Raw genomic sequence first — 56,668 nt, forward strand, 5'->3', positions numbered from 1 at the left:
GGTTGTAGCCCAGCTCCGGCATGCCGTCGCCCACCTTGTCGGAGGCGAAGTCCTCGGCGACGGTGCTGGCGGAGACCAGATCGTCGGGGCTGTCCACCGCCGTGCCCTGGGGCGGGGAGACGGCATTGTCACGGCCATGTTCAGCGGCCTTGTTCTCATTGGAAGGCATGGCCGCGGCCAGGGTGTCGGTGCCGCTCATCTTGCGCGCCAGCCGCACCTGCGATTCGGTGGCGGCGGCGCTGGTGACCAGCTCGCTGCGGGCCGGGCCGGCCATGGTGCTCATGGCGGAGCCCAGACCTTCATTGGGCGGGCCAGGTGGCAGCGCGGCGGCGGCGGAGGCCTTGGCCCGGGTGGAGGTCTTGGTGGCTGCAGCAGCGCCGGCAGGTGCCTTGGCGGCGGCTTTGCCACCGGCCGCGGCGGCAGATGCCGAGGCGGTGGAAGCCGGGGATGCGGTCTTGCGAGCCGGCGCGGCGTCGGACGCAGCCGTCGGCGCGGGTTTCTTCGTGGGCATGGGGAATCCTCGTCTGTGCGGAAAAAACCGGGTGTGCCGGGATGGGAGTGCGACAGAAGGTGGCAAGCCCCGTGCCGTTGCCAGTGCGGCAGCGGCATTTCATTGGCACGTGGCGTCCGGCCGCTTCGCGCAGCGGTGCCTCGCCAGGGCGGGCGACATCACAACGTCGCTTCAAATGCGCGGCGGCGACGGTGATGGCGACTATGGTGGCACCCGGGTTGCCGATTCCAGGGACACAGCCGCGATGCCTCGCATCGCCCCGCGATCCTCACCGGAGATCACCATGACCTCGAAGTACGGCAAGAAGGCCCAGGAAGAAGTCGCCAAGGCGCTTCACGAAGAGAAGCATCATGAACTCAAGAGCGGTAAAAGCGGCAAGACGGTGACCAGTCGCAAACAGGCCGTTGCGATCGGCCTGGCCAAGGCGCGCAAGGAAGGCGCGAAAGTGCCTTCGAAGGTGCCGTCCAAGCGCAATGCCACTCGGCATTGAGGGGCGACGGTCGCGTACCGCGCTGAAGGCCTCAGAGCGCAAGGCGCAAAAAAAAGGGGCAGCCATCATGGCTGCCCCTTTCCTGTGTGGCGATCTTGTCGCGATACGCCTGGCATCCGCTGACGATCAGCGCGCCTGCACCTTCCAGATCACATTGCCCACGTCATCGGCCACCAGCAGCGCGCCCTGGCGATCCAGCGCCACGCCCACCGGACGACCCTGCGCCTGACCCTTGGCATCAAGGAAGCCGGTCAGCACATCCAGCGGCATGCCACTGGGTTTGGCGCCGACGAAGGGCACGAAGATGACCTTGTAGCCCGCCGGATTCTTGCGGTTCCACGATCCATGCTGGCCGACAAACATGCCGTGCGCATACGCCTGCGACAGCTTGTTGCCATCGCTCGACGCGAGCCCCAGCGAGGCGGTGTGCGCGCCCAGGGCGTAGTCAGGAATGATCGCCTTCTCCACCAGATCCGGGCGCGGCGGCTTCACACGGTCGTCCACGTTCTTGCCGTAGTAGCTGTAGGGCCAGCCGTAGAAGCCGTTCTCCTGCACCGAGGTGATGTAGTCGGGCACGAGATCGTCGCCCAGTTCGTCGCGCTCGTTCACCGCCACCCACAGCGCTTTGCTGGTCGGCTCCCAGGCCAGGCCCACCGGATTGCGCAGGCCGCTGGCAAACACCCGGCTGGCGCCGGTCTTGACATCGATTTCCATGATCGCGGCGCGTTCCTGTTCGGCTTCAATGCCGTTCTCCGCCACATTGCTGTTGGAGCCGATGCCGGCATAGAGCTTGGTGCCGTCGCCGTTGGCAATCAGGCTCTTGGTCCAGTGGTGGTTGATGCGGCCGCCCGGCAGATCGGCCAGCTTCACCGGCTGCCCGGCCAGCTTGGTCTGGCCTTCGGCGTAGGGGAAGCGCACCACGGCGTCGGTGTTGGCGATGTAGAACTGATCCCCTATCAGGGCCATGCCGAAGGGCGAATTCAGGTTCTCGGCAAAGACAAAGCGCTGGTCGGCCACGCCGTCGCCGTTGGTGTCCCGCAGCAGGGTGATGCGGTTGGGGCTCTTGACGGTCGCGCCCGCTTTTTTCTGGAATTGCTTGGTCACCCAGGCCTTCGGTCCCTTGCCATCATCCGGGCGCACCGGGCCGTTGGTTTCGGCCACCAGCACGTCGCCGTTGGGCAGTACGTAAATCCAGCGCGGGTGCACCAGCTTGTCAGCAAAACGGACCACCTTCAGGCCGGCCGCGGCCTGCGGCTGCGCCTGGCCGGACCACCCCACCGCCTTGGCCACATTGACCGTGGGCATCAGCACCGGCTTGTTGGGCTCGGGCAGGGTCGGGTTGGGCCCATAGCCGGGCGGGGTGGTGGGCGGGGCCTCCTGGGCCTGCGCGGTCGAAACACACAGGCTGGCCAGCAACGCCGCGGCCATCACAACGGGACGCAGGGTGGGCGAGGGAATTTTCTTGTGCATGAGAGGCTCCGGTCAACGGAAACAAGGACACACACCGCAGGCCCAGGCGGCGCGCCGAAAGGCGTCCGGACACCAGGGCGGCGGCGACCGGCAGCATGACGGCAAGCAGGGTGCCCAGCGGTCGCGCCCCGGCCGCACCCCGGCCGCACGACTGCGCGGGCGCCCTGTGGCGGAGCAACGGTCCGGCGGTGTCCATCCCCCTCGCCTGAAGTCCACCCTGTGCGGGAAAGCGCCACCGGGCTCGCGGTTTGCCTTCTGGCGGGCCATCCGCGCGACATGGGTCTTACCAGGGGTCTGACCGATCTCTGGGGCTCATTTGACCGATGTCCGGCGCACGGATACTGAGGGGCGCGTCCGGCGGATGACGTGCCAGGTGATGACATAGGCCACGGTGAAGGCCTCGGGAGGATGTACGGATGATTCGAAGCAGGGATGTTTTGCAGCGAGGGCAGGCCCCGCATGCGGTCGCGATGGCCATCTCCACCCTGATGGGCCTGAGCAGCGGCGGGGTATTGGCGCAGACCGCACAGGATGCGCACGCGCAGCCCATGGCGCAGCAGAAAACGCAGATGCCGACACCGTCGGGCACATCAGCGAAAGCCCAGCCCGATGCAGCCCCCCGCCCGGAGCCCTCGGTCCAGGTGGCCGCCGCACTGCCTGTGGTGGTGGTCACCGGCAGCGTCTCCGAGCGCGCTCTGGAGGCGGCCCCCTACGCCGCCTCCGTTGTTGACGCCGAGACCCTCCGCCAGGCCGGCCCGATGGTGAACCTCTCCGAAGCGCTGGCTCGCGTGCCGGGCATCACCGCCAACAACCGCCAGAACTATGCGCAGGACCTGCAGCTGTCCTCCCGCGGCTTCGGTGCAAGGGCGCCGTTTGGCGTGCGCGGGCTGCGCCTGTACACCGATGGCATTCCCGCCACCATGCCGGACGGGCAGGGCCAGGTCTCGCATGTCGACCTGGCGTCCGCCCAGCGGGTGGAAGTCGTTCGCGGCCCCTTCACCGCTCTGTATGGCAACAGCTCCGGCGGTGTGATTGCCGCCTTCACCGCGCCGGTCACCCAGGCGGGCGCCGAGATGTCCCTGGATGCCGGTGCCGACGGATTCCGCCAGGGCCGTCTGAATGTCGGCGCGCCGCTGGGTCGTGGCTGGGAAGGCCAGGCCAGCATCAGCGGCCTGCGTCTGGACGGCTTCCGTCCGCAGAGCGAGGCGCATCGCACACTGGGCACCGGCCGCCTGGCCTGGTCCGGCGAGGCGGACCGGGTGATCCTGCTGCTCAACACTTTCCGCCAGAATGCGCAGGACCCGCTCGGCCTGACGCGGGCGCAATGGCTGGACAACCCGGACCAGACCACGCCCCAGGCCCTCCAGTTCAACACCCGCAAGGAAGCCAGCCAGACTCAGCTGGGCGGCCGCTGGACCCATCGCTTCGACGAGAGTGGTCCGCTGGCCAGCGCCAGTCTGATGGCCTACACCGGCTGGCGCAGCGTGACGCAGTGGCAGTCGATCACCGTCGGCGCCCAATCGGCCGCGGGCAGTGGGGGCGGGGTGGTGGACGTCGACCGCCGTTATGACGGTGTGGACGGACGCCTGGTCTGGCGGGTGGCGGGCGGCTCGCTGGCGACCGGCGTCAACCTGGAGCGCCAACGGGACGACCGCCAGGGTTTCCAGAATTTCATTGGCACGGGGCCTACGCAGCAACTCGGCGTCACCGGCGCCCTGCGCCGCGACGAGGACAACCGCGCCACCACCCGCGAAGCCTATGCGCAGTGGGACGGCGCTCTGACATCGACCCTGGACGGAATGATCGGGGTGCGCGGCGGCGAGGTGCGCATGTCCGCCCAGGACCGCTACCTCAGCAATGGCGACGACTCCGGTGCCCGGCGCTTTCGCTACGCCAATCCCGCGGTGGGCCTGGGCTGGCGTCTGGCGCCCGGGCTGTTGGTGCATGCAGCCGTGGGTCGCGGATTTGAATCCCCCACGCTGAACGAACTCGCGTATCGCGTGGACGGCACCGGCGGCTTCAACACCGACCTGAAAGCGCAGAAGAGCCAGCAGCAGGAAGTGGGCCTGAAGTGGCGCGGCGAGCGGGCCTCGCTGGACGCGACGGTGTTCCACATCGGCACTCGCGACGAAATCGCGGTGCTGACCAACAGCGGCGGTCGCTCCAGCTACCAGAATGTCGGCCGGACCCGGCGCAGCGGGCTGGAGCTGTCCGGCGACTGGCGGCCCGTCTCCCGCTGGAAGGTGGCCGCGACGCTGAGCACGCTGACCGCGCGTTATCGCGACAGCTTCGTCACCTGCACCGGCACGCCCTGTCCCACGCCGACGGTCGCGGTGCCCTCCGGGCGGCGCATTGCCGGCACCAATGGCGGCAGCGCCTTTGCGGAGCTGGCCTGGAAGCCGGAGGTCTGGTCGGGTGGAGAAGCCGCGCTGGAGTGGCGGGGCGTGAAGACAACGGCAGTGAACGACACCAACAGCGAATTCGCCCCCGGATATGGCCTGTGGCATCTGCGACTCAGCCAGGACGGGCAGGCCAGTGTCGGCCGCTGGACCTGGATCGCGCGTGTGGAGAACCTGGCCAACCGCCGTTATGTGGGCAGTGTGATCGTCAACGACGGCAATGGCCGGTTCTATGAGCCGGCGCCTGGGCGCACCTGGTGGCTCGGGCTCAAGCTGGCGACGAGTCTCGGCTCCTGATCCGACGGTCCGCCGGAGCGGCGGGTCGGCAGAACGGCCGGGTCAGCCGTTCTGCGTCAGCTGCTCCATCATTCGCAGCAGCTGTTGCGGTCTCAATGGCTTGCTCAGATGAGCATCGAAGCCGGCCTGCAGGGCTTGCTGCCGATCCACGTCCCGGGTGAAAGCGGTGAGGGCGATGGCCGGCAGCCGCGGCCCCGGCGCTTCCCGATGCCGCAGCTCGCGAATGAGCTCGTAACCGTCCTTGCCGGGCATGCCCACATCGCTGATGAGCAGGTCAAAGCGCTGCCGGGCCAGGGTGGCGAGCGCATCGTCGGCGCTCTGCACCAGCGTCACCCGGATGTCCCGCTCGCCGAGAATCAGCCGCAGCATGGCCCCGGCATCGGCATCGTCGTCCACCAGCAGCACCTGCAGTCCGGTCAGGCCGGGCGCGTAGGTGGTCTCCGGCCCCTCTGCCGGTCCCAGGAGTCCAGCGGCGGTGTCCGGACCCTCCAAGGGCTGTGCGGCGTCGACGCCGGGCAACCAAAAGGCAATGCGAGCCCCCTGGCCGGTGCCATCGCTGTGCACCTCCACCCAGCCACCATGCGCCTCCACCAGACTCTTCACGATCGCCAGGCCCAGGCCGAGCCCCCCGTGATGACGGTTGCTGGAGGCGTCGCTCTGGGTGAAGCGGTCGAAGATGTAGGGCAGGAAGGCCGGGTCGATGCCCTGGCCCTGGTCCTTCACTTCGATCAGCGCACCGCCGTCCTGCGCCCACATCGACACGGTGATGGTGCTGCCCTTGGGGGAGAACTTGGCGGCATTGCCCACCAGGTTCCAGAGGACCTGATGCACCCGGCCGCTGTCGGCCATCAGCAGCAGGTCTTCATCCTGCAGGTCCAGGGCGAGCAGATGGCCCCCGGCCTGCACGCCCGCCTGCACCGCGGCAATGGCGGCGCGCACGATCGCCCCGGCCCCCACCACTTCACGGCTCAGCGGCAACTTGCCCACGTTCAAGCGCGACATGTCCAGAATGTCGGAAATCATCCGCGCCTGGATGTTCACATTCCGCTCGATCGCCTCCAGTCCCTTGGAGAGCAGATCGGGTGGGCTGTGCCGCTGCAGCACATGCGTCCAACCGATGATGGCATTCAGCGGGGTGCGCAGTTCGTGCGAGAGCACCGCGATCAGGTCGTCCTTCAGGCGGCTCAAGCGCTCGGCCTCGCTGCGCGCGGTGCGCTCGCGGTCCAGCATCGCCTGCCGCTGCTCGATCAGGCGCTGCTGCTGCGAGACGTCGATGGCCATCACCATGCCCACGCCGGGCTCCACCGGTGGGGAGGTGGTCCATTCCACCGTCACGACTTCCTCGGAGGGTGTGAGCAGCGCAAACTGGGCCCGATGGCCGCTGGTGTGCAGCAGCTCGAAGAATTGCAGCGCCACCGCCCGGTCGGGTGGGGCCACGAAGTTCAGCAGCGGCTGACCCACCACTTCCGCGCTGGCGCGCTCCAGCAGGGACAGCATCGCCGGATTGGCGTCGCGCACCGTGCCATCGGCTGCATTCACCAGGCAGATGCCACTGGGCGCCTGGGCATAAACGGTGCGGAACTTGACCTCGCTGGCGCGCATCGCGGCTTCGGCCGCCTGGGTGCGCACCAGCGCCTGGATGGTGGAAACCAGCACCGCCGGTTCGACCGGATGGGTCAGGTAGGCATCGGCACCGGCGTCCAGGCCGCGCACCTTGTCCTCATCGGTCAGGTAGGCGGCGGTGAGGTGGATCACCGGCAGCCGGAAGGTGGTGTTGCGGGCACGCAGGCGCCGGCACAGCTCGAAGCCGTCGATGTCAGGCAGGTGGATGTCCAGCACCACGGCGGAGATGTCCCGGTCCGCCACGGCCAGGGCCTGGGCGCCGGTGGCGGCTTCTTCGGTGGGGAAGCCGGCGGCATTGAGCAGACGCACCGTGGTGTAGCGGCCGACCGGGTCGTCATTCACCACCAGCAAGCGGTGCTGGGTGCGATCGATGGACCACGGTTGATTCATGGGCGAGGCCCCTGCTGCGCCGCGCCCGTCTCGGTCCCCATTCCGGTCCCCATCAGCAAGGCTTCACCGGCATTTTGCAGTTGCAGCGGCACCGTCACTGAGAAGACCGAGCCCTTGCCCGCCTCACTTTGCAGGCCCACCGTGCCGCCCAGCAGCTCGGCCAGCCGCTTGCTCAGCGAGAGGCCCAGCCCGGTGCCACGCAGCCGTTTCTGAATCGGTGAATCCAGCTGGATGAAGTCCTGGAAGATGGCGTCGTGGAATTCGGGGGCGATGCCGATGCCGGTGTCGGTGACCGCAAACACCATGGTCTCGCCTTGTTGGACGGCCGACACCCGCACCTCGCCGTGGGTGGTGAACTTCAACGCATTGGAGATGAAGTTGCGCAGGATCTGCGAGAGTTTGCCGTTGTCCGTGAAAAGCTTGCCGGTGCCCACCGGCTCTTCAAACACCAGCTGCACGTCCGGATTCACCAGCACCGGTTTGAACATGCCCCGCAGGGCGGCGAAGAGGTCCACCAGTTCAAACCACGCCGGCGAGATGTCGATCCGGCCGGCTTCCACCTTTGCCAGGTCCAGCAGGTCGTTGACCATGTCGGTAAATTCTTCCGAGGTGGTCCGGATGAACTGAATCTGTTTTTCCTGCTCGGCCGTCAGCGGGCCGTCCACCCGGTCCAGCAGCAACCGGGTCAGGCTGCGGATGGACGCAATGGGTGTGCGGAATTCGTGGCTCATGTAGGCCAGGAAGCGGCTCTTGAGTTCGGTGGCCTGGCGCAGCTGCTGGGCCTGGGTGTCCAGCTCGGCATACAGGGCCAACACGCCGCGATTGGTTTCGTCCAGCTCCGCCTGGAGCTCCTTCAGCTGCTGCCGGGCCTGGCTCAGCGCTTCGCGCAGGGCATGGGGATCATCGAGCGACGGGTCTTCAGTCATTGTGTTTGTGAGGAGGCAGGGCGGCGGGGGACGGCGACCACCACCGTGGCGTCGTCGCGCCCTCGGAGATGATCCCGCAGAATCCATCCGGCAATGACCGCCGGACCGGCCTGCAGGAGGCCCGGCACATCATCGAGCTTCCAACGGGTCTGGATGCCATCTGAATGCAGGACAAGCACCGCATGGGCAGGCCATTCATAGTGCATGTCCTGCAATCGGCGCACCTGCACCCCCAGCGTGCCATGTTGGACCATCAGGCTGCGATCGACCACCCCCGAGATCAGGCGGCCGGACACATTGCCCGCGCCCGACACCGTGAGTGCGGGCGTGGCCAGGTCCAGCCGGACCAGTGTGACGGCCGCCCCGCGTGTCATGCGCATCGGGTCATGTGCACGCTCCAGCACGGCGGCGGGGGAGGCCGCCGGGGCGGGGGTCTGGTGCAGCAGCGCCATCATCCGGTCGGAGGCTTCGGCCGCGTCGGGGCCGTGGCCCAGGCCGTCGGCCACGACCACCAGCCAGTGGTCGTCCAGGTGTCGCACCGTCCAGCCGTCGCCGCTGATGTGTTCACCCGGCGCGGCGAGGTTGACGCCGGCGATGTCAAAGCCGGCCTGAGGAAGCGTCCAGCCGCGCTGGGCGGCGGTGGCGACAGTGGCGGCAGCGCGGACGGCCATCACACAGCCGCGCCCAGGCGCAGAAAACGCCTCGAAGCGGGCCGCCATCCGACGCACCGCTCCGAGCCCGGTGCCGGCCGTTCCGCCGGTGCTGTAGCCGTCCTGCAGGCAGCGGTGCACATCCATGCCGGGACCCTGGTCCAGGGACAGAACCTCCACCTCGCCGTCCACGGCGGCCATCAGCAGGGCGGCCTGCCGGCCGGGGCCGACATGGCGGTGCAGGTTGGTGCCCAGTTCGGTCACGATCAGGGCCAGCCGGCCGCTGGCTTCGGCGTCGAAGCCCAGGCCGCTGGCCAGCTGCAGGGCCGCCCGGCGCGCTTCGCCCACCTGGCTTGCATCCTCGATGGGGAAACGCTGGTGCGGTTGCATCGTTGGTCGTTGGATTGCTTGTCTTACTTCCAGCGGGTGATGGTCACCCGGGTGCCCTGGCCCGGCGCGGTTTCGAGTTCGAAGTCGTTCACCAGCCGTTTGCTGCCGGACAGGCCCATGCCCATGCCGTTGCCGGAGGTCCAGCCGTCCTTGAGCGCCAGGTCGATGTCCGGAATGCCCGGGCCCTGGTCGACGAAGGACAGGCGCAGCCCATGGCGTACGCCCTGCTGCACCAGCTGCCACTGCATGTCGCCGCCACCCCCGTAGATGAGGGTGTTGCGCGACAGCTCGCTGGCCGCGGTGATCATCTTCGTCTGGTCCACCAGGCTGAATTTCAGCTGCTGGGTGAGGCGGCGCACCTGCTGGCGCGCCATGACGATGTCCGCCTCATTGCGGATGGCCATTTCGCCGGTGTCGGCTTCAGTCGAGGTCAACGTCATGGAACTGCTCCTCATCCGATGCCTTGAGCAGCTGCAGGCCGCGTTCCACATTGAGGGCGGTCCGCACGCCGTCCAGCGACAGTCCGAGTTCCACCAGGGTGATGGCCACCGCCGGCTGCATGCCCACCACCACGGTGGTGGCGCCCAGCACCTTGGCAATGCCGGAAATGCTGGCCAGCATGCGGCCGATGAAGGAGTCGACGATCTCCATTGCCGAGATGTCGATCAGCACGCCGGTGGCGGCCGAGGTCTGGATCTTGTTGGCCAGATCGTCCTGGAGGGCGAGGGCGGTCTGATCCTGCAGGTCCACCTGGATGGTGACCAGCAGGGTCCGGCCCATTTGCAGGATGGGGATGCGTTGCATGGTCAGTCCACCCGAACGCTGGCAGCGTCGGCCACGGGGCGGTTGCGGGTGACGACGAAGCCGGTGCGGCGCAACGCCAGCGACAGCGCATCCGCCAGGGTCGCCTTGGTGGTGATGCCTTCCAGGTCAATGCCCAGGTGGACGATCGTCTGGGCGATCTGCGGCCGGATGCCGCTGATGATGCAGTCCGCGCCCATCAGTCGGATGGCGGTGACCGTTTTGATCAGATGCTGGGCGACCAGCGTGTCCACGGTGGGCACGCCGGTGATGTCGATGATGGCCAGCGCCGAGCCGGTCTCGACGATGCGCTCCAGCAGCGCTTCCATCACGATCTGGGTGCGGCCGCTGTCCAGGGTGCCGATCATCGGCACGGCGAGCACGCCTTCCCACAGCTTGACCACCGGGGTGGACAGCTCGAGCAGGTCCTGCTGCTGGCGGGCGATGATGTCTTCGCGGCTGCGCTGGTAGGTGGACACCGTATGCTGGGCCATCGAGTCCAGCAGGGTGCTGACTTCCCAGGTGGCCGCCACCAACAGGTCGGCCTGACCGCTGAAGGAGCGTTGCAGGCCGGCAAACAAGGGCTTCTTGAGGGCCAGCACGAAGCGGCTGGTGTCCGCGGCGGTGGAGCCTTGCGCCGCGCGCGAGGCGGACAGGCGGGCCAGCAGGTCGCGCACGCGGGTCCAGCCGGCGGCTTCCGGTTCACCCATGCCATTGGCGGCGCGCAGCCCGGCCAGCAAGGCGTCCAACAGCTCGGCAGTTTCTCGGGTTTCAGTGTGAAGGTCGCGACCCCCGCCGGTGTTGCGAAGTTCGGCCTGCCATTCGGCCAGCACCTGCTCCTTGTGGTTTGCCAGCAGGTCTTCGACTGCAGCGCTATGTGGATTCATGGATTCCTCGAATGGACAGGGGAGGCTGGGGAAGGCGCCACAATGGACGCATGAGGGCGCGGCGCATGTTAACGCCGCCACGGGTGCACGCAGGGCGCACCGCGACTTCGGGTTTGTCCCGGACAAGGCTGGCACGCCGGTTGCCCTATCGAATCTGGCGGTGGTCTACCGCACAAGACTGACCAATGATGAAGATGCTGATCGACTGGGAGACAGAAGTGGCGCAAGAGCAGAGCCTCGGCACGGCGGGCGGGGCGGCGGAGCCGTCGCCACGGCGGCCGATGAACGTCCTGGTGGTGGACGACAAGCCGCAGAATCTGCTGGCCATGAAAGCCCTGCTGGGAGACGGCCTGGAGCCGGACCTGCAGGTGCTGACCGCCGACTCGGGGCCGGCGGCGCTGGAGTTGCTGCTGGAGCATGAGGTGATGCTGGCCCTGCTGGATGTTCAGATGCCAGGCATGGACGGATTCACGCTGGCGGAACTGATGCGGGGCACGGAGCGTACCCGGCATGTGCCGATCATCTTCCTGACGGCCGGCGCCCGGGAGGCCCAGCGCAGCTTCAAAGGCTACGAGGCCGGCGCGGTGGACTTCATCTACAAACCGGTCGACGCCCATGTGATGCGCAGCAAGGTCGCCGTGTTTGCCGACCTGCATCGGCAGCGGCAGCTGCTGGCGGAACGGATCGAGGCGCAGGAGCGTCTGGCGCGGGTCAATGCGCTGATGCTCAGTGCGCTCTCCCATGACATTCGTGGTCCGCTCTCGGTGATGATGCTCAATGCCGAACTGCTGATCCGTCAGGCGGACCAGCCGGTGCTGCAGAAAGCCGGTGCCCGCATGAAGGCGGCCGCGACCCTGCTGGGCCGTCAGGTGGATCACCTGGGGAGCCTGGCGCAGCGTCCGTGCGAATTGCTGGATGTGCATCCGCGCCGCGGCGACCTTGCGGCGCTGACGGCCCAGCGCCTGGACCTCGAAAGCAATCAGGCGGTGCTGTGGGCGCCACCGGCGTTCGACCGCATCGGCGACACCACCGGCGATTTTGATCCCGAGGCACTGGCTCGCGCCATCGACCAGCTGCTGATGCAGGCGGCCACCCATGCCGGGGATGCCGCCATTCGCATCCAGGTGGACGGCAGCGCCCACCGCTCGCTGATGCTGCGCATCAGCTTCGATACGGTGCTGTCGCCCGAAGCGTCCATCCATCTGTTTGGCGGGCACGAACCGGTGTCCGGCATGGCCTCGCCCCATGTGGGGCCGGGCCTGGAAGAGCCGGAACGGGTGGCCCGCGCGCATGGCGGTTCGCTGATCGGCGGCTCCCGCCAGCGTCAAGGCACGCTGCTGGAATTGCTGCTGCCACGTCACCAGGCGGACCGTCCCTGACCCTACCCGCATTGACTTTCTGACTCACCCGCAGGGCTGCACCGGATAGGATGCAGCCCCCTCCAGGCTGAACGGTTCCCCTGACACTCATGCCGCACTCTTCCACGTCGCCGCTCCAGGAATTCGCCCACCACCGGATCCGATGGCTGCCCGCTCCGACGATGCTGGGCTTTGCCCTGGCCATCCTGACGATCTTCATGACGGCATTCATGTCATGGCGCTCGCAGCAGGAGCAGTCCGCCACGGCCGATGCAATGGCCCGCACGCTGGCCGTGCAGGAGCAGATCCAGGCGCTGGGCTCCGCGATCAAGGATGCCGAAACCGGCCAGCGGGGCTACCTGCTGACCGGCACCGACACCTATCTGCTGCCGTTCAATACCGCCCAGGTGGTGCTGCCGCTGGCGGTGCAGCGGCTGAAGGTCAACTGGGCGGACAACACGCCGCAGCTGGCACGCCTGGATACGGTGGAGATGCTCTACAAGACCAAGCTCGCCGAGATGGAAGAGACCATCGCGATGCGACGCCAGGGCGATCGCGTCGAAGCGGTGACCACCGTGCAGGGCGACCGTGGCCGCATTCTGATGGACCGGATCCGCACCTTGCTCGGTGAGATGGAGCGGGAAGAACGTGAACGCGCCGCCAACCGCCGGGAGACCTGGGACGCTGCCGTGGTGCAGACGCAGGCGATGCTGTGGGGCGGCTCCGCACTGCTGCTGGTGCTGGTGCTGGTGTCGATGGTGCTGACCATCCGCAGCTACCGCGCAGCCAAGATCGAGGAATGGCTCAAGGCGGGCCAGGCCGCGCTGGGCGCGGAGCTGCAAGGGGATCCGCACACCGAGCGGCTGGGCGAGATCGTCGTGAGCTTCCTGGCGCGCTACACCCGTGCGCAGGTCGGCGCGTTCTACGTGGCCAAGGAAGGCGGCGAGTTCGAACGGGTGGCTGGCTACGCGCTGCCCACCGGCGAGGCAGCCCCGGCGCAACTGCGCAGCGGCGACAGCCTGCTCGGCCAGGCCGCCCGCGACCGTCACCCCGTTCATCTCAAGCGTTTGCCCAAGGACTACTTCAATGTGGCCTCGGCTTTGGGTCGCGCCAGCGCTCGCGAACTGCTCATCGGCCCGGCGGGCCTGGACGGTGGCATCCAATGCGCGGTCGAGCTGGGCTATCTGCATGAGGTCGGGCAGCCGGAGCGGGAACTGCTGGCCCGCGTGGCCGAATCCATCGCCATGGCGCTGCGCGCAGCCAAGGACCGCAGCCGTCTGGAATCGCTGCTGGAAGAAAGTCGTCGCCAGTCGGAAGAGCTGCAGGCCCAGCAGGAAGAACTGCGCGCCAGCAACGAAGAACTGGAGGAGCAGGGCCGTGCGCTGCGGGAATCGCAGCTGCGGCTGGAGCATCAGCAGACCGAGCTGGAACAGAGCAATGCCCAGCTGGAAGAGCAGGCCAAGCAGCTGGAGATGCAGCGCTCCGACCTGGAAAGCGCGCAGGGCTTGCTCACCGAGCGGGCCGATGCGCTGGAGCGTTCCAATCAGTACAAGAGCGAGTTCCTGGCCAACATGAGCCACGAACTGCGCACCCCGCTGAACTCCACCCTGATCCTGGCGAAGCTGCTGGCCGACAACAAGGACGGCAACCTGACCCAGGAGCAGGTGCGGTTCGCGGAGACCATCACCTCGGCGGGCAACGACCTGCTCGCGCTGATCAACGACATTCTGGACCTGTCCAAGATCGAAGCCGGCAAGGTGGATGTGCAGATCGAGCGGGTGCCGGTCCACCGGATGCTGCAGCATCTGACGCAAACCTTCTCGCCGATCGCCGCCCAGCGCAATCTGGCCTTCGGTCTCCACCTGCAGCCCGGAGCGCCCGAGTGGCTGGAAACGGACGAAAGCCGCATCAGCCAGGTGCTCAAGAACCTGCTGTCCAACGCCTTGAAGTTCACCGAGAAGGGCTCGGTGCGGATGGAGGTGGGCGGCACGGCGGACGGCCGCCTCGTGTTTGCGGTGAAGGACACCGGCATCGGCATCGCGCCCGAACATCAGGAACAGATTTTCGAAGCCTTCCGCCAGGCCGACGGCAGCACCCACCGCAAGTACGGCGGCACCGGGCTGGGGCTGTCGATCTCGCGCGATCTGGCGCGCCTGCTGGGCGGTGACATCTATCTGGAAAGCAGCCCGGGCCTGGGCAGCACCTTCAGCCTGGTCCTGCCGCAGCATCATGTGGCGCCGGCCGAGGATGACCGGCCGCGTCCGCTGACGCCGGCGCAGGCGCCGGCCCCCGCCCGGATGCCGATGGGGGCGCCGCCGGCGATGGTGCCGGCCGCCACGTCCGTGGCCACGGGGACCATGCCTGCGGTGGGCGGCGGCGGCGATGGGGAGGTGCCCAGCCGTCCGGCCCCTGCGAGCCATGAAGCCCGACTGCCGCAACTGGACGACGACCGTCTGCGCTGGGTGCCGGGCGCGCGTTCCATCCTGGTGATCGAGGACGACGAGCGTTTCGCCGCCATCCTGCGGGACCTGATCCGCGAGATGAATTTCCTCTGCCTGCTCGCGCATACCGCAGAGAACGGCCTGGCCGTGGCCCAGCGCTATGCGCCGAGCGCCATCCTGCTGGACATGAACCTGCCCGACCATTCGGGCCTGGGCGTGCTGGACCGCCTCAAGCGCGATCCGCTGACCCGCCACATCCCCGTGCATGTGGCCTCGGTGGAAGACTACAGCCACGAAGCGCTGGAACGCGGGGCCATCGGCTACGCGCTCAAGCCGGTCAAGCGGGACGAACTCGAGAGCGCCCTGCAGCGTCTGGAAGCCAAGTTCTCGCAGCGCATGCGCCGGGTGCTGGTGGTGGAAGACGATGCCCGTCAGCTGGACAGCATCCGTCATCTGCTGGCGGCGGACGATGTGCAGATCCAGGGCGTGTCCACTGCGGCCGAGGCGCTGGAGGCCTTGCGCAACACCACCTTCGACTGCATGGTGATGGACCTGCATCTGCCGGACATGAGCGGCTTCGACCTGCTGGACCAGATGGCCCTGCAGGACGAGGTCGCCTTCCCGCCGGTGATCGTCTATACCGGCCACAACCTCTCGCCGGTGCAGGAGACGCAGCTGCGCCGGTATTCCCGCTCGATCATCATCAAGGGCGCCCGCTCGCCGGAGCGGCTGCTCGATGAAGTGACGCTGTTCCTGCACCAGGTGGAAGCGCAGCTGCCGCCGGAGCGTCAGCGCATGCTCAAGGAAGTGCGGGCCCGCGACAACATGCTGGAAGGCCGCCGCGTGCTGGTGGTGGAAGACGACGTGCGCAATATCTTTGCGCTGTCGGCGGTGCTGGAGCCCAAGGGGGTGAAGGTGGAAATCGCCCGCAACGGCCGCGAAGCACTGGAACGGCTGGCGCAGTCGGCCGGACCCACGCCGGGCGAGGGCGGCAACAAGCCGCCGATCGATCTGGTGTTGATGGACATCATGATGCCGGAAATGGACGGCTTCACCGCCATGCGCGCGATCCGCGAGCGGCCGGACTGGCGTCGCCTGCCGATCATCGCCCTGACCGCCAAGGCGATGAAGGACGACCAGGAGAAGTGCATGGCCGCCGGCGCGAATGACTACATTGCCAAGCCGCTGGATGTGGAGAAGCTGCTCTCGCTGATCCGCGTCTGGATGCCGCGCTGATGGGGGAGCCGGGGGAGATGAAGCCGAGTGCCGGCGTCAGCGGGAACGGACTGCTGGGTGAGGATCCGCTGCCGGCACATCCGGAGGTGGACATCGAGGTGCGCCTCATCCTCGAGGCCATCTACCAGCGCTACCACTACGACTTCCGGGACTATGCCGCCACCTCGCTGCGCCGCCGCTTGAAGGCGGCGATGGAGCGCTTCGAGTGCCCGACGCTGTCCCACTTGCAGGGGCGGCTGCTGCGCGAGAGCGAAGTCTTCCGCTCGGTGCTGAAGGACCTGACGGTGCAGGTCAGCGAGATGTTCCGGGACCCGGAGTATTTCCGCGCGCTGCGGGAGCAGGTGGTGCCGGTGCTGCGGACCTATCCGTCCCTCAAGATCTGGGTGGCGGGCTGCAGCAGCGGCGAGGAAGCGTATTCCCTGGCCATCCTGATGAAGGAAGAAGGCCTGCTGGAGCGAACGCTGATCTACGCCACCGACATCAGCCAGGAAGCGCTGGCGCAGGCGCAGGCGGGCGTCTATCGCATCGACCTGGCGCCCGGCTTTTCCGAGAACTACCGGCTCTCGGGCGGCAAGGGGTCGCTCTCGGAGCATTACACCGCCGCCTACGACCACATCCTGCTGGACAAGGGCCTCAAGGAGCGCATCGTCTTCAGCGACCACAGCCTGTCCACCGACAGCGTGTTCGCGGAGGTGCAACTGGTGTCCTGCCGCAATGTGCTGATCTATTTCAACCGCGCGTTACAGGACCGGGCGCTGGGGCTCTTCAGTGAAGCCCTGTGCCGCAACGGCTTCCTGGGGCTGGGTGCGCGCGAGACGATCCGTTTCTCGGCACATGCCGGCGACTTCAGTGAAGTGGCGCCGCATGAGCGCATCTATCAGCGCAAAGGCTGAGGGCGCTGGGACGGGCACCGGAGACGGCATTGGAGACGGCATTGGAGACGGCACTGGAGACGGGCGCGGACCTTGCCCTGGAAGGACATCCTTTCTCAGACTTCCAGGAGCACTCTGATGGCAACCAGCAGCATTCTCGGCGGCACGCCCGCACCGGCCCAGGCCGATGGCCGCGGCACCGACGCCCTCGGCCCCAGCGACAGCTCGGACAGCGGCAGCGACGTGATGGGTGAACGTCCGATGGCCACCGGCCCGGACGATCCGGACAACTGGGGCGCCGTGCCCAGCAATCCCGGTAGCGACAGCGACCGGTTCGGCACCGGCGAACGCGCCTCCGCCACCCCCGGTGGCCGCAATGACCGGGTGGATGGTGACATCAGCCCCGACCGGATCGCAGAGGCCGATGCGGTGATGGGCGAGGTCGATGACAGCATCGACGTCGATGAACTGGCGAGCGGCGACGACCCGTCCGCTGGCCCTGATCCGGAGCATGAGGACGACGAGGCCTGATCCTGCGGCCGCGGTCTGCGCCCGGTCGGCCTTCGCCAGCCGGGTGCAGCGGCTGCGGGCTTACCGGCTCAGCGCCTGACGTGCCGGCGAGACGCGCGCCTTGAGCACCGCATGCATCCAGGCCAGCGCCTCATGCTTCTGCAGAGGCGTTTCCGCAGCGGTGCAGTCCTCCGGCACCCACACCTTGTAGCCCCGCACATAGGCATCCATCGCGGTGCACATGACGCAGAAATCGGTGGCCAGCCCGGTGACGACCAGCTCCCGGGCCCCCAGTTCGTCCAGCAGCAGGTCCAGCGGCGTCGCATAAAACGCCGAATGGCGGGGCTTGAGCACCATCAAGTCGTCCGGATGCGGTTTGAGCTGACCCACGAGCCCCCGCGGCGCACCGCCCAGGCGCCGGCATTCCCCGGCCAGCGTCTTGAAATCAGACCGCCACTGGCCGAAGTTGTCGTTGACAAATATCGACCTGAACCCCCGCTCCTGCATGCGATGCTTGAGCTGTGCCGTGGCCTTCGCCGCTTCCAGCGCGGACGCCGCCAGATCTTCCGCGCCGGGGAAGTTCAAGGGATTGATGAAGTCCACCAGCAGCAGCACTCGGCGAGAGGTGGGCAGGGTGCGCGCCGCACGAGGAGATTCAGTGTGGCGGCCGCGGTCGTGTCGATGAATGGTCATGCATCTGGCGAGCAAGGTGCATGCCCAGAGCGCGCGGCGGGTCCTTCGGCGTGAGGATGGTGTGCCAGGGCGCGGCAACGGCGCGTCAGACAGCGCCTCTTGAAATTGAGGGACACAGTCCCATCTGCTCGACCAACGGAGGTTCATCCCATGCGAGTCGACAAACTGACAACCCGATTTCAGGAAGCGCTGGCCGAGGCCCAAAGCCTGGCGGTGACGCGCGACAACCCCTATATCGAACCCGCCCACGTGCTGTCCGCCATGCTGGCGCAGGACGAGGGCCCCCGTGCGCTGCTGGACCGCGCCGGCGTCAAGACGCCTGCGCTGAAGACGGCGGTGGACGGCATTCTCACTGGCCTGCCGCAGGTGCAGGGCGAGGGCCAGCAGGTGCAGCCCAGCCGCGACCTGATCAGCCTGCTGCAGGCGTCCGAAAAGGAAGCCTCCAAGCGGGGCGACCACTTCATTGCCAGCGAAATGTTCCTGCTTTCGCTGGCGGATGCCAAGTCCGACCTGGCCGGCGTCGCCCGGGGCCACGGCCTCACCCGCAAGGCGCTGGAAACCGCCATTGAGGCGGTGCGCGGCGGTCAGAAGGTCGACAGCCAGGAGTCTGAAGGCAACCGCGAAGCCCTCAAGAAATACACGCTGGACCTCACCGAGCGCGCCCGCGCCGGCAAGCTCGACCCGGTCATTGGCCGGGATGACGAAATCCGCCGCGCCATCCAGGTGCTGCAGCGCCGCAGCAAGAACAACCCGGTGCTGATCGGTGAGCCGGGTGTCGGCAAGACCGCCATCGTGGAAGGTCTGGCGCAGCGCATCGTGAACGGGGAAGTGCCGGAGAGCCTCAAGGACAAACGCGTCCTGGTGCTGGACATGGCCGGGCTGCTGGCCGGTGCCAAGTTCCGCGGCGAATTCGAGGAACGGCTGAAGTCGGTCCTCAAGGAAGTGGCGGCGGACGAAGGCCGCATCATCCTCTTCATCGACGAGATCCACACCATGGTGGGGGCCGGCAAGGCCGAAGGCGCGATTGACGCCGGCAACATGCTCAAGCCGGCCCTGGCCCGTGGCGAGCTGCATTGCATCGGCGCCACCACGCTGGACGAATACCGCAAGTATGTGGAGAAGGACGCGGCCCTGGAGCGGCGCTTCCAGAAGGTGCTGGTGGACGAACCCAGCGTCGAAGCGACCATTGCCATCCTGCGCGGTCTGCAGGAGAAGTATGAGGTGCACCACGGCGTGGAGATCACCGACCCGGCCATCGTCGCTGCGGCCGAATTGAGCCATCGCTACATCACCGACCGCTTCCTGCCGGACAAGGCCATCGACCTGATCGACGAGGCCGCCGCGAAGATCAAGATCGAGATCGACTCCAAGCCCGAGGCGATGGACCGTCTGGACCGCCGCATGATCCAGCTCAAGATCGAGCGGGAAGCCGTGCGCAAGGAAAAGGACGAGGCTTCGCAGCGCCGGTTCGGCCTGATCGAGGAAGAGCTGCTCAAGCTGCAGCGCGAATACGACGACCTGGAAGAGATCTGGACCGCCGAAAAGGCGCAGGCTCAAGGCTCCGCCCATGTGAAGGAAGAGATCGACCGGATCAAGTTCCAGATCGAGGAATTCAAGCGCAAGGGCGACTTCAACAAGGTGGCCGAGCTGCAATACGGTCAGCTGCCGTCGCTGGAGAAGCGTCTGGGCGAAGCGCAGGCGAAGGAAGCCGGCAAGGCCAAGGACAAGACCGTGCCGCAACTGCTGCGCACGATGGTCGGTGCCGAGGAAATCGCCGAAGTCGTCTCTCGCGCCACCGGCATTCCGGTCAGCAAACTGATGCAGGGCGAGCGCGACAAGCTGCTGCAGATGGAGACCAAACTCCATGAGCGTGTGGTCGGCCAGGACGAAGCCATTGTGGCGGTGGCGGACGCCATCCGCCGCTCGCGCGCCGGGCTGTCCGATCCCAACCGGCCGCTGGGCAGCTTCCTGTTCCTTGGCCCGACGGGGGTTGGCAAGACCGAGCTGTGCAAGGCGCTGGCCGGCTTCCTGTTCGACAGCGAAGACCACATGGTGCGCATCGACATGAGCGAATTCATGGAGAAGCATTCGGTCAGCCGCCTGATTGGCGCGCCGCCCGGATATGTGGGCTACGACGAAGGCGGCTACCTGACCGAGGCGGTGCGCCGCAAGCCCTACAGCGTGCTGCTGCTGGACGAAGTGGAGAAGGCCCACCCGGACGTCTTCAACGTGCTGCTGCAGGTGCTGGACGATGGTCGCCTCACCGACGGACAGGGCCGCACGGTGGACTTCAAGAACTGCGTGATCGTGATGACCAGCAACCTCGGGTCGCAGCACATCATGGCCTTGCAGGGGGAGTCCGAGGAAGTGGTGCGGGAAGCGGTGTGGACCGAGGTGAAGGCGCATTTCCGGCCGGAGTTCCTCAACCGCATCGACGAAACCGTGATCTTCCATGCCCTGGGCGCGCAGCACATCCAGTCCATCGCACGCATCCAGCTGCGCCAGCTGGAGCAGCGTCTGGACAAGCTGGAGATGAAGCTGGACGTGAGCGAGGAAGCGCTGCAGGAACTGGCCAAGGTCGGCTTCGACCCGGTGTTTGGTGCCCGCCCGCTGAAGCGCGCCATCCAGCAGCGGATCGAGAACCCGCTGTCCAAGCTGATCCTGCAGGGACGGTTCGGGCCGAAGGATGTGATCCCTGTGGGTGTGGACAACGGGGAATTCAGCTTCGGACGCGTGGTGCACTGAGGCCCCGATGCCTCGGGCCCATGAGCCACTGAGCCCATCACGCCCGCCGGCGCCATCGTGCGCCGGCGGGCGTGGTTCATTCAGGGGCAGTGCTCATTCGATCTTGTTCACTTCCCCAGGGAGAGGCGTGGGCTGTCCGAAGCCGGGTGCCGCGATGCCGGACCGGTCGATGCCAGCAACTGTCCATGCTCCATGGCGAGTTGAAGTTGATGCATCGCCGTCTGCGACCGGACGGTGACCGCCATCGCTTTCAGCGCAATCGCGTAGTTGCCGACGGGATGCCCCTGGGCATTGAGCTCCCGCTTCAAGTCGTTCAGCGGCATCGGAAAGGTGGCCAGAAGGGCGGACAAAGCCCGCTCGTAGGGGCCATGGTGGATCCATCGCAGGCCGCAGGTGATGGCGTCGAGGTGGCCCAGCGGGGTGGCGGCGACCGTGTGCCTCAGGTCCGGCGGTGTGCTGGTCAGGCCGGCGTCCAGACGGCCGTCCGGATAGCGGGTGATGCTGACGGGCAGTGGCGTGGCTGGCGCGAGGGTCGTTCCTGGCGGCTCTGTCGTCGCGTTGCGCAATAGCCTGCGCAACGGAGGGTGGACGGTGAAGTCCAGGTAGTCAATGGCGAGGGTGTCGGGCCAGCCGTTGACCTGTACCGCAGCCTGGAGGAAGTCTGCAGCCGGCTCCGCTGGCCAGAGGCGGTCGTGGGGGAGACGGGTCACGGCTTGCAGCCGGAGGGCCTGCTTCTTCAGCGTCGCCAGTGCGACCGCTGCAGCCACGGTGGCGGCGCCTGAAGCCGCGCGAGGGCCAGCCCTGGCGCTGGCGCTCTCCGGGTTCGGCGCGGCGTGCGCTGCGCTGCGGGCGGCGACAGACTCACTCTGGCTGTTGCGGCGGCTTGCGCGGCTGCCTTCTCCCGAACTGGCCCGGCTGGACCAGCTGCAGGTGCTGTGCGGACTGGTGGTGGGTATGAGGATGGGGGTCGCGAGGGTCGCGGGCGAGGCGGATGTCGAGCGTGACTCGGGCGTGTTGGGGATGCTGAGCGTGTCGCTGTCGGATCTGGCGGGAGAGGGTCCATCCATCCGCGTCGACGGCGAGCACTGGGAGCGGCCAGCGCGTGGGCCGCCGCACGACTCGGGCGCGGGCGCAGACGCGACGGCCGGCGAAGCAATGGCCTGTGAAGGCCCCCGGGCGGTGTCGGAGGCCGGACTGAGCGTCGGCGGCGGGAAATGTCCGGTCTGTGGCGGCTTGGCAGCCTCCCGGCGCTGGTAGGGATGCGGCCTCTCGAGATGGTGCTTCGGCATGCGGAACTTCGGCCCCTGCAGGCCGTCCAGCAGCAGCCCGGACAGGCCCTGCAGCGGGGTCTGCCGAGGGAGCGAACCGCTGGCCTCGTCAGGCGATGGGGCCATGCTCGAAGCCGGTCCTTCAGGCAGCCCCATGCCGGGCGCCGGAAAGCCGGAGATCGTGGGCGACGAACTGAAGGTCCAGGGAGATGGCGTGAACTGCAGTGACGGCCCCCGCCCCGATCGGCCCGCCTCCCCGGATCGTTCAGTGGGGTCGATATGGCTCTGCGCGCGCGAGGCCTCCGGCTGCTGGGGGTCCGCTGGAGAGAGTAGAAAATCGAAGCCTGAGTCGCCATCGGTTGCAAGCAGATCCGGCAGGTCAGGCAGGTCCGCCACTGGCGTCATCGGCCCCATCGGCCCCATCGGCCCCATCTTCGTCATCAGCGACATCTGCGCGATCGGCGCCGTCGGCGCCTGCCCACGGGCGTGGCCCATGGCGCGGTCCAGCAGGTCGATGCTGGTGAGTAACGGATCGCCCTGTGAAGGAATGCTCTGCGGAGGCTCGCCCTGCATCGGCGAGAGCCGCGGAGGCTCTTCAGGGTCATCGCCGTAGCCAGCCGAGAGATACTGTTCCAGCGCACTGTCGATGTGCCGGGCGAGGCTGTGTGGGGGATACATGCCAGACTCCTTGGCGGGCCGGTAGAACGGCCGCGCGCCTGAGTCGGGTCACGCAGTAAAGGTGTTCCTTGCCGCCGCCGCGGGCTGTTGCAGCAGGCCCTTCCGGCGATCACCGGAAGGGCCGATCCCCGCTTACGCCGGCAGGTCGAAGACCAGCACTTCGGCGTCCTGGCCTTGTTCCAGCACGACGCGGGCTTCCTCGCTCATCTGCAGCGCATCACCGGCCGACAGTTTTTCGCCGTTCACCGTCAGCTCTCCGCGCACCAGATGCACATAGCCCAGGCGACCGGTGGCCAGCGGCAGCTCGGCACGTTCATCGCCATTGAACAGACCGACATGCAGGCGGGCGTCCTGATGGATGGACACCGAATCCTGCGCACCGTCCGGAGAAGCGATCAGCCGCAGCTGGCCGCGCTTCTCGCTGTCCGGGAAATGCTTCTGCTCGTAGCCGGGTTCAACGCCTTGCTGGTTCGGCATGATCCAGATCTGCAGGAAGTGGGTCTGGCCGTCCTTCGAATGGTTGTACTCGCTGTGCATCACCCCGGTGCCGGCGCTCATGCGCTGGACGTCACCCGGACGGATGACGCCTGCATTCGCGCCGCCCGGCGTGCCGTTGCCCATGCTGTCCTGGTGAGCCAGTTCACCGCTCAGCACATAGCTGATGATTTCCATGTCGCGGTGGCCATGGGTGCCGAAGCCGGTGCCGCCGGCGACCTTGTCCTCATTGATCACCCGCAGCGGGCCGAAGCCCATGCGGCGGGGGTTGTAGTAGTTGGCGAACGAAAAACTGTGGAAGCTCTTGAGCCAGCCATGATCCGCATAACCACGGTCCGAGGACTTGATCAGTTCACGCATGTTGTTGCTCCTTGTTGACTTGCGATGGCTTCACTGTAGGGAAGGGCGCCCCTCCCGAGGGGGAGGGGTTTTGAGGCCTGCATTCAAATAAGATGAAGCCATGTCACAACACGACAAACGACGGGCCCTGACCCCTGAAGCCCTGGCCATGATGGACAGCATCGCGCGGACCGGCAGCTTCGCCGCCGCGGCGCGCGAGATGGGCAAGGTGCCTTCGGCCCTGACCTACAGCGTCCGCCAGCTGGAGGACGCGCTGGATGTGCTGCTCTTTGACCGCAGCTCCCGCCAGGCGGTGCTGACCTCGGCCGGGCAGGAACTGCTGACCGAGGGGCGGCGCTTGCTGCTGGAGATCGATGCGGTGGCCAATCGGGTGAAGCGGGTGGCCACCGGCTGGGAGAGTGAACTGACGATTGCGGTGGACGACGCCCTGGCGCGTCGTGCCCTGTTTGATCTGATGGAATCGTTCTATCAGCACACGGAAGACGGACATCCGCCGCCCACGCGCCTGAAGCTGCGGACCGAGGTGATGTCCGGCACCTGGGAAGCGCTGATGTCGGGGCAGGCCGATCTGGCCATCGGCACCAGTGCGCAGCCGCCCGGCAGTTCGGTGATCTGCGAGGTGCTGGGGCCGATGGAAATGGTGTTCTGCGTGGCGCCGCATCACGCACTGGCCCAGGTGGAAGGCACGCTGAGTTCGGCCGACCTGGCGCCGCATCGCATCGTGGCGGTGGCGGATACCGCCCGTAGTCTGGCGCCGATGACGCTGGGCGTGATGCCCGGCCAGGAGGTGCTGACGGTGCCGTCGATGGCCACGAAGCTGGAGGCGCTGGTGCGCGGCCTGGGATGCGGCTTCCTGCCGACGTCGATGGTGCGGCGGCACGTGGAGGCGGGGCGGCTGCTGATCAAGCCGACCTTCCAGGGCAAGCGCGTCTCGCCGATGAATTACGCCTGGCGCAATACCGGCCATCCGCCAGCGAAGGCGCTCGCGTGGTGGCTGAAGCAGTTGCACAACGAGACGACACGGCGGGCTTTGATTGACCAGCATGAGGGATTGCTGCTGTGAGTGAAGCGGCGGGTGGCGCGGGTCGCTATCGCGGCCGGTTTGCGCCGTCGCCCACCGGGCCCTTGCATGAAGGCTCGCTGGTGGCCGCGCTGGCCAGCTGGCTGGATGCCCGCGCGTACGGGGGCGACTGGCTCGTCCGTATCGAGGATGTCGACCGGCCGCGGTGCCCGGCCGGGATGGATGCACTCATCCTGTCACAGCTGTCGCAGGTCGGCCTGATGCCGGACGAGCCACCGGTGTGGCAGTCGGCCCCAGCGCAGGAAGCGCGTTACCGGCACGCGCTGGAGACCCTGGTGACGCAGCGCTGGGCCTATCCCTGCGCGTGTTCCCGCAAGGACATCGCACAGGCGCTGGCCGCGCTGGGAGGCTCGCGGGAGCGGCACGGGGAACTGGTCTATCCGGGAACGTGTCGCGGCGGGCTGCACGGGCGTGAGGCGCGGGCGTGGCGGCTGCTCAGCACCGCAGGGCTGGATGGCGCGCAGGATCTGCTGCTGAGCTGGGAAGACCGCCGACTGGGGACGCAGACCCAGAACCTGACCCGGGAGGTCGGAGACTTCGTGCTGCTGCGAGCGGATGGGTTGTGGGCCTATCAGCTGGCCGTGGTGGTGGACGACGGGTGGCAGGGCATCACCGACGTGGTCCGGGGGGAAGACCTCACGGACAACACGCCCAGGCAGATCCGGCTGCAGCAATTGCTCGGACTCCCGCGGCCGCGCTATCTGCACACACCGCTGGTGATGGGAGAGAACGGGGAGAAGCTGTCCAAGCAAAATGGGGCACAGGCGCTGGACCTCTCGGATCCCGTCAACGCACTGAAGCGGGCGGCGGCGCGGCTGGGGCTTTGGCTTGACGATCTCGCCCCGCAGGCGAGCATCGCAGACGTTCTGGCCAGCGCTGTGAAGGCTTGGCGGACGCAGTTGGTGGCCTGACTGGGCAGGGGCTGACTGGCCAAGGGCTGACGGGCGTAGTGGGTCACCAGTCGCCCTGTCATCGACGATAAAAGCGGCGAGGAACTCCTAAATTTATGATGAATGGAGCGGCGGCGGGCGCTGCATGCAGAAGGGCCGTTGGCCGTGCTCGGCTTTGCTCGGTCTCAAGGGCTGGCATCATGCGGGTTTTGCAATTCCAAGGAACACCATGACCACGACCGCCAGCGGCCTGCAATACGAAGACACCACGCCGGGCACCGGCGCCACCGCCAAGGCCGGCCAGGACGTGAAGGTGCACTACACCGGCTGGCTCTACAACGACGGCCAGAAGGGCGCCAAGTTCGACTCCAGCAAGGACCGCGGCGAGCCGTTCGAGTTCGAACTGGATGGCGGCATGGTCATCAAGGGCTGGGACGAAGGCGTGCAGGGCATGCAGGTCGGCGGCACCCGCGTGCTGGTCATACCCCCGAACCTGGGCTATGGCGCTCGCGGCGCCGGCGGCGTCATTCCCCCCAACGCCACGCTGATGTTCGAAGTGGAACTGCTGGGCGTGAGCGGCGGCGCCGAGCCCATCTCGCTGACGCTGACCAATACCCCCAGCGGCCTGCAATATCAGGACACGGTGGAAGGTGAAGGCGCCGTCGCCGAAGCCGGCAAGCGCGTGACGGTGCACTACACCGGCTGGCTGTTCAAGGATGGTCAGCGCGGTCGCAAGTTCGACTCGAGCAAGGACCGTCGCGACCCGTTCCGCTTCCATCTGGGCGGCGGCGAAGTGATCCAGGGCTGGGACGAAGGCGTCCAGGGCATGAAAGTCGGTGGCACCCGCTATCTGGTGATCCCGTCCGAGCTGGGCTATGGCGCTTACGGCGCCGGCGGCGTGATTCCGCCGCACGCCACGCTGCTGTTTGAAGTGGAACTGCTGGCCGTTTAAGGCAAGCGCTCGCAAAAGCGCGCGCGCAGGTCAGCCGCTGCGCGCGCGAGCTCCGGCTCGCTGCCGTCTCGCAGCAGCAGCTGGGGCGCCGTCGCCAACTGCGGGAAGTGGTTGGTGAGGGACCGTTCGTAGCCGGGGTCGTAGTGATCCCGCATCAGTTCTGCGAAGACCTGGGCCCACTGGCCTTGAGTCGCCTGGGCCTGCCAGCGGCGCACCCGTTCGCGTCCACGCAGGCTGACCAGTCCTTCCAGCAAGGCGCCGAAGGCATCGGGCCGGGCCTGGAAATGGGCATAGTCTTCCAGCAGCAGCTGGACCCGGCCGGCTTCTTCCATCGAGATCCAGATGCACTGACCGTGCTCGCGCAGCCGCTGATGCAGCGGCTCCGGCAATTGCACGCTACCGATCTTGCGGCTTTCGCTTTCGACGAAGACCGGGCGCTGCGGATCCAGGCGTGACAGCGTCTGCCACAGCGCGGTGTCGAAGGCCTTCTGGGTGGGTTGCGGCGCGTCGGGCAGGGCGCCCAGGACGGAGCCACGATGGCGCGCCAGTCCTTCCAGGTCCAGCACCTGCTCGCCCTGCGCGGCCAGATGACCCAGCAGCCGGGTCTTGCCGGTGCCGGTGCGTCCGCACAGCACCACGAATCGCAGTTGCCGGGGCTGGTCGGCGAGGGTCTTGAGCACCTCGCCGCGGAAGGCTTTGTAGCCGCCCACCAATTGCAGCGACTTGAAGCCGATCTGGTTGAGGAACCAGTTCATGCTGCCCGAGCGCTGACCGCCGCGCCAGCAATAGACCAGTGGCCGCCAGTGCTTTTGCATCAGCGGACGCTGCGCGTCCAGGTGCTGGGCAATGTTGCGGGCGACCATCGCGGCGCCGACCTTGCGCGCCTCCAGCGGGTCCTGCCGGTAGAGCGTGCCGACCACCACGCGCTCTTCATTTGTCAGGACCGGCCAGTTCAGCGCGCCGGGGATGTGATCCTCGGCGTATTCCAGCGGCGTGCGCACGTCGATGATGTGATGAAAAGCGTCGAGCTTGGCAAACGCCTCGTCTGCCTGGATCTGGTGATAGATGCTCATCAGCGGACGGACAGGACGTCCAGCAGTTCGTTCTCGATCTGCAGTTGCATCCGGCTCTGTTGCAGCGCGGCACCGTCCAGCAGGAAAGTATCTTCCACCCGTTCGCCAAGCGTGGAGACCTTGGCCAGTTGCAGATTGATGCCGTGCCGGGCCAGCACGCGGGCGATGCCATACAGCAGACCGGCCCGGTCGCTGGCGCTGACCGACAGCAGCCAGCGCTGGGCCCGTTCGTCCGGCCTCAGGTCCACACGGGGCGTGAAGGGGAAGCTCTTGACCCGGCGGGAGAGGCGGCCCTTGCGAGGTTCGGGCAAGGGGTTCGGCGATACCAGCGCCAGCGAGAGCTTGGACTCCACCAGCGCCGTCAGGTCCCGATGATGCAGATCCAGTTCCGGCGCAATGACCTGGAAGGTGTCCAGCGCATAGCCGCTGCGGGTGGTGTGCACCTTGGCGTCCAGAATGTTGAAACCGGCACCGTCGAAGTAGCCACAGATGCGGGCAAACAGGTCTTGCTGGTCGCGCGCATAGACCAGCACCTGCAGGCCTTCCCCGACCGGCGAGGGGCGGGACCGCACCACCGGCTCGGTGCTCTCCACATGGCGCCACAGCGCGCGGGCATGCCAGGCGAGGTCCTGGGCATCATGGCGGGCGAAGTAGCTCAGCTCGAGGGTCTTCCACAGAGCGTCTTCGGTCCCCGGCAGTTGCGCCAGCAGCGCCAGCGCGTGACGCGCCTCGGTTTTGCGGGCTTCGATCTCCGCCGCCAGATTGGGCTTGGCGCCGCCGAGCGCCCGAAGGGTCAGGCGGTAGCAGTCTTCCAGCAGCTTGCCCTTCCAGGCATTCCAGACCTTGGGGCCGGTGCCGCGGATGTCGGCCACCGTCAGCAGGTAGAGCGCGGTGAGATGGCGCTCATCCTTGACCAGCGCGGCGAACTGCTCGATGACGTCCGGGTCTGACAGGTCTTCCTTCTGCGCTACCCGGGAGAGCGTCAGATGGTGCTCGACCAGGAACTCCACCAGCTCCGCATCGTCCTTGGACAGGTGATGCGCCCGGCAGAACCGACGCGCTTCCTCCGCGCCCAGCTCGGAATGGTCGCCGCCGCGACCCTTGGCAATGTCGTGGAAGAGGGCGGCGATGTAGAGCACCTCCGGCCGGTCAAACTGCACCGCCAGTTGCGAGCAGAACGGATATTCGTGGGTGTGCTCCGGCACGAAGAACCGGCGCATGTTGCGCAGCACCATCAGGATGTGCTGGTCCACCGTGTAGACATGGAACAGGTCGTGCTGCATCTGCCCGACGATGGCGCGGAACGGCCACAGGTAGCGGCCGAGCACCGACGTCTGATTCATCAGCCGGAAGGCATGGGTCTGGCCCTGCGTCTGCTGCAGGATGCGCATGAAGGTGGCACGGTTGGCCGGGTCGCGGCGAAAGCCGCTGTTCATCAGCCCCCGCGCGTGATAGAGCGCCCGAAGCGTTTTGGCCGAGAGACCCTTGATGCCGGTCGTCTGCTGATAGACCAGAAAGGTCTGCAGGATGGCTTCAGGATGGCGCTCGTAGAGGTCATCGGTGACCACCTCCAGCATGCCCGAGCGTTCCAGGAAAAACTCGTTCACCGGACGCAGTTCATTGTCCCGGGTGCCGTTGATCTGCTCTTCCAGGTTGAGCAGGGTGATCAGGTTCAGCTGCGTCACCGCCTTGGCCGCCCAGTAGTAGCGGCGCATCAGGTGCTCCGAGGCCCGCAGCGAAGGGGTGGAGGCGTAGCCGAAACTTTCGGCGACGGTTGTCTGCAGGTCGAAGACCAGGCGGTCTTCCCGACGGCCCGCGGCGATGTGCAGGCGGCAGCGGATCAACTTGAGCACGCCTTCATTGCGCTGCAGGGCACGGGCTTCCAGCGCGGTGATCAGGCCCTTGGCCGCCAGTTGCGGCCAGGTCTTGCCCAGCGACGCGCCCCGGGCAATCCAGATCAGTACCTGCAGGTCACGCAGGCCGCCCGGGCTTTCCTTGCAGTTGGGCTCCAGCGCGTACGGCGTGTCTTCGTATTTGGTGTGACGCTGGCGCATCTCCAGCGTCTTGGCCCGCATGAAGGCGCGCGGGTCCATGGCCTGGTTGAAGGCCTTTTCGAACTGGCGCACCAGGACACGGCCACCGGCCAGCCACCGGGACTCCAGCAGCGCCGTCTGGATGGTCACATCCCCCGCCGCTTCGTCCAGGCATTCCCGCACCGTGCGCACCGACGAGCCGATCTCCAGGCCGATGTCCCAGCAGGCGGTGATGAAGGACTCGATGGCCTGCTTCAGCGGCCCTGGCTGGTCGGGCGCCAGCCCTTCCGGCAGCAGCAGCAGCACGTCGACATCGGAATGCGGGAAAAGTTCGCCCCGGCCGTAGCCGCCCACTGCCACCAGCGCCGCTTCGGGCGCCTGCTCGGCCAGGCCGGCGAAGGTCCAGAGCTTTTGCAGCGTGCCGTCCACATGACGGGCCAGCTGCCGCATCAGCCGTGTGGCGGCGGAGATGGTGGGCTTGGCCTGCGCGAATTCCTGCAGCAGCGCCAGCTTGCCGGACTTGAAGTCCTGACGCAGTACCGCAATCGGGGTCTGGGCGCCCGGGGAGGGGGCGGACATGCTGCCGGAGGCGGGGACTGCGCTCATGACACGGGGCTCACTCAGGAAGTTCGCGGTGGAGGCCGCGAGCGCTTGGGGCGTGGAAGCTCGGAGGGCGGGTGCGGTCGCGGGCGCAGATGATCAGGCCGCAGCCGTCTGTGTCTGCACAAAGGCCGGCGGGGCCGGGGTGCCGGCCGACTGGGTCAGGATTTCATAACCGGTCTCGGTCACCAGCACCGTGTGCTCCCATTGCGCCGAGAGCGACCGGTCTTTGGTGACGATGGTCCAGCCGTCCCGCATTTCGCCGATTTCGCGGCGGCCGGCGTTGATCATCGGCTCGATGGTGAACACCATGCCGGGCACCAGTTCTTCCAGCGTGCCCGGGCGGCCATAGTGCAGCACCTGCGGCTCTTCATGGAACTTCTGGCCAATGCCGTGGCCGCAAAACTCGCGCACCACCGAGAAACCAGCACTTTCGGCGAAGGTCTGGATGGCGTGGCCGATGTCCCCCAGGCGGGCGCCCGGCTTGACCTTCTGAATGCCCTTCCACATGGCTTCGAAGGTGAAGTTGCACAGGCGCTTGGCAGCAATCGATCCCTCGCCGACGACGAACATGCGGCTGGTGTCGCCATGCCAGCCGTCCTTGATGACGGTGACGTCGATGTTGACGATGTCACCGTTCTTCAGCGGCCGGTCATTGGGAATGCCGTGGCACACCTGATGGTTGATCGAGGTGCAGATGGACTTGGGGTAGGGCGTGTAGCCCGGCGGCTGGTAGTTCAGCGGCGCGGGAATGGCCTGCTGCACATGGACGATGTAGTCGTGTGCCAGCTTGTCCAGGTGTTCGGTGGTCACGCCCGGTTTGACATGCGGGGTGAGCATGTCCAGCACCTCGGAAGCGAGGCGGCCGGCGATGCGCATGGCGTCGATGTCGGCGCCGGTCTTGATCGTGATGGTCATGGGCCCGATTCTAACGAACAGGGCCCGCCCAGGCAGGCAGCAGGGGTAGCAAATGGCAGGCTGGAGCCCTGCAGGGCGCCATTTCCGCACAAGGGCGGCGGTCACCCCTCGGGAGAGGGGGTGCTGCGCCTCAGTCCTGCCAGACTACGACGCCGGTGTAGGCCGTCACCAGCACCACGATGCCGAAGGCGATGCGGTACCAGGCAAACGGGGTGAAGCTGTGGCTGGCGATGTAGCGCAGCAGCCAGCGCACGCAGATCCAGGCGCTGATGAAGGAGAAGAGCAGGCCGACGGCAAACAGCGGCGCATCGGCCATCGCCAGCGCGTCCCGTTCCTTGTAGAGGCTGTACAGGCCGGCGCCGATCAGCGTCGGGATGGCCAGGAAGAAGCTGAAATCGGTCGCCGCCTTGCGGGACAGGCCCAGCAGCATGCCGCCGATGATGGTCGAGCCGGAACGGCTGGTGCCCGGCACCATTGCCAGACACTGCACCAGGCCCACCTTCAGGGCGTCCCAGGGGGTCATCTGGTCGACCTCATGCACCCGCACGGCGGTGGCCTGCCGGCGCTCCGCCCAAAGGATGATGATGCCGCCCACGATGAAGGTGGTCGCGACCACCACGGGGGTGAACAGGTGGGCCTTGATGGCCTTGCCGAACAGCAGGCCCAGGATCACCGCCGGTAGGAAGCCGATGGCCACATTCAGCACAAACCGGCGGGCGCGCGCATCGCTGCCCAGGCCGGCGGCCGTCTCGCGCAGGCGCTGCCAGTAGACGATGATCACCGCCAGGATGGCGCCGGTCTGGATGGCAATTTCGAAGACCTTGCCGCGGGTGTCATCAAATCCGCCGAGCAGCGAGCCGGCCAGGATCAAATGGCCGGTCGAGGAGATCGGCAAAAACTCGGTCAGGCCTTCCACGATCCCCATGATCGCGGCCTTGATCAACATCACTGTGTCCAACATCAACTCCAGGGTGATTGCCGTCCGCTTTCCGGACATCGGCGCGGGGCCGGGGCATGATAGAGGACCGGGTGGCCGATTCCAGGCCGCAGCGGGCGAATCGCAGCATGCGGCTCCCCCGAATGAACGTTGGACAGCGAACAGACAACTCCCGGACAGCTCGTCGACAGCTTCGGGCCACCCCGCTTGCCCGCCCAACCCCGCAGCGCTACAGTACTGACCGGTTAGTCAGTACCTTCATGTCATCCCTCACCAAAGCCTCCCCCTCGCAGCGACAGCGGCGCAAGGAAGCGCGTCCGCAGGAACTGCTGGATGCGGCCCTGGCGCTGTTCGTCGAAAAAGGCTTTGCGGCGACCCGGTCGGAGGAGGTGGCCGCGCGGGCAGGGGTGTCGAAGGGGACGCTCTATCTGTACTACCCGTCCAAGGAGGAGCTGTTCAAGGCCGTGATTCGCGAGTCCCTCGGCAGCAAGATCGCCGAAGGGCGGGAAGAGCTGGACAAGCATCGCGGCCCGATGGCAGACCTGCTGGTCTGGCTGATGCAGGAATGGTGGATGCGGCTGGGGCAGACGCCTGCCGGCGGCATCATGAAGATCATGCTGGCCGAAGCCCGCAACTTTCCCGAGATCGCCGCGTTCTATGTGGACGAAGTGATCGACCCCAGCTGCAACATGCTGGCCGAGGTGATCCGCCGCGGGGTGGCCAGTGGCGAATTCCGCCCGGTGGACCCGGATGCGGCGGTGCATGTCCTGATCGGTCCGGTGCTCCACATGGTGCTGCATCAATACTCGATCGGCGCCTGCGGACTGGACCTCGGACCCAAGAAAGACCCGGAGGCCGTGATCGCCCTCCACATGGATCTTCTTTTCAAGGGACTTCTCAACCGCCCGGGCGACGGGGGCGAGCCCGCCGCCCACGCCTAGAATATCGCCCGCATCGGTGCGCCATGGGGCCACCGGAAGGACTGGACATGAACTTCGAAAAAGCCCGCTTCAACATGATCGAGCAGCAGATCCGCCCCTGGGATGTGCTGGATACCTCCGTGCTGGATCTGCTGGCCGTCGTCAAGCGCGAGGACTTCGTTCCCGCCGCCCTGCGCGACAAGGCCTTCACCGACGTCGAGCTGCCGCTGGGTCAGGGTCGCCATGCGCTGCCACCCCGGGTGGAAGCCCGCTGGATGCAGGAGCTGCAGGTCAAGCGCCATGAGAAGGTGTTGGAAATCGGCACCGGCACCGGCTATATGGCCGCACTGCTTGGCTACAAGGTGCAACAGGTTTTCACCATCGAGCGGGATGCGGCGCTGGCTGCGCAGGCGCGTGAATCGCTGCGTCGCGCGGGGGTGCTGAACGTCACGGTCGTTGAGGGAGACGGCACCAAGGGCCTGCCGAATGAAGGGCCGTTTGACGTGATCCTGCTGTCCGGCTCGGCGCATGAAGTGCCGCAGGTGCTGCTGGACCAGCTGAAGGTCGGCGGCCGTCTGGGCGCGATCGTGGGCGACGAGCCGGCGATGGTCGCCAGCATCACCTACCGGACCGGCGAGCGCGAATTCAAGCGCGAGAACCTGTTCGAGACGGTGGTCGAGCGTCTGCCGGGCTTCGAGGCCCGCTCCACCTTCAGCTTCTGACCGGCGCCCCGGCGTCCCTGCACCCATGATGTCCCTGACCGTTCAGGAGCTGTCCGCCTGGGCCCGGCAGACGCCGCAGGCGTTGCTGCTGGACGTGCGGGAACCGTGGGAGGTGGCGCTGGCCCGGATCGACGTGCCGGGTCTTGTCACCCAGCATGTGCCGATGGGCGATATTCCGTCCGACCTGCAGCGTCTGGATCCGGAGCAGCCCATCGCCGTTTATTGTCATCACGGTGTCCGAAGTCAGCAGGTCGTCGCATTTTTGACCCGGCAGGGGTTTGATGTCGTCTATAACCTCGCCGGCGGCATCGACGCATGGTCCAGGGAGATCGACCCTTCGGTGCCTCGTTACTGATCCCTCGGGATCCATTGCCTGTTCCAGAACATTACATCGACAAGAGGAAGCTTCATGGCCGCTGATCGCCGTACGTCCCTGACCCGCCGCCCGCTGCGGATGACGCTGTTGATGGCTGCCCTCGGGCTGGCCGGTGCCGTGCGCGCGCAGAGCCTGCAGGAGCTGTATGAAGCCGCCCGGGTGTATGACGCCACCTATCTGGCGGCACGGGCCGTGGCGGACTCGGCGCAGTATCAGCTGGGGCAGGCGGAAGCATTGAACCGGCCGAAGGTGGGGCTGGGGGCGAGTGCGACCCGCAACGAGATCGATCCGCCGAGCAAGGTGTCGACCGATCGGTTCGGGAATACGGTGACGACCGCGGGGCTGTCAGCGTCGTATGCGCTGTTCAATCGCAGCAACAGTGTGACCATCGAGCAGGCGCGCAAGAGCGTGGAAGTCGCTCAGTCGGATCTGGATACGGCGGAGCAGGATCTGATCATCCGGATTGCAACGGCCTATTTCGATGTGCTGGCGGCGAAGGATGCGCTGGCGACGTCGCAGGCGAACAAGGCGGCGATTGCGGAACAGCTGGCTTCGGCCAAGCGAAACTTCGAGGTGGGCACAGCCACCATCACCGATACGCGGGAAGCGCAGGCGCGTTATGACCTGGCGACGGCGCAGGAACTCGCGGCTGACAACGATCTGCGGGTGAAGGGTGTCACGCTGGATCAGCTGGTCGGCCGGGTGGGCGTGCAGCCGCGTCCGCTGGCGCAGCCGGTCGCGTTGCCGCCGGTGACACCATCGACAGTGGATGCGTGGGTCAACACCGCGGAAGCGGGGCATCCGGCGATTCGCAAGGCCCAGTTGGGCCTGGATGTGGCCCGGCTGGAAATCGACAAGGCGAAGGCGGCGCGGCTGCCGACGGTGGATCTGAATGGCTCGTACGGGCTGCAGCGTCAGACCGGGACCGGTGTGAGCTATACCGGCAATACGACGAATGCCAGCGCGGCTGTGGCCTTGAACATGCCGCTGTACAGCGGTGGCGCAATCACGAATCGCATCCGGGAGACGGTGTCTCTGGAAGAGAAGTCGCGCAACGATCTGGCCTTTGCCCAGCGAAGCGTGGAAGAGGGCACCAAGCGCGCCTTCTTCGGGGTGCAGTCGCTGCTGGCGCAGGTGAAGGCGTATGAGGCGGCGGAAGCTTCCTCCAAGCTGGCGCTGGAAGCAACACAGCTGGGCTACAAGGTCGGTGTGCGGGTCAACCTGGATGTGCTGAATGCGCAGACGCAGCTCTACACCACCCAGCGGGATCTGGCGAAGGCGCGGTATGACGTGCTGGTGAACAGCCTGCGGCTGCGTCAGGCGGCCGGGCAGCTGCGGCCGGAGGATGTGACGGCAGTGAATGGGCTGCTGGCGCGATAAATCCAAGCCACCCTTCGGGGTGGCTTTTTTGTTCTTGGTATGGGGTTAGTGGTGCACTGCGCTCGAAATCACCGAGCCGGGCACTGTTTGCTCCATGTCCCTTCTGCCCGGCTTCGCCGGTCATTCATTCCTTGACTTCCGCAAACAGCACCCGGCTCGGCGATTTCCGGTGCAGTGCACGCGGGAGGGTGTGGGGGTGGTGGGCGGAGGCTGTGCGTTGAGAATGCACCGAGATGTGGCGAGGGGCGTGACTCTCTGGAGGTGTTGCGAGGGGCGTGTCAGTTGAGGGCGGAGTTCGGTTCCCCGTCGTCGGCGCTCGGCGACAATCACCGCCATGTTGTATGTGATCTCCCCCGCTAAATCACTGGACTACGACACCCCCACGCCGGCCAACATCGCCGCCCTGGTCACCCGTCCGTCCTTCGTTCCCCAGTCCGCCGAACTGATCGAGCTGCTGAAAACCAAGACCCAGGCCGACATCTCCAGCCTGATGGACATCTCGGATGCGCTCGCATCCCTGAATCTGGCCCGGTATGAGGCCTGGTCGACACGGTTCACCGACGCGAACAGCAAGCCCGCCGTCCTGGCATTCAATGGCGATGTCTACGACGGACTGCAGGCAAGCTCGCTGAGCCTGGCCGATCTACAGTGGGCCCAGCAGCATCTGGCCATCCTGTCCGGCCTCTATGGCGTGCTGCGGCCCCTGGATCGGCTGCAACCGTATCGGCTGGAAATGGGGACGGCCCTTGCCAATTCCAAAGGCGCCAACCTGTATGCGTATTGGGGTGACACGATCGCGGAGCACCTCAACGAACGCAGCGCCCAGCTGCAGACGCCGGTGATCGTGAATCTGGCGTCCCAGGAATACTTCAAGGCGGCAGCGCGCAAGTCGCTCAAGCCCAGAGTGATCGAATGCCAGTTCGAGGACTGGAAAGGCGGTCGCTACAAAATCATCAGCTTCTTCGCCAAACGCGCCCGCGGTCTGATGGCTCGATTTGCCATTCAAAATCACATCCAGACACCAGCAGGCCTGCAAGACTTTGCCGTGGACGGCTACGCTTACGCGTCCGAAGCCAGCACACCCGATCGCCTGGTGTTCCGCCGCCGGCTGACGGACTGATCAGACACAGGAGCACCCCAGGGACGGGCAGACACACCATCATGAGCAGCTCTCAGTACCTCACCACCGAACTGCGTCAGTGGATCACGGCGCAACTGCAAAACGGCATCACCCGCGAAGCGCTGTACCAGGCCATGCTCAGCAGTGGCTGGCAGCCCGATCTGGCACGCCAGGCGCTGGAGGAGCATCCGTCGCTGGCGTCTGAGCCCGTCCTGAGCCTGCCCGCGGTGGCGGAGCCGGTGGTCGAGCCCGGTACGGTACCGGAGCCGAATCTGGGGGATCAGCGGTCCGTGCTGCTGCCGGATGGCCATCGCGTGGAAGTGCTGATGACGCTGGCGCGGCCCCGCGTGGTGGTCTTCGGCGGCCTGCTGACGGACGAGGAGTGTGATGCCATCGTGACCGCTGCGGGAGCCCGGCTCGCACGCTCGGAGACGGTGGCGTCGCAGAAGGAGGGCAGCGAGGTGAATGCCGCCCGCACCAGCGAAGGCATGTTCTTTGAGCGCGGTGAATCAGAGGTGGTGGCCCGCATCGAGGCGCGCATTGCCGCCCTCGTGAACTGGCCGCTGCGCAATGGCGAAGGCCTGCAAGTGCTGCGTTATCGGACCGGCGCGGAATATCAGCCTCACTACGATTACTTCGATCCGCGCCACGCCAGCAGCAAGGCCATCCTGCAGCGCGGAGGGCAGCGGGTCGGCACCCTGGTGATGTACCTGAATACGCCCACTCGGGGTGGCGCCACGGTGTTCCCCGATGTGAAGCTGGATGTGATGGCGCAGAAGGGCAATGCCGTGTTCTTCAGCTATGACCGCCCCGAACCCGGCACGCTGACCCTGCACGGCGGCGCGCCGGTGATGGAAGGCGAAAAATGGGTGGCCACCAAATGGCTGCGCCAAGGTGAATTTGTCTGATCTCCGGGACGCACCCACCCGCAGCCGGGTGGTGACTGACGGAGCCGAGCGTTTCTAGACTGCTCGCTGCGCCGCGCCGGTGCAGTGCCAACGATTTTCAAGACGAGGTATTCATGACCGCTGTGTCCGTCATCCCATCTGCCGCCGCGCCGTCCCGCACCGCCATCGCGGCGGGCGCCCGGTCCGCCCTCGCAGGTCTGGCCCTGGCATGCCTCGCCACGATGGCCCTGCCGGTGAGGGCCCAGCAAGGGGCCCTGCCGCAAGGAACGGGACAACCGATGGGACAGGCGCCAGCACCAGGCATGGTGGCACCTGCCGTGGCGGGTACGCCGTCGCCAGCGCCGGCCATGGCGGCCCAGCCGGTCGCGGCCGGGGAGCCAGGTCAAAAGGCGGCCAGGAAGTCGGTTGCCAGGAAGGGCGGGGCCACCAAGGCGGTGAAGGCGTCCGGGACAGCCGGTGCGACGGCAGGCGTCAAGACCGGGGCCAGGGCGGCAGCCAAGCGTTCGGGCAAGGGGGCGCCCACAGGGGTCAAGGGGGCGAAGTCTGGCAACACCGCCAAGGCCTCCAAGACCACCAGGACCACCAAGGCCACCCAATCGGGTCAGTCGAGTGGATCGGCGAAGGCCGGTAAAACGGCCAAGCCCGCCAAGTCCGCGAAGTCCACTCAGTCGGCAAAGGCCAGCGGCATGTCCACCGCCACCAGCCGCCCGAGCCGCCCGACCGCGGTGGCCAGGCACAGCAGCCGCACCCTGTCGGACAAGCACCGCGGCGCAGCGACGCATCGCACCTGAAACGGCATCCCTAAAACCAGCATCCCTGCACCGGCGCGACTCCACCAGCGCGCCTTCCGCGTCGCCTCGGAGTCAGCGCGCCCGTCCGCATCAGCGTCCATCGGGCGCATAAAAAAAGCAGCCCGTGGGCTGCTTTTTTGTTGGACGCCGCCGCCGCGAAGCAGGGGTCCGGCGTGAGCACGGGGCTCAGACGCGCTTGCGGTATTCGTGCGTGCGGGTGTCGATTTCGATGTTGTCGCCCTGGGCCACGAAGATGGGCACGGGGATTTCGAAACCGGTGGAGATCTTGGCAGGCTTGAGCACCTTGCCCGACGTGTCGCCCTTGACGGCAGGTTCCGTCCAGGTCACTTCACGCACCACGCTGGTCGGCAGTTCCACCGAAATGGCCTTGCCGTCGTAGAACACCACTTCCACTTCCATGCCGTCTTGCAGGTAGTTGATGGCGTCGCCCATGTTCTCGGCTTCCACTTCGTACTGGTTGTACTCGGTGTCCATGAACACATACATCGGGTCGGCGAAGTAGGAGTAGGTGCACTCCTTCTTGTCCAGAATGATCTGGTCCATCTTGTCGTCGGCCTTGAAGACGACTTCCGTGCCCGAATTGTTCAGCAGGCTCTTCAGCTTCATACGGACCGTCGCGGCATTGCGGCCACCGCGGCTGTATTCCGTCTTCAGCACAACCATCGGGTCCTTGCCGTGCATGATCACGTTGCCGGCGCGAATTTCTTGAGCAATCTTCATGATGATTCCGGGATAGTTCCGGGACAGTCTCTGGGGTGCGCCTCAGGCTGTGCTCTGAAATGGCGAGATCCGAACTGCTCCGGCAGTGTGGGGCCGCTGGTATGGCTGCAGACCCGGATGCATGTGCAAACATGCGTCCAAAACTGGCGCCCAAGCGGCGAAAAGCCTCGCATTCTAGCCCGAAACCCCTGCCTTCCCCAACGCAAAGCCCATGAGCTGGGTGACGAGATCCGGTTGTTCCATCAATTTGGCACGCCAGTCCTGCGCCTGGCGGACCGCCAAATCCAGGAGGGCCCCGTCCGCCCAGTGCGCCGATGCCGGCACCGGCTCCACCAATCCACCCACCCCGTCCGACAAACCGTTCCAGGCGCGCGACAAACCTCGCCACGACGATTGCAGCGCAGCGGGTGCGCCGGCCAGCGATTGATCCAGGAAAGCCTCCAGTTTCGGACCGTGCGCGCCATCGTCCTGAAAATAGATCTGCCACAGCATCGGACGCCCCGCCCATTGGGCGCGGACAAAGGAATCTTCCCCGCGCACCAGATTTAGGTCGCACGACCAGAGCAGCCGGTCAAAGTCCGTCTGGCTCACATAGGGCAGGGCGATGCAGCGCTGGCCCGGACGCAGCCGCGGCGGCACCCGCTGCTGCGCGCTGCCCGGGCACAGCAGGAGCAACCATGCGCCGCCGAGATGCGCCAGGAACTCGTCCCAGGGCGCATGGGGATAGGTGAATGCGCACAGCACGCGTTCGCCGGCGTCCGGCGCCCATCCGCGCTCCCCAAGCCAGCTCCGGCCGTCATGCCGCGCCACGGCCTCCGCCAGCCCTGGCTCACGCAAGAGGCCGCCGGTATGGGCGGTGAATCCGGGGTAGAAGAACCACTTGTTCAAACCAGCTCCGCCACCGCTGAATTGCGGCGACTGCAGGCCATGGCTGCGCTCGACATAGCGCTCTGCGCTCAGGTATTCCAGATTGATCCAGACCGGGGGCACCTCACGCCTTGCCATGCGGGCCAGGTAGGCCTCGGGCAGCTCGCAGCCGAAGGTTTCGATCACCACGTCTGCAGGGGGCTCGGTATCGGACTCTGCCTCGGACCATGGCCGAACTGTCAGCCCGTCCACCGGGGTCGGCTGCATCCACCGGAGCCCCGACGGGTCGTCGCACCACATCCTGACCTGCACGCCCCGCGAAGCCAGATCGCGGCCGAGGCGCAGGCACACGCCCAGATCGCCGTGGTTGTCGATGACTCGACAGAACAGATCCCAGCGAGGCAGCGTTTGCACAGCCCGAACCCGAAGCGGGTCGGGCGTCGGGGCTGCAGCGTCGATGAGGACGCCAGGCGCACCGTTGTCAAGAGGCGTGACAGCAGCGGTCTCGTGAGCGGTCTCGTGAGCATTGTCGAGAGCGCTGGGGGATGAGGAAAAAGAGGTGGATTCTTGCGTCTCGGCCATCGGATGATTATCCGGCGGCACAATTCCGACCATGAGCACAATTCCGACCGACCCGGATCGCCCGGCGCCGGCTGTTGATCCCATCGAGGGTGGCCGCCCCGGCATCGCGAACAGCGTGAACAGCGCCAACAGCGCGCCAAGCCCGCAGGGCTCCGAAAGCACCGCAGAGCCGGCCGCCAGCGCATCCGCACCGTCCTCCCGCGACCGCCACGCCGAGACCTGGAACGAGCAGGGCCAGGCCATCGAAGCGGCCGAGGGCCAGCGCGTGCGCGACATGGAGCGCGCCGCCCGCGAGGTGCGGGACCGCGTGCTGGCCGAAGTCGCCGCCTTGCCGCAGCTGCCCGGCGTCTACCGCTATTTCGATGCGCAGGACCACGTGCTGTACGTGGGCAAGGCCAAGAACCTGAAGCGCCGCGTCTCGAGCTACTTCCAGAAGGACCACGGCGGCACCCGCATCGGCATGATGATCGCCCGCATCGCGCGCCTGGAAACCACGGTCGTGCGGACCGAGGCCGAAGCGCTGCTGCTGGAAAACAACCTGATCAAGGCGCTGAATCCGCGCTTCAACATCCTGTTCCGGGATGACAAGAGCTATCCGTACCTGCGGCTTTCAGGACATCAGTGGCCGCGGATCAGCTATTACCGCGGCGCCGTCGACCGACGCCATCGCTACTTCGGGCCGTTTCCCAGCGCCTGGGCGGTGAAGGAATCCATCCAGCTGCTGCAGAAGGTGTTCCGGCTGCGCACCTGTGAGGACACCGTCTTCAATAACCGCAGCCGTCCCTGCCTGCTTTATCAAATCCACCGCTGCTCCGGACCCTGCGTGCCGGAAGGGCAGTCGGAGGACTACGCCCGCAATGTGAGCCATGCGGAGCGCTTCCTGCTGGGCGAGACCCAGGAGGTGATGGACGGCCTGCAGGCGCAGATGATGGCCCACGCCGAACGCATGCAATACGAGCAGGCGGCGGAGCTGCGCAACCAGATCTCCGCGCTGTCCAAGGTGCTGCAGCAGCAGGCGGTGGATGAAAACAGCGCCACCGGGCGCGATCGGGATGTCGACATTCTGGTCGTGCGCCTTCAGGGCGGAAGGGCGTGCGTCAACCTGGCGATGGTCCGCGGCGGCCGGCATCTGGGCGACCGCGCCTACTTCCCGAAGCATGTGGAGGACGCGACGGCGGTGTCACTGCTGGAGGACGATGATCCGGTCGAGCTGGATGAAGGGGCTGAGCTGCCGCAAGCCGATCTGGCAGAGACGGCTGCGATACCCGCCACACCGGCTACACCGGCGACATCGGCTGCATCGGCCACACCCGCCGACCCGACCGTCAGTGAGCCCGCAGCTCCCCGCCGTGTGCCCCCCAGCGCCGAGCGTCAGGTGTTGGAAGCCTTCATTGCCCAGCACTACCTGGAAGCACCGGTGCCATCCCTGCTGGTGCTCTCCCATCCGGTGGACCCGGCCCTGGCCGAAGCCCTCAGCGCACAGGCCGGCTACCGCGTCACCACGCAGGCCCAGCCCCGTGGCCAGCGGCGCATCTGGCAGGAGATGTGCGCCAAGGGTGCAGAGCTCGCACTGGCGCGCCTGTTGTCCGAGGAAGGCTCCCAGCAGGCGCGCACCCGCGCTCTGGTCGATGCGCTGGATCTGAGCATCACCGAGCTGGACAAGTTCCGCGTCGAATGCTTCGACATCAGCCACACGGCGGGTGAAGCCACACAGGCCTCCTGCGTGGTGTTTGAAGGCCATCAGATGCAGAGCGGCCAGTACCGCCGCTTCAACATCGACGGCATCACCCCGGGCGACGATTACGCCGCCATGCGCCAGGTGCTGACACGTCGTTACAGCCGCATGGCCGAAGCTGCTCAGAATGGCACCGGACGCCTGCCCGATCTGGTGCTGGTGGACGGCGGCAAAGGCCAGGTGTCCATGGCCCGTGAAGTATTCGTGGAACTGGGCCTGGATCTGTCGCTGATCGTCGGCGTGGAGAAGGGCGAAGGCCGTAAGGTCGGTCTGGAAGAGCTGGTGTTTGCCGATGGACGGGAGAAGGTCTATCTGGGCCGCGACTCCGCCGCGCTGATGCTGGTGGCGCAGATTCGCGACGAAGCCCACCGCTTTGCCATTACCGGCATGCGGGCCAAGCGCGCCTCGGTGCGGACCGGTGCCTCGCGGCTGGAAGACGTGCCGGGCGTGGGTCCGAAGAAGCGGGCGCAATTGCTGCAACGCTTCGGCGGTGTCCGCGGCGTGGCGGGTGCCAGCATTGAAGAGCTGTCCAGTGTGAAGGGCGTGTCCCGGGAGCTGGCCGAAGAGATTTACCGTGCCTTGCACTGAAAAGCAAAGATGCCTGTGTCGACATTGACTGTGAACAACGTGAGCCGGGCCGCCGGCGCCGTGCGGCAAGGGCTGCGATGGGCCGCCGTGATCGGTGCGGGCGTGCTGATGGCGGGATGCGGCGGCGGTCCGTCGCAACGCGGATCCGAGGCGGCGCCGTCAGCGGCCAGTGTGCGCCCGGCGCCGACCGTGTCGCCGGCTTCTCCGACTTCTCCGCTCGCGCCGTCTCCCGGTTCCTCGCCCGAGTCGCCCGCGTCGCTGCTGAACGCCCAGGGGCGGCTGGAGCCGCCGCATGCGGTGTCCAGCCATGAAGAGCTTCGCCATCAGGCCGCGCTGCGGCTGGTGGCCGCCAACCCGGACGCCACCTACATGGGGGAGGTACCTGCGGTGCTGCTGGCCATTCCGGTGCTGGAAATTGAACTGAATCGCGACGGGTCGGTACGAAACATCCGCGTCCTGCGCCGTCCGGGTCAGGCCGTGGACACCATTGAACTGGCCATGGCGGCGGTGCGCCGTGCCGCGCCGTATGGGGACGTCAGCCACCTGCCGCACCCCTGGAAGTTCAACGAAGTCTTCCTCTTCAACAACGACCGCCGGTTCAAGCCCCGGACGCTGGACTGAGCGCCACAGGAATTCATTGCATCCAAACCTGCAAGATCGGGGCGAACACCCCCAAAAGGTGGGCACAATCCCACCCATGTTCCTGACCCTGCCAACCCTGTTGACCTGGGCCCGCATCGTGGCCATTCCACTGATCGTGGGGCTGTTCCATCTTCAGATGACGCCCGCGCATCAGAACCTGGTGGCCACGGTGCTCTTCATCCTGGTGGCGCTGACCGATTGGGCGGACGGATACCTGGCCCGCAAGCTCAACCAGACCTCGTCCTTCGGTGCCTTCCTGGATCCGGTGGCGGACAAGTTTCTGGTCTGTGCGGCCTTGCTGGTGCTGCTGGAGCAGCAGCGGGTGGATGCGCTGGTGGCGCTGGTGATCGTGGGTCGGGAGATCGCGATCTCGGCCTTGCGAGAGTGGATGGCACAGATCGGTGCGTCGCGTTCGGTGGCGGTCCACATGCTGGGCAAGCTCAAGACGACGGTGCAGATGGTGGCCATTCCCTTCCTGCTGTATGACGGCGTCGTGTTCGGCCTCATCAATACCCGCCTGTGGGGCACGTGGCTGATTTACCTGGCTGCGGTGCTGACCATCTGGTCGATGGTCTATTACCTGCAAAAAGCGCTTCCCGAAATTCGCGCAAAAGTACGCTGAGCGCCTGTCTTCCTGGATGCCTTCCCTTTGTATCGGGACTTTTCCCTGATCGGGTCCGCAGGTGAATCCGTCTAGAATCCGCTTCCCGCGCTCACTCGGGGAAAGCCTTGTTTTCCCCCTGTGCCGCGCAGCCGGATCGGGTCGTGCGGAGGCCGCCAGGGTGGCGTCCCCCGCGTTGAAACCATAGAGGGGGTACCTTCGTGAACAAGTCCGAATTGATCGAGCACATTGCCAAGCAGGCGGATATTTCCAAAGCCGCCGCGGGGCGTGCGCTGGAAGCGGTGATCGGCGGTGTCAAAACCACGCTGAAGAAAAACGGCACGGTGTCGCTGGTGGGCTTTGGCACCTTCAGTGTGAGCAAGCGTGCTGCGCGCAGCGGGCGCAATCCGCGCACGGGCGATGCAATCAAGATCAAGTCGGCGAAGGTTCCGAAGTTCCGTCCCGGCAAGGCCCTCAAGGACGCGGTGAACTGATCGATTCGTCGATCCTGCATTCACGGTTTGACATGCGATTTACTTCGACAGGTCAGGCCGTTCTTCTCTGAAGCCCTCCAGATTCTGGTAGGCTTCGGCCCCCAGGCTGGTTTTTGCCGGTCTGGAATCGATTCCTCGGGCGCTTAGCTCAGTTGGTAGAGCGGCTCCTTTACACGGAGTAGGTCGGCGGTTCGAGACCGTCAGCGCCCACCAATCCCGAGGCTAGACTGCCGCAGCGCAAAGGCGAACCGAGGTTCGCCTTTGTCGTATGTGCGCAAGGCTCATCTGAGGTTGTTGATGTTTGATTTCGTTCGCAAGCACACGCGACTGTTCCAGTTCCTGCTGCTGATTGTGATCCTCCCATCCTTCGTGTTGGTGGGCGTCGAGGGCTACAGCCGTTTCATGGACGGCAGCAATTCGGCCGTGGCCGCGGTGGGAGATCGCAAGATCAGCCAGACCGAGTGGGATGCCGCCTTGCGGGACCAGCAGGAGCGCATGCGCCAGCAGTCCCCCAATGTCGATCCCAAGCTGTTCGACACGCCCGAGATGCGTCGCCAGGTGCTGGAGACGCTGCTGCGGGACCGCGTGCTGGCGGTGGCAGTCGAGAAGGAGCATCGCAGTCTGAACGACCAGCAGGTGGTCAGCCTCATCCGCAACGACCCGCAGCTCTCCTTCCTCTACGACGAGTCCGGCAAGCTCCGCAAGGAAATGCTGTCGGCGATGGGGTTGACGGCGGAAGGTCTGCTGGTGCGCGTGCGCCAGGGCGCGCTGAGCGCGCAGGTGATGGGCCCGCTGGCCGAGAGCGCGTTGACGAATCAGTCGAGCGCCAATATCGCTTTCGATGCGCTGCTGCAGCAGCGTGAAGTGCAGATCCAGCGCTTTGACGTCCGTGAGTTTGCGGCTTCGCTGACCCCGACGGATGCCGATCTCGAAGCGTTCTACAAAGACCCGAAGGTCTCGGCCAGGTTCGTGCAGCCCGAGACGGCTGACATCGAATATGTGGTGCTGGACCAGTCTGCGCTGGGCAGCACCGTCACGGTGAATCCGGCGGACGTCGAGGGTTACTACAAGCAGAACGAAAAGAACTTCAAGGCGCCGGAAGAACGTCGTGCCAGCCACATCCTGGTGAAGATGACGCCGGACATGTCGGCGGCTGACAAGGAGAAGGCCAAGGCCAAGGCGGAATCGCTGCTGGCGGAGGCCAAGAAGAATCCGGACGGCTTTGCAGAACTGGCCAAGAAGAATTCGGACGACCCGGGCTCTGCCGCCCGCGGCGGTGACCTGGACTTCTTCGGTGAAGGTGCCATGGTCAAGCCGTTCCAGGACGCGGCCTTCTCGATGAAGGAAGGCGACATCAGCAATCTGGTGCAGTCGGACTTCGGCTATCACATCATCAAGCTGACCGGCATTCGCGGCGGCAAGCTGCGTCCGCTGGAAGAAGTGCGCCCCGAGATCGAGGCGGCTCTGCGCAAGGATCTCGCGCAAAAGCGCTACAGCGAGTCGGCGGAAGACTTCGGCAATCTGGTCTATGAACAGAGCGACAGCCTCAAGCCGGCTGCCGACAAGTTCAAGCTGACCATTCAGAAGGCCACCGTGCAGCGCAAGCCGGCTGCGAATGCCACCGGCGTGCTGGCGTCGAGCAAGCTGCTGGATGCCGTGTTCAGCAGCGATACGCTGAACAACAAGCGCAATACCGCTGCGGTCGACACCGGCTCCAGCCAACTGGTCTCGGCCCGTGTGGTCGCGCATCATCCGAGCACCACGCCGGCCCTGGCTGACGTGAAGGCCGCCGTGTCCGCGGCCTGGGTGCAGCAGCGTGCCAAGGAAGCCGCCGTGAAGGCTGGCCAGCAGCGTCTGGCCGAGCTGCAAAAGGGTGGCGACACCAAGGGCCTGGGTGAGCCGGTGGTGGTGTCTCGCGCCAAGCCGGAAGCGCTGCAGGGCAAGGCGCTGGAGCAGGTGCTGCGTGCGGATACTTCGAAGCTGCCGGCTTATGTGGGTGTGGATGCGGTGGAAGGTCAGTATCTGGTGGTGCGCATCAACAAGGTGATGCCGCGTGACCCGTCGCTGATTGATCCCAAGCGCGCTGCGGACCAATATGCCCAGACCTGGGCGGCGGCTGAGTTGATGAGTGTCTACAACTCGCTGAAGACGGAATACAAGGCGGCCATCAAGCCCGCGGTTCAGAAGTCGCTGGCGGCTTCCGCCGCGAGTTCTTCGCCGGCGCCGTAAAGGTCGGAAGGGGGGTCAGGCGGGGCGATGATTTGATAATCGCCCGCATGACCCTTCGGGCTCAGAAAATTTTCAAGAAATCTTCGAAAGAAGCTTCCTGTACTGAGAAATCTGAGCCATAATCTAACTCTTCGACGGTGGCTGTAGCTCAGTTGGTAGAGTCCCAGATTGTGATTCTGGTCGTCGTGGGTTCGAGTCCCATCAGCCACCCCAACGAATTTGGCAGTAATGCCCTGAACGCCGACAAGATGAAAGTCTTGTCGGCGTTTTCGTTGGTGCCTTAGGGTTGGTGCCTTAGGGTTGGTGCCTTAGGGGTAGGCAAGAGGCGCCACCTCGCATGAGGAATGGCGCTCGGAGCGCTGCGACAAAATCGGGTGCAACGTGTGGCGCACCAAAAGAGAAAGCCCGCACTTGGCGGGCTATTCATGAAGGATCAAGAAGGGTCGTTCATCGGCGAGCCACAACGACACCTGAGATGTCATCCTCGAGTACACCCTCCAAGCGCTTACGCAGCTCAGAAAGGGTTGTGCGCTGACGAGAGAGAACGCGTGCACGCGCTTCATCGAGCAGCACGACGGCCGTCGGCTCACGTTTAGGCTTCCGATTCGTGGTCTTCTTCGTCGCGATGTTCATGGTCTTCTCCACTGCGCGATTGGATCACCATCGCGCGAAGCCTCTTCTCAGAGGTAGTCAAATCGTACCTTGGCTCGACTGGCTTCACCCCGACAGCGCACGCGTCTCCATCACCTGCATGCGTTGCAGCAAACGCTCGTCGCTGTGGGAACCCAGCCGCCACATCGCTGCGAAGCCGGTGACGAACACCAGCAGCATCAGCGATAACGCGAAACGGGTGAACTGCGACTTGCTTGGGCCGTCAGCGATGCACGACTCCCCCGCACGGCGAGGGTAGTAGTGGACTGAACGCGCCGGGTTCAGCGCTGGGCTTCCTGGGTCTTCACCGGCGCCAGTCGCGCCACGATGTTGCCGCTCTCGTCGACCAGGGTCAGCCGATGCGGCTCCGTGCGGACCGACCGCGTGGCCTGCATCGCTGCACGCCAGCCGCGAGACACCGAGTCCCCATCGCCCGGGCAGGCCATGCGGGTGGAGGCGCCGCCGGCTTCGTCAAAGCGCAGCGCAGAGGGTACGTCCGAAGCCGGCTTCAGCGGTGTCCGATAGCGATTGCAGCCATCGGTGCCGGAGGCGACACCGTCGTCGATGCGAAGCGTCGGCCGCGGTCCCGTCGCCGGCAACTCGGCGCCATTGATTGCAGTCACCACCCATTCCTGCTGATCCCACCGCGCCGTGTGGGGCAGGCTGCCCGCCGGAGTCGTGGGCTCGGCGGGACCGTTGGCGCAAGCGCTCAGGCCAACGACCATCGCGGTGGCCATCACCGCCATCCAGGGATGGCGACGCAGGCCTGAACGCGCCACAGGCGCGCCCACGACCTGCGCGGCGGACGAAGAGAAGGGAAGGGCTTCTGGCAATGTTGTCATGCGTCTGCTCCAGGTTCGTTCGATCCGAAGGGATCGGTTTGAACCCAGCTTAGCCCAAGGTGGGGGAGCCTTGCCGCTGACAAGGGCATGTGTACCCCGAATGGGAGAGCGGCGAGTGGGCAGGCGAGACGGCGCGTCAACGCCAGTCCGAGGTGCTCAGACCAGCCCTTGTTTGCTCGCCAGCACCGCCGCTTCCGCGCGGCTGGACACATTGAGCTTCTTGTAGATGCTCTTGATGTGGTCGTTGACGGTGAACCACTTGATGCCCATCAGGTTGGCGATTTCCTTGATGGTGAAGCCTTTGCTCAGGTAGGTCAGCACCTCGTTCTCACGCGGGGTGAGCCGCTCCCATTCCGGCAGCGGATCCAGCGTGACCCCGCGGCCGCTGGGCGTCGCGCTGGAGGTGAGGTTGCCAAAGCCGGAGTTCAGACCCATCGGACCCGAATCCCCGCTGGAGCCCGGCCGGAAGTGCGAGAGCAGCCGCCGCGCAATGGCCGGTGACAGCGGCGGCTGTCCGCGCACGATGCGCTGCAGCTCTTCCACCAGTACCTCGAACCGGTCTTCCTTCAGCAGATAACCATCCGCGCCGCGCTGCAGGGCGGGGAAGAGGTGATCGTCATCGGAATAAAGCGTGGTGACGATCTTGACCGCCGGCCGGTTGGCCAGCTCGCCCAGGAACTCCATGCCGTTGCCGTCCGGCAGTTCCAGGTCGATCAGGATCAGCTTGAAGCCCGGCCCGCCGGGCTCGGCATCCGCCCGCGCCAGTTGCTGACGAGCCCCCTCCAGATCGCCGGCTTCGGTAATCTCCATACCGTCGCTGAAGCTCTCGCGCACGACCCGGCAGAGGAAGCTGCGGGCTACCGGGTTGTCTTCGACGATGAGAACTTTGACGGCCATGGGAATGCGTGAGCTTGAGCCTTGGCATCCTATCGCACGCGCTGGGGCCCCACGCCCCCGCGAAGAGGGTGGGCCCCGGCTTTTTTATGGGGCAGTGGGTGTCAACCGTACCCCTTGCAGCCGGATTGACCTCAGGTACGGTTCACCACGACCAGCTTGCCGACCACCGCGCGGCCACTCATGCGGGCGAAGGCCTGCGGCAGGTCCTCCATCGGCAGCACCTGATCGATGACCGGTTTGATCTTGCCCTGGGCATACCAGGTGGCCAGCGCCTTCATCATCTCCGCATTGCGCTGGGGCTCCCGCTTGGCGAACTCCCCCCAGAAGACGCCGACGATGGAGGCGCCCTTGAGCAGCGCCAGATTGAGCGGCAGCGATGGAATCTGGCCCTGTGCAAAGCCCACCACCAGATAACGACCCCGCCAGGCGATGGAGCGGAAGGCGGCCTCGGCCAGATCGCCGCCGACCGGGTCGTAGATCACGTCGGGGCCGCGGCCTTCGGTCAGCGTCTTGATCTCGTCCCGTAGCGACTGGCTGCCGTAGTTGATGGTGGCGTCGGCGCCCAGTTCCTTGCAGCGGGCGCATTTCGCATCGGTCGAGGCGGCGGCAATGATGCGTGCGCCGGCCGCCTTCGCAATCTGGATGGCGGCGGTGCCCACACCGCCGGCCGCACCAAGAATCAGCACCGTCTCACCGGGCTGCAGGCCCGCACGGTCCATCAGCGCATGGTGGCTGGTGGCATAGGTGCAGATGAACGCGGCCGCATCCTCGAAGGGGAAACCCGCCGGCAGTGGCATCGCCAGCGCCGCCGGCACCACTGCCTCGGTGGCGAAGCCGCCGGTGCCGGTGAAGGCGGCCACCGTGTCGCCGGGTTTGAAGCCGGTCACACCGTCGCCCACCGCTTCCACCACACCCGCGAATTCCGTCCCCGGCACGAACGGAAGGGGCGGCTTCATCTGATACTTGTTCTGGATGATCAGCAGGTCCGGAAAGTTCAGGCTGGCGGCGCGGATGCCCACCCGCAGCTGACCGGGTCCCGGCTGCGCCTGGGGTAGGTCCTTCCATTGCAGGGCTTCGACCCCCGTCGGGTTTTCGCACAGCCAGGCCTTCATATCGGTTGCTCCTTGCACTTGTGGGTCAGCGGCGCGCCGGCACCTCGCGGGGCGGGCGTCAGGGCGCTGGATGAGGAAAGGTCAGTCGATGATAGGGAGGCCTCGCAGGGCGCTGCGTCCCACAGGTGACGTCTGCCTACAATGCGGTTCATGCGCATACTTATCGCCAACGACGACGGATACCTCGCCCCTGGTCTGCACGCGCTGGTGCGTGCCTGCGAAGGGCTGGGGCAGATTGAGGTGATTGCCCCTGAGCAAAACGCCAGCGGCACTTCGAATTCTTTGACGCTGACCCGACCGCTGTCGGTGTTCACCGCGGCCAACGGCTTCCGCTATGTCAACGGGACGCCCTCGGACTGCGTCCATCTGGCCCTGACCGGGCTGCTGGACTACCGTCCGGACCTGGTGCTCTCCGGCATCAACAATGGCGCCAACATGGGCGATGACACGCTCTACTCCGGCACGGTGGCCGCCGCCACGGAAGGCTATCTCTTCGGCATTCCCTCGATCGCGTTCTCGCAGGTCGAGAAGGGATGGGGTCACCTCGATGCCGCCGCGGCCATGGCCCGCCAGCTGGTGCAGGAGGTGATTGCCGGCGGACTGGGGAATCCCTTCCTGCTGAGCGTGAACATCCCGAATCGCTCGGATGCCGCGCAGCTCCCCCGTCAGGTCACCCGGCTGGGCCGCCGTCATGCCAGTGAGGCCACCATCCAGCAGCGCAGCCCCCGCGGCGAGATGATCTACTGGATCGGTCCCGCCGGTGATGCCCGCGAAGCCGGGGAGGGCACCGATTTTCACGCCACGGCCAATGGCCATGTGTCGATCACGCCCCTGCAGGTGGACCTGACCGAGCACGCCACCCTGGGCGCCTGGCGTCAACGCCTGAAGTTGAACGGCGCGGCATGAGCGACTCGCCGCCGCGCGCCAAGCGGTTCCCGCTGTCGCTGCACCAGCTGGGGACCGCGCCCAAGGGAAGCGCCGGGCCTGCCGGGGCGGGCAAGGCGTCTGCGGCGCCCGCAGTGGCGCCAGCGTCCGCACGCGAGCCGCTCAAGCCGCAGGGGCATTGGCAGCAGGCGGCGGCGCTCAAGGCCAGGACCCTGCCGCCCAGCGGCCTGGGGCTGGACTCTGCCGGCGTTCGCCAGCGCATGGTGCAGCGGCTGCGGCGCGAAGGGCTGTCGGACGAGCGCGTCCTGAACGCCCTGGCCACCGTGCCACGTCATGAATTCGTGGACACGGCCCTGGCCATTCAGGCTTACGAGGACACCAGCCTGCCCATCGGCCATGGCCAGACCATCTCCAAACCGTCAGTGGTGGGCCGGATGATGGCGCTGATGCTGGCTGCCCCAGGGGCGCAGGCCCGCGGCGACCTGGGCAAGGTGCTGGAAATTGGCACCGGTTGCGGTTATCAGGCCGCCCTGCTGATGCAGGTGGCGCGCCACGTCGTGTCGGTGGAACGTCTCAAACCGTTGCACGACAAGGCCAGCGGGCACCTCGTCGGTTACAACCGGGTCCGTCTTGTTTATGGGGATGGCATGCTGGGCCACGGCCCTTCCGCGCCCTACGACAGCATCATCTCCGCTGCCGGCGGTGACGACATTCCGCAGGCCTGGCTCGACCAGCTTGCGCCCGGTGGCCGCCTGGTGGCGCCGATGACCGCCCCAAGCGGTCGCGGGCAGGTGCTGGTGCTGATCGATCACCTGCGCGATGCACAGGGATCCCGCTTTGTGCGCAGCTTGCATGAGCCCGTCCTCTTCGTGCCCCTAAAATCGGGCGTCATGTAACCGGTAGACAACTCCGGCTACAGCGTTCTGTAACGACAAACAAAAGCGCATGCAACATCTTCATCGTCTTCCGCTTGTAGGGATCTCCGTGCTGTTGCTGGCGCTGGTCGGGTGTACCGTCCCGCCGCATCGCGCGCCGGTGGAGGAACGCACCGTGGGCAAACCGCCCGCGCCCACGACCTCCGCGCCAGCCGCCACGCCGGTTGCCGAGCCGCCCAAGCCCCTGCCGGGTGCCGAGAATGCCGGCAAGCCGGGCTACTACACCGTCAAGCCCGGTGACACGCTGATCCGCATTGCCCTGGACAACGGCCAGTCCTGGCGCGAACTGGCGCGCTGGAACGGCATGGACAACCCCAACATCATCGAAGTGGGTCAGGTGTTGCGGGTGGTGCCGCCGGGTGTGGATGCCAGTTCGGTGAGTACCCGTCCGCTGGCTTCCGCCCGGGTGGAAAGCCGTCCGCTGGACGGCAAGGCTCCCGCAGTGACGCCGTCGGCCACCACCGCCAGCGGTGCCTCCGCACCGTCCGGCGCCACCAGCGGCGCGGTGGCGTCCAGCAGCCCGACAGGGGTGGTGGCGTCGGCTCCGACCGCCCCCGTCATCAAGGACGACGACGACATCAGCTGGGGCTGGCCCGCCGCAGGTCAGGTGGTAGCAGGCTTTGACGAAGTTCGCAACAAGGGTTTGGCGTTTGCGGGCAAGGCCGGGGACCCAGTCTTCGCGGCAGCCGATGGCCGCGTGATGTACGCGGGTGCGGGCTTGCGCGGATACGGCAACATGATCATCATCAAGCACAGCACGAACTATCTGACGGCTTACGCACACAACCAGACTTTGCTGGTGAAGGAAGATCAAGTCGTGCGCAAGGGTCAGAAGATCGCTGAGATGGGTGATACCGACACGGACCGGGTCAAGCTGCACTTTGAGGTGCGCAAGCAGGGCAAGCCAATCGATCCTGCCAAGCTGTTGCCCAACCGTTAGCAGGCGCTGAAAGGAGGCGCCGCGACATGAGTCAACGCGCCGCCTCAAGGGATGGGCATGACTTGCCCAACCTGTCCGCAGGCCAGGAAGCTGGCCGCTTTGCCATGCCGCCTTCGTTGGCGGCGCGCCCGCCCTCCGGGATGGAGGGCGCGCGCCTGACGGATGTCCCGGACATCAACGACAGGCGCCCTCCCGACGATGTCGTCGATGCGCCGGACCTCGAAGGCGACGGCGATGCCCACAGCGAGCCCGAAGACGTCGCCGTTGAGCTGCTGGAAGTCGGTGATGACAGCGTCGAGCCGCCGCCGGACGTCGTCGACGATGCCGACCTTCTGCTGGTGGCGGATGCCGACATGGACGTGCTCGCGGGCGACGCGGGCGATGTCGGCGAGGTGGTCGATGGCACCGCCGATCCGGCCGATGCGGATGCACCCGACGCGCCCGACGCGCCCGAGCAGGGTCGCGCCAGCCAGCCCCTGCTGGCACCGATGGAAGGGGGCGATCCCGGCAATGCGCTGCAGGCCTATCTGCGCGACATCCGACGCACGCCGCTGCTGACGCCGCAGCAGGAATTCGAGACCGCCACCCGGGCCCGTGCTGGCGACTTTGAAGCGCGCCAGGCCATGATCGAGCACAACCTGCGGCTGGTGGTCAGCATTGCCAAGAACTACCTGGGCCGGGGGCTGCCGATGAGTGATCTCATTGAGGAAGGCAACCTCGGGTTGATGCATGCCATTGGAAAGTTCGAGCCTGAACGGGGTTTCCGGTTTTCGACCTACGCCAGCTGGTGGATCCGCCAGGCGGTGGAACGGGCCTTGATGCACCAGGCACGGCTGGTTCGGCTGCCGGTGCACATCGTGCGGGAGCTGAATCAGGTGCTCAAGGCGCGGCGCTCGCTGGAGGCCTTGTCGGCGGGGCAGGGCGGTGAATCCCAGGTGCGGGACGAAGACATTGCGCGGGCGCTGGGAAGGCCGGTGGAAGAGATTGCGGCCTTGCTCGCCTATGCCGAACTGCCCAGCTCACTCGATTCGCCGGTGGACCGCAACGGCGAGGGCGGCGAGTCGATGCTGGACCTGGTGGCGGATGAACAGGCGATGGACCCGGCGGGCCTGCGGCTGACGCATGAACTTGAAGGGCTGCTGATGGCGGGACTGGCGTCGCTGAGCGACCGGGAGCGCGAGGTGCTCGCCGGCCGGTATGGCCTGGCGGACCGAGAGCCGGAGACGCTGGATGTGCTGGCGGTGCGGCTGGGGCTGACGCGGGAGCGGATCCGGCAGATCCAGATCGAGGCGCAGGCCAAGCTCAAGCGCAACATGCTGAGGCAAGGCATCAACCGCGACTCCATCTTCTGATTTCTTCGCGGGATGCGCGGCGCGTGGCTGGCCTCTGACGGCCATGCCAGATAATGCGCGGTTATGACTGATGTTTCCGAATGGCTGAAGGTCGAATCGCTGGACCTTGAAGCGCAGGGCGTGGCCCATAACAGCGAAGGCAAGGTCGTTTTCATCGAAGGCGCGCTGCCGGGTGAAGAGGTGCAGGTCAGCGTCGGCCGCAAGAAGAACAACTGGGAGCAGGCGGCTCTGGTGGCGATGCGTCGCGAGAGTTCGCAGCGGGTGCGCCCGGTCTGTCCTCATTTTGGTCTGCATGCGGGGGCGTGCGGGGGCTGCAAGATGCAGCACCTGCATCCGGGGGCGCAGGTGGCGGTCAAGCAGCGTGTGCTGGAAGACAACCTGTGGCATCTGGGCAAGGTGAAGGCCGAGTCCTTGCTGCGTCCGATTGAGGGGCCGGCGACGGGGTATCGGTATCGTGCCCGTTTGTCGGTGCGCTACGTGCCGAAGAAGGGGCATGTGCTGGTGGGTTTCCACGAGCGCAAGAGCCGCTACATCGCCGACATGCAGGTCTGCAAGGTGTTGCCGGAGCGGGTGAGCGACATGCTGATGCCGCTGCGCGAGCTGGTGGGCTCGATGGAGGCGCGGGATCGCCTGCCGCAGATCGAGCTGGCCATTGGTGACAGCAGTGGGGTGCAGGTGATTGCGCTGGTGCTGCGTCACCTGGAGCCGCTGAGTGCGGGCGACGTGGACAAGCTGCGCGCCTTTGCTGCGGAGTATGGGGTTCAGTGGTGGCTGCAGCCCAAGGGGCCGGAGACGGTGCACCTGCTGGACACGGGCGGCCCTGAGCTGGCGTACACGCTTCCTGAGTTTGGTGTGGTGATGCCCTTCAAGCCGACGGACTTCACGCAGGTCAATCACCACATCAACACGGTGCTGGTGGGGCGTGCGCTGCGCTTGCTGGGCGTTCAGCCGCAGGAGCGGATCATTGACTGGTTCTGCGGCCTGGGCAACTTCACCTTGCCGCTGGCGACGCAGGCCCGCGAGGTGCTGGGCATTGAGGGCAGCGAAGCGTTGGTGCAGCGTTCACGGGAGAACGCGGAGCGCAATGGTTTGAGCCACAAGGCGTCCTTCGTGGCCCGCAACCTGTTTGACATGACGCCGCAGCTGCTGGCTGCAGATGGCAATGCTGACCGCTGGCTGGTGGACCCACCGCGCGAGGGTGCTTTCGCATTGGCGAAGGCTCTGGCGGACCTGGTGCAAGACCCGTCGCTGGCGCCGGGTTATGTCCCCCCGAAGCGCATCGTGTACGTCTCCTGCAACCCTGCCACCCTGGCCCGCGATGCGGGGCTGCTGGTCAACGTGGCGGGATACCGCTGCGTCAATGCGGGTGCGGTGAACATGTTCCCGCACACGGCGCACGTCGAGAGCATTGCCGTCTTCGAACGCTGACCAACCGGCTCCGGGCTCCTCCCGGCGCCCACAACGAAAAATGGGCCCCATGGGCCCATTGTCATGCCGCACCGCTCACGCCGCCGACCAAGGGTGGCCGCTGAGTGTGGCACGTTGAAACACGCTGGCCGCCACTGCCTCCAGCAAAAGAAATGGGCCCGAGGGCCCATTGTCATTGCCGTACCGCTCACGCCGCCGACCAAGGGTGGCCGCTGGGTGTGGAGCGTCGAGACAGTCTTGCTGCCACCCGCCCCCAGCCGAAGTCTGGAGATCCGGCTTTGCCGGGCTCCGACTTGCCCCCTTGGGGGGCGCGCGTCAGCGCGTAGGGGGGGTCAATCCCGTTCACCGCCAAAGATGCCGAGGAGCGACAGCAGGGCCTGGAACACGTTGTAGATGTCCAGGTAGATCGCCAGCGTGGCGCTGATGTAGTTGGTCTCACCGCCATCCAGGATGCGCTTCACATCCACCAGCATGAACGCCGAGAACACGCCCAGCACGCCCACCAGCATCGTCAGCATCAGCGCGGACGACTGCAGGAAGATGTTGGCAATGCCCGCGATCATCAAGATCACCGCGCCCACAAACAGGAACTTCGCCAGGCCCGACAGATCCCGCTTCACCACCGTCGCCAGCGACGCCATGGCCAGGAAGATGGCCGCGGTACCGCCAAACGCCGTCATGATCAGCGACGGACCATTCGAGAAGCCCAGCACCGCCGACACCAGGCGCGACAGCATCAGGCCCATGAAGAAGGTGAAGCCCAGCAGGAAGGCTACGCCCCAGCCGGAGTTCTTATTCTTCTCCACCAGGAACATCAGGCCGATGGCGCCGGCAAAGAAGATCAGGCTGGTCAGACCATGACGCATGCCTTCGAAGAGGTGGGTCTGAACCCCCAGCCAGGCGCCCAGCACCGTCGGAATCAGCGAGACGGCCAGCAGCAGATAGGTGTTGCGCAG

General features: G+C 66.2%; 49 protein-coding genes, 2 tRNA genes and 1 pseudogene (2 of these 52 only partly in view). 30 read left to right on the plus strand and 22 right to left on the minus strand.

Going from position 1 to position 56,668, the window contains the following annotated elements; all coding sequences use genetic code 11:
• Window positions 1–511 carry the 5' portion of a catalase gene (locus FHS28_RS00520; protein WP_088449568.1) on the minus strand. Its footprint begins 2,126 nt before the window's first position, so only the first 511 of its 2,637 coding nucleotides appear in the window; the start codon lies at window positions 509–511; its stop codon lies off the left edge, out of view.
• Window positions 512–794: 283 nt separating this feature from the next.
• On the opposite strand from FHS28_RS00520, the gene FHS28_RS00525 reads away from it, so the two are divergent.
• Window positions 795–1,001: a DUF6496 domain-containing protein gene (locus tag FHS28_RS00525; RefSeq protein ID WP_088449773.1), complete on the plus strand. Its 207-nt coding sequence runs from the start codon at window positions 795–797 to the stop codon at window positions 999–1,001.
• Window positions 1,002–1,127: 126 nt separating this feature from the next.
• On the opposite strand, the gene FHS28_RS00530 is transcribed toward FHS28_RS00525, so the two are convergent.
• Window positions 1,128–2,471 (minus strand): PQQ-dependent sugar dehydrogenase, encoded by a 1,344-nt coding sequence (locus FHS28_RS00530; RefSeq protein WP_221193647.1) that lies wholly within the window; start codon window positions 2,469–2,471, stop codon window positions 1,128–1,130.
• Between the two features lie 470 nt (window positions 2,472–2,941).
• On the opposite strand from FHS28_RS00530, the gene FHS28_RS00535 reads away from it, so the two are divergent.
• A complete protein-coding gene (locus FHS28_RS00535) occupies window positions 2,942–5,167 on the plus strand; it encodes a TonB-dependent receptor family protein (RefSeq protein ID WP_184293926.1) in 2,226 nt (741 codons plus the stop codon).
• 42 nt (window positions 5,168–5,209) lie between these two features.
• On the opposite strand, the gene FHS28_RS00540 is transcribed toward FHS28_RS00535, so the two are convergent.
• Genes FHS28_RS00540 through FHS28_RS00565 form a run of 6 tightly spaced genes read right to left on the minus strand, consistent with a single transcriptional unit; the run spans window position 5,210 to window position 10,834 of the window.
• Window positions 5,210–7,180 carry a hybrid sensor histidine kinase/response regulator gene (locus FHS28_RS00540; RefSeq protein ID WP_088449566.1) on the minus strand — a complete coding sequence of 657 codons (1,971 nt, stop codon included), beginning with the start codon at window positions 7,178–7,180 and terminating at the stop codon, window positions 5,210–5,212.
• Window positions 7,177–8,106: a sensor histidine kinase gene (locus FHS28_RS00545; protein WP_088449565.1), complete on the minus strand. Its 930-nt coding sequence runs from the start codon at window positions 8,104–8,106 to the stop codon at window positions 7,177–7,179. Before FHS28_RS00545 ends, FHS28_RS00540 begins: the two co-directional genes overlap by 4 nt.
• Window positions 8,103–9,146, minus strand: coding sequence for a SpoIIE family protein phosphatase (locus FHS28_RS00550; protein WP_088449564.1), 1,044 nt, complete (start codon window positions 9,144–9,146; stop codon window positions 8,103–8,105). Before FHS28_RS00550 ends, FHS28_RS00545 begins: the two co-directional genes overlap by 4 nt.
• Window positions 9,147–9,169: 23 nt before the next feature.
• Window positions 9,170–9,586: an anti-sigma regulatory factor gene (locus FHS28_RS00555; RefSeq protein ID WP_246409385.1), complete on the minus strand. Its 417-nt coding sequence runs from the start codon at window positions 9,584–9,586 to the stop codon at window positions 9,170–9,172.
• Window positions 9,567–9,950, minus strand: coding sequence for an STAS domain-containing protein (locus FHS28_RS00560; protein ID WP_088449563.1), 384 nt, complete (start codon window positions 9,948–9,950; stop codon window positions 9,567–9,569). Before FHS28_RS00560 ends, FHS28_RS00555 begins: the two co-directional genes overlap by 20 nt.
• A gap of 2 nt (window positions 9,951–9,952) precedes the next feature.
• Window positions 9,953–10,834, minus strand: coding sequence for an STAS domain-containing protein (locus FHS28_RS00565; protein WP_088449562.1), 882 nt, complete (start codon window positions 10,832–10,834; stop codon window positions 9,953–9,955).
• A gap of 185 nt (window positions 10,835–11,019) precedes the next feature.
• Between FHS28_RS00565 and FHS28_RS00570 the strand changes: the two genes are divergently transcribed.
• The 4 genes from FHS28_RS00570 to FHS28_RS00585 all read left to right on the plus strand — a co-directional run bounded on the left by FHS28_RS00570 (window position 11,020) and on the right by FHS28_RS00585 (window position 17,272).
• Window positions 11,020–12,213, plus strand: coding sequence for an ATP-binding response regulator (locus tag FHS28_RS00570; protein ID WP_088449561.1), 1,194 nt, complete (start codon window positions 11,020–11,022; stop codon window positions 12,211–12,213).
• Window positions 12,214–12,302: 89 nt separating this feature from the next.
• Entirely contained in the window at window positions 12,303–15,869 is a 3,567-nt protein-coding gene (locus tag FHS28_RS00575) for a response regulator (protein WP_088449560.1), read from the plus strand.
• A gap of 17 nt (window positions 15,870–15,886) precedes the next feature.
• Window positions 15,887–16,762, plus strand: a complete 876-nt coding sequence (locus tag FHS28_RS00580; protein WP_088449559.1) for a CheR family methyltransferase — start codon at window positions 15,887–15,889, stop codon at window positions 16,760–16,762.
• Window positions 16,763–16,879: 117 nt separating this feature from the next.
• The gene (locus tag FHS28_RS00585; protein WP_184293927.1) at window positions 16,880–17,272 is read left to right on the plus strand and encodes a hypothetical protein; all 393 of its coding nucleotides are present in this window, start codon (window positions 16,880–16,882) and stop codon (window positions 17,270–17,272) included.
• A gap of 60 nt (window positions 17,273–17,332) precedes the next feature.
• On the opposite strand, the gene FHS28_RS00590 is transcribed toward FHS28_RS00585, so the two are convergent.
• Complete coding sequence (locus FHS28_RS00590) at window positions 17,333–17,944, minus strand: cysteine hydrolase family protein (protein ID WP_184293929.1); 612 nt, start codon at window positions 17,942–17,944, stop codon at window positions 17,333–17,335.
• 150 nt (window positions 17,945–18,094) lie between these two features.
• Between FHS28_RS00590 and clpB the strand changes: the two genes are divergently transcribed.
• Window positions 18,095–20,689, plus strand: a complete 2,595-nt coding sequence (gene clpB / locus FHS28_RS00595) for an ATP-dependent chaperone ClpB (RefSeq protein ID WP_088449557.1) — start codon at window positions 18,095–18,097, stop codon at window positions 20,687–20,689.
• A gap of 107 nt (window positions 20,690–20,796) precedes the next feature.
• Here clpB and FHS28_RS00600 read toward each other — a convergent pair whose 3' ends face one another.
• Together FHS28_RS00600 and FHS28_RS00605 are read right to left on the minus strand one after the other, a co-directional pair.
• The gene (locus FHS28_RS00600) at window positions 20,797–22,635 is read right to left on the minus strand and encodes a hypothetical protein (RefSeq protein ID WP_088449556.1); all 1,839 of its coding nucleotides are present in this window, start codon (window positions 22,633–22,635) and stop codon (window positions 20,797–20,799) included.
• 132 nt (window positions 22,636–22,767) lie between these two features.
• Entirely contained in the window at window positions 22,768–23,490 is a 723-nt protein-coding gene (locus tag FHS28_RS00605) for a pirin family protein (protein WP_088449555.1), read from the minus strand.
• A gap of 100 nt (window positions 23,491–23,590) precedes the next feature.
• On the opposite strand from FHS28_RS00605, the gene FHS28_RS00610 reads away from it, so the two are divergent.
• The 4 genes and pseudogenes from FHS28_RS00610 (at window position 23,591) to FHS28_RS23955 (ending at window position 26,413) form a co-directional block, all read left to right on the plus strand.
• A complete protein-coding gene (locus FHS28_RS00610; protein ID WP_088449554.1) occupies window positions 23,591–24,553 on the plus strand; it encodes a LysR substrate-binding domain-containing protein in 963 nt (320 codons plus the stop codon).
• Window positions 24,550–25,482 carry a tRNA glutamyl-Q(34) synthetase GluQRS gene (gene gluQRS, locus FHS28_RS00615; RefSeq protein ID WP_088449553.1) on the plus strand — a complete coding sequence of 311 codons (933 nt, stop codon included), beginning with the start codon at window positions 24,550–24,552 and terminating at the stop codon, window positions 25,480–25,482. Before FHS28_RS00610 ends, gluQRS begins: the two co-directional genes overlap by 4 nt.
• Window positions 25,483–25,690: 208 nt before the next feature.
• Window positions 25,691–26,035 (plus strand): annotated as a pseudogene (locus FHS28_RS23950) (FKBP-type peptidyl-prolyl cis-trans isomerase); the annotation flags it as partial.
• A gap of 24 nt (window positions 26,036–26,059) precedes the next feature.
• On the plus strand, window positions 26,060–26,413 hold the full coding sequence (locus tag FHS28_RS23955) for an FKBP-type peptidyl-prolyl cis-trans isomerase (protein WP_246409531.1): 354 nt from the start codon (window positions 26,060–26,062) through the stop codon (window positions 26,411–26,413).
• On the opposite strand, the gene mnmH is transcribed toward FHS28_RS23955, so the two are convergent.
• The 4 genes from mnmH to FHS28_RS00640 form a co-directional block, all read right to left on the minus strand.
• Window positions 26,410–27,486 carry a tRNA 2-selenouridine(34) synthase MnmH gene (gene mnmH, locus FHS28_RS00625; RefSeq protein ID WP_088449551.1) on the minus strand — a complete coding sequence of 359 codons (1,077 nt, stop codon included), beginning with the start codon at window positions 27,484–27,486 and terminating at the stop codon, window positions 26,410–26,412. The genes FHS28_RS23955 and mnmH overlap by 4 nt on opposite strands.
• Window positions 27,486–30,125 carry a [protein-PII] uridylyltransferase gene (locus FHS28_RS00630; protein WP_088449550.1) on the minus strand — a complete coding sequence of 880 codons (2,640 nt, stop codon included), beginning with the start codon at window positions 30,123–30,125 and terminating at the stop codon, window positions 27,486–27,488. Before FHS28_RS00630 ends, mnmH begins: the two co-directional genes overlap by 1 nt.
• 93 nt (window positions 30,126–30,218) lie before the next feature.
• A complete protein-coding gene (gene map / locus FHS28_RS00635; protein ID WP_088449549.1) occupies window positions 30,219–31,037 on the minus strand; it encodes a type I methionyl aminopeptidase in 819 nt (272 codons plus the stop codon).
• 130 nt (window positions 31,038–31,167) lie between these two features.
• Window positions 31,168–31,995 carry an undecaprenyl-diphosphate phosphatase gene (locus tag FHS28_RS00640; protein WP_088449770.1) on the minus strand — a complete coding sequence of 276 codons (828 nt, stop codon included), beginning with the start codon at window positions 31,993–31,995 and terminating at the stop codon, window positions 31,168–31,170.
• A 239-nt stretch (window positions 31,996–32,234) separates the two neighbouring features.
• Between FHS28_RS00640 and FHS28_RS00645 the strand changes: the two genes are divergently transcribed.
• The 7 genes from FHS28_RS00645 (at window position 32,235) to FHS28_RS00675 (ending at window position 38,191) form a co-directional block, all read left to right on the plus strand.
• On the plus strand, window positions 32,235–32,915 hold the full coding sequence (locus tag FHS28_RS00645) for a TetR/AcrR family transcriptional regulator (protein ID WP_088449548.1): 681 nt from the start codon (window positions 32,235–32,237) through the stop codon (window positions 32,913–32,915).
• 47 nt (window positions 32,916–32,962) lie between these two features.
• Complete coding sequence (locus tag FHS28_RS00650) at window positions 32,963–33,616, plus strand: protein-L-isoaspartate O-methyltransferase family protein (protein ID WP_088449547.1); 654 nt, start codon at window positions 32,963–32,965, stop codon at window positions 33,614–33,616.
• Between the two features lie 25 nt (window positions 33,617–33,641).
• Window positions 33,642–33,971: a rhodanese-like domain-containing protein gene (locus FHS28_RS00655; protein WP_088449546.1), complete on the plus strand. Its 330-nt coding sequence runs from the start codon at window positions 33,642–33,644 to the stop codon at window positions 33,969–33,971.
• 54 nt (window positions 33,972–34,025) lie between these two features.
• Complete coding sequence (locus FHS28_RS00660) at window positions 34,026–35,372, plus strand: TolC family outer membrane protein (RefSeq protein ID WP_088449545.1); 1,347 nt, start codon at window positions 34,026–34,028, stop codon at window positions 35,370–35,372.
• Between the two features lie 334 nt (window positions 35,373–35,706).
• The gene (gene yaaA, locus FHS28_RS00665; protein WP_088449544.1) at window positions 35,707–36,492 is read left to right on the plus strand and encodes a peroxide stress protein YaaA; all 786 of its coding nucleotides are present in this window, start codon (window positions 35,707–35,709) and stop codon (window positions 36,490–36,492) included.
• A 41-nt stretch (window positions 36,493–36,533) separates the two neighbouring features.
• Complete coding sequence (locus FHS28_RS00670) at window positions 36,534–37,400, plus strand: 2OG-Fe(II) oxygenase (protein WP_088449543.1); 867 nt, start codon at window positions 36,534–36,536, stop codon at window positions 37,398–37,400.
• Between the two features lie 113 nt (window positions 37,401–37,513).
• Window positions 37,514–38,191 (plus strand): hypothetical protein, encoded by a 678-nt coding sequence (locus tag FHS28_RS00675; RefSeq protein ID WP_184293931.1) that lies wholly within the window; start codon window positions 37,514–37,516, stop codon window positions 38,189–38,191.
• A gap of 186 nt (window positions 38,192–38,377) precedes the next feature.
• On the opposite strand, the gene efp is transcribed toward FHS28_RS00675, so the two are convergent.
• Both efp and earP read right to left on the minus strand, forming a co-directional pair.
• The gene (efp, locus tag FHS28_RS00680) at window positions 38,378–38,932 is read right to left on the minus strand and encodes an elongation factor P (RefSeq protein ID WP_058934835.1); all 555 of its coding nucleotides are present in this window, start codon (window positions 38,930–38,932) and stop codon (window positions 38,378–38,380) included.
• A gap of 174 nt (window positions 38,933–39,106) precedes the next feature.
• Window positions 39,107–40,414 carry an elongation factor P maturation arginine rhamnosyltransferase EarP gene (gene earP / locus FHS28_RS00685; protein ID WP_246409387.1) on the minus strand — a complete coding sequence of 436 codons (1,308 nt, stop codon included), beginning with the start codon at window positions 40,412–40,414 and terminating at the stop codon, window positions 39,107–39,109.
• 241 nt (window positions 40,415–40,655) lie between these two features.
• On the opposite strand from earP, the gene uvrC reads away from it, so the two are divergent.
• The 7 genes from uvrC (at window position 40,656) to FHS28_RS00720 (ending at window position 46,883) form a co-directional block, all read left to right on the plus strand.
• A complete protein-coding gene (gene uvrC, locus FHS28_RS00690) occupies window positions 40,656–42,704 on the plus strand; it encodes an excinuclease ABC subunit UvrC (protein WP_088449769.1) in 2,049 nt (682 codons plus the stop codon).
• Between the two features lie 15 nt (window positions 42,705–42,719).
• Window positions 42,720–43,325, plus strand: a complete 606-nt coding sequence (locus tag FHS28_RS00695; RefSeq protein WP_310736719.1) for an energy transducer TonB — start codon at window positions 42,720–42,722, stop codon at window positions 43,323–43,325.
• Between the two features lie 76 nt (window positions 43,326–43,401).
• Complete coding sequence (pgsA, locus tag FHS28_RS00700) at window positions 43,402–43,968, plus strand: CDP-diacylglycerol--glycerol-3-phosphate 3-phosphatidyltransferase (protein ID WP_088449539.1); 567 nt, start codon at window positions 43,402–43,404, stop codon at window positions 43,966–43,968.
• Window positions 43,969–44,168: 200 nt separating this feature from the next.
• On the plus strand, window positions 44,169–44,441 hold the full coding sequence (locus FHS28_RS00705) for an HU family DNA-binding protein (RefSeq protein ID WP_088449538.1): 273 nt from the start codon (window positions 44,169–44,171) through the stop codon (window positions 44,439–44,441).
• Between the two features lie 137 nt (window positions 44,442–44,578).
• A tRNA-Val gene (locus FHS28_RS00710) sits at window positions 44,579–44,654 on the plus strand.
• 84 nt (window positions 44,655–44,738) lie between these two features.
• Window positions 44,739–46,670 carry a peptidylprolyl isomerase gene (locus tag FHS28_RS00715; RefSeq protein ID WP_088449537.1) on the plus strand — a complete coding sequence of 644 codons (1,932 nt, stop codon included), beginning with the start codon at window positions 44,739–44,741 and terminating at the stop codon, window positions 46,668–46,670.
• Window positions 46,671–46,807: 137 nt separating this feature from the next.
• Window positions 46,808–46,883 (plus strand) — tRNA-His (locus tag FHS28_RS00720).
• 234 nt (window positions 46,884–47,117) lie between these two features.
• On the opposite strand, the gene FHS28_RS00725 is transcribed toward FHS28_RS00720, so the two are convergent.
• From FHS28_RS00725 to FHS28_RS00740, 4 genes are all read right to left on the minus strand, one after another.
• Window positions 47,118–47,303: a hypothetical protein gene (locus tag FHS28_RS00725; RefSeq protein ID WP_184293933.1), complete on the minus strand. Its 186-nt coding sequence runs from the start codon at window positions 47,301–47,303 to the stop codon at window positions 47,118–47,120.
• 299 nt (window positions 47,304–47,602) lie between these two features.
• The gene (locus FHS28_RS00730) at window positions 47,603–48,163 is read right to left on the minus strand and encodes an META domain-containing protein (RefSeq protein ID WP_088449536.1); all 561 of its coding nucleotides are present in this window, start codon (window positions 48,161–48,163) and stop codon (window positions 47,603–47,605) included.
• A gap of 156 nt (window positions 48,164–48,319) precedes the next feature.
• Entirely contained in the window at window positions 48,320–49,060 is a 741-nt protein-coding gene (locus FHS28_RS00735) for a LuxR C-terminal-related transcriptional regulator (protein ID WP_088449535.1), read from the minus strand.
• Window positions 49,061–49,191: 131 nt separating this feature from the next.
• Entirely contained in the window at window positions 49,192–50,172 is a 981-nt protein-coding gene (locus FHS28_RS00740; RefSeq protein WP_088449534.1) for an NADPH:quinone oxidoreductase family protein, read from the minus strand.
• 150 nt (window positions 50,173–50,322) lie between these two features.
• On the opposite strand from FHS28_RS00740, the gene surE reads away from it, so the two are divergent.
• From surE to rlmD, 5 genes are all read left to right on the plus strand, one after another.
• Window positions 50,323–51,078, plus strand: a complete 756-nt coding sequence (surE, locus tag FHS28_RS00745) for a 5'/3'-nucleotidase SurE (RefSeq protein WP_088449767.1) — start codon at window positions 50,323–50,325, stop codon at window positions 51,076–51,078.
• Window positions 51,075–51,953: a protein-L-isoaspartate(D-aspartate) O-methyltransferase gene (locus FHS28_RS00750; RefSeq protein WP_088449533.1), complete on the plus strand. Its 879-nt coding sequence runs from the start codon at window positions 51,075–51,077 to the stop codon at window positions 51,951–51,953. The genes surE and FHS28_RS00750 overlap by 4 nt, the downstream gene beginning before the upstream one ends.
• Before the next feature lie 49 nt (window positions 51,954–52,002).
• Window positions 52,003–52,932: a peptidoglycan DD-metalloendopeptidase family protein gene (locus tag FHS28_RS00755; RefSeq protein WP_088449532.1), complete on the plus strand. Its 930-nt coding sequence runs from the start codon at window positions 52,003–52,005 to the stop codon at window positions 52,930–52,932.
• A gap of 353 nt (window positions 52,933–53,285) precedes the next feature.
• Window positions 53,286–54,284 (plus strand): RNA polymerase sigma factor RpoS, encoded by a 999-nt coding sequence (rpoS, locus tag FHS28_RS00760; protein ID WP_088449766.1) that lies wholly within the window; start codon window positions 53,286–53,288, stop codon window positions 54,282–54,284.
• Window positions 54,285–54,347: 63 nt separating this feature from the next.
• Window positions 54,348–55,712, plus strand: a complete 1,365-nt coding sequence (gene rlmD, locus FHS28_RS00765; RefSeq protein ID WP_088449531.1) for a 23S rRNA (uracil(1939)-C(5))-methyltransferase RlmD — start codon at window positions 54,348–54,350, stop codon at window positions 55,710–55,712.
• A 332-nt stretch (window positions 55,713–56,044) separates the two neighbouring features.
• On the opposite strand, the gene FHS28_RS00770 is transcribed toward rlmD, so the two are convergent.
• Window positions 56,045–56,668, minus strand: partial view of a Bax inhibitor-1/YccA family protein gene (locus tag FHS28_RS00770; RefSeq protein WP_088449530.1) — the 3' portion only. The gene runs 78 nt beyond the window's last position; only the last 624 of its 702 coding nucleotides appear in the window; the start codon falls outside the window, past its right edge — the gene reads right to left on this strand; it ends in the stop codon at window positions 56,045–56,047.

This window comes from Roseateles terrae (assembly GCF_014192155.1).
Taxonomy (GTDB): domain Bacteria; phylum Pseudomonadota; class Gammaproteobacteria; order Burkholderiales; family Burkholderiaceae_C; genus Roseateles; species Roseateles terrae.

Coding starts and splice junctions, on each gene's coding strand:
- pgsA (WP_088449539.1), top strand. CDS start 43,402: ATGTTCCTGACCCTGCCAACCCTGTTGACCTGGGCCCGCATCGTGGCC.
- FHS28_RS00600 (WP_088449556.1), bottom strand. CDS start 22,635: ATGTATCCCCCACACAGCCTCGCCCGGCACATCGACAGTGCGCTGGAA.
- FHS28_RS00755 (WP_088449532.1), top strand. CDS start 52,003: ATGCAACATCTTCATCGTCTTCCGCTTGTAGGGATCTCCGTGCTGTTG.
- efp (WP_058934835.1), bottom strand. CDS start 38,932: ATGAAGATTGCTCAAGAAATTCGCGCCGGCAACGTGATCATGCACGGC.
- surE (WP_088449767.1), top strand. CDS start 50,323: ATGCGCATACTTATCGCCAACGACGACGGATACCTCGCCCCTGGTCTG.
- earP (WP_246409387.1), bottom strand. CDS start 40,414: ATGGTCGGAATTGTGCCGCCGGATAATCATCCGATGGCCGAGACGCAA.
- FHS28_RS00590 (WP_184293929.1), bottom strand. CDS start 17,944: ATGACCATTCATCGACACGACCGCGGCCGCCACACTGAATCTCCTCGT.
- FHS28_RS00555 (WP_246409385.1), bottom strand. CDS start 9,586: ATGACGTTGACCTCGACTGAAGCCGACACCGGCGAAATGGCCATCCGC.
- FHS28_RS00650 (WP_088449547.1), top strand. CDS start 32,963: ATGAACTTCGAAAAAGCCCGCTTCAACATGATCGAGCAGCAGATCCGC.
- FHS28_RS00610 (WP_088449554.1), top strand. CDS start 23,591: ATGTCACAACACGACAAACGACGGGCCCTGACCCCTGAAGCCCTGGCC.
- FHS28_RS00540 (WP_088449566.1), bottom strand. CDS start 7,180: ATGAATCAACCGTGGTCCATCGATCGCACCCAGCACCGCTTGCTGGTG.
- map (WP_088449549.1), bottom strand. CDS start 31,037: ATGACCATCACGATCAAGACCGGCGCCGACATCGACGCCATGCGCATC.
- FHS28_RS00750 (WP_088449533.1), top strand. CDS start 51,075: ATGAGCGACTCGCCGCCGCGCGCCAAGCGGTTCCCGCTGTCGCTGCAC.
- FHS28_RS00715 (WP_088449537.1), top strand. CDS start 44,739: ATGTTTGATTTCGTTCGCAAGCACACGCGACTGTTCCAGTTCCTGCTG.
- FHS28_RS00655 (WP_088449546.1), top strand. CDS start 33,642: ATGATGTCCCTGACCGTTCAGGAGCTGTCCGCCTGGGCCCGGCAGACG.
- FHS28_RS00585 (WP_184293927.1), top strand. CDS start 16,880: ATGGCAACCAGCAGCATTCTCGGCGGCACGCCCGCACCGGCCCAGGCC.
- FHS28_RS00675 (WP_184293931.1), top strand. CDS start 37,514: ATGACCGCTGTGTCCGTCATCCCATCTGCCGCCGCGCCGTCCCGCACC.
- FHS28_RS00730 (WP_088449536.1), bottom strand. CDS start 48,163: ATGACAACATTGCCAGAAGCCCTTCCCTTCTCTTCGTCCGCCGCGCAG.
- clpB (WP_088449557.1), top strand. CDS start 18,095: ATGCGAGTCGACAAACTGACAACCCGATTTCAGGAAGCGCTGGCCGAG.
- yaaA (WP_088449544.1), top strand. CDS start 35,707: ATGTTGTATGTGATCTCCCCCGCTAAATCACTGGACTACGACACCCCC.
- FHS28_RS00630 (WP_088449550.1), bottom strand. CDS start 30,125: ATGAGCGCAGTCCCCGCCTCCGGCAGCATGTCCGCCCCCTCCCCGGGC.
- FHS28_RS00660 (WP_088449545.1), top strand. CDS start 34,026: ATGGCCGCTGATCGCCGTACGTCCCTGACCCGCCGCCCGCTGCGGATG.
- FHS28_RS00735 (WP_088449535.1), bottom strand. CDS start 49,060: ATGGCCGTCAAAGTTCTCATCGTCGAAGACAACCCGGTAGCCCGCAGC.
- FHS28_RS00525 (WP_088449773.1), top strand. CDS start 795: ATGACCTCGAAGTACGGCAAGAAGGCCCAGGAAGAAGTCGCCAAGGCG.
- rpoS (WP_088449766.1), top strand. CDS start 53,286: ATGGACGTGCTCGCGGGCGACGCGGGCGATGTCGGCGAGGTGGTCGAT.
- FHS28_RS00645 (WP_088449548.1), top strand. CDS start 32,235: ATGTCATCCCTCACCAAAGCCTCCCCCTCGCAGCGACAGCGGCGCAAG.
- uvrC (WP_088449769.1), top strand. CDS start 40,656: ATGGAGCGCGCCGCCCGCGAGGTGCGGGACCGCGTGCTGGCCGAAGTC.
- FHS28_RS00605 (WP_088449555.1), bottom strand. CDS start 23,490: ATGCGTGAACTGATCAAGTCCTCGGACCGTGGTTATGCGGATCATGGC.
- FHS28_RS00550 (WP_088449564.1), bottom strand. CDS start 9,146: ATGCAACCGCACCAGCGTTTCCCCATCGAGGATGCAAGCCAGGTGGGC.
- FHS28_RS00535 (WP_184293926.1), top strand. CDS start 2,942: ATGGCCATCTCCACCCTGATGGGCCTGAGCAGCGGCGGGGTATTGGCG.
- FHS28_RS00560 (WP_088449563.1), bottom strand. CDS start 9,950: ATGCAACGCATCCCCATCCTGCAAATGGGCCGGACCCTGCTGGTCACC.
- FHS28_RS00740 (WP_088449534.1), bottom strand. CDS start 50,172: ATGAAGGCCTGGCTGTGCGAAAACCCGACGGGGGTCGAAGCCCTGCAA.
- FHS28_RS00575 (WP_088449560.1), top strand. CDS start 12,303: ATGCCGCACTCTTCCACGTCGCCGCTCCAGGAATTCGCCCACCACCGG.
- FHS28_RS00725 (WP_184293933.1), bottom strand. CDS start 47,303: ATGAACATCGCGACGAAGAAGACCACGAATCGGAAGCCTAAACGTGAG.
- FHS28_RS00545 (WP_088449565.1), bottom strand. CDS start 8,106: ATGACTGAAGACCCGTCGCTCGATGATCCCCATGCCCTGCGCGAAGCG.
- FHS28_RS00670 (WP_088449543.1), top strand. CDS start 36,534: ATGAGCAGCTCTCAGTACCTCACCACCGAACTGCGTCAGTGGATCACG.
- FHS28_RS00530 (WP_221193647.1), bottom strand. CDS start 2,471: ATGCACAAGAAAATTCCCTCGCCCACCCTGCGTCCCGTTGTGATGGCC.
- rlmD (WP_088449531.1), top strand. CDS start 54,348: ATGACTGATGTTTCCGAATGGCTGAAGGTCGAATCGCTGGACCTTGAA.
- FHS28_RS00580 (WP_088449559.1), top strand. CDS start 15,887: ATGAAGCCGAGTGCCGGCGTCAGCGGGAACGGACTGCTGGGTGAGGAT.
- FHS28_RS00570 (WP_088449561.1), top strand. CDS start 11,020: ATGATGAAGATGCTGATCGACTGGGAGACAGAAGTGGCGCAAGAGCAG.
- mnmH (WP_088449551.1), bottom strand. CDS start 27,486: ATGAGCATCTATCACCAGATCCAGGCAGACGAGGCGTTTGCCAAGCTC.
- FHS28_RS00565 (WP_088449562.1), bottom strand. CDS start 10,834: ATGAATCCACATAGCGCTGCAGTCGAAGACCTGCTGGCAAACCACAAG.